Below are 56,813 nucleotides of genomic sequence, written 5' to 3'. Positions count from 1 at the left end.
GTCGGCTTCGTCGGGTCGGCGACCTTCGAACTGCTCCCCCGCCTCATCGCCGAATATCGCCGTCGCTATCCCGCCGTCGAACTGGTGCTGGAGGAAGCGACCAGCGCAGAAATCGCGCGAAAGCTTGCCGCCGCCGAGCTGGACGTCGGCCTTGTGCGCTTGCCGCTGCTTCAGATCGCGGCTGTCGACACGCAGGTCATCGACCCCGACGAACTGCACGCCGCCTTGCCGGAGGGCAGTCCCTTTGCCGGTGCGGACAGCGTGGCGCTAGGCGATCTGGCGCAGCAGCCCTTCATCCTGCAAAGCCGCATCAGCGTGCTGCATTCGATCACGCTGACCGCCTGTCAAAAGGCAGGCTTCATGCCGATCGTCGCGCAGGAAGCCGCGCAATTGAGCGCCGTCCTCGCCCTCGTCCGCTCCGGCCTTGGCGTAGCGCTGGTCCCGTCGCGCGCCGCGGGCTCGGTCCCCCAAGGTGTCCGCCTCGTCCGCTTGGCGACAAAGGTGCCTGTCCTCACCGGCGTTGCTCTCCCCCGCGATGCAGCTAGTCCGCTTGCTAAAAATTTCGCCGCGATTGCTTCCGATAGTCATTGAATATCGAATAACCCCAATTCGATATTGGACTATCATTTCACAAAACGCGATTTAATCGCCAATTCCTTCACGGTTTCACGAGGCCGGCTTGTTCGAAACACTGACCCTTTCCGCCCTCCCGCCCGAGGATGAGGCAATCCGCCCAGCCCTCCGCGCGCTCATTCAGGAAGCGATCGCCGAACTGCCGGTTCACCGCCGCGCCCGATCCTGGCAGGGTTTCGACGCCGCCTTCAGCCGCAAGCTGGGGCAGGCCGGTTATCTCGGCCTTTCGCTGCCCAAGGAATATGGCGGCGTCGGCCGCGGTCCCTTCACCCGCTTCGTCGTCGTCGAGGAACTGCTCTCCGCAGGCGCCCCGGTCGCCGGGCACTGGATCGCCGACCGCCAGAGCGGCCCGCTGATCCTGCACTATGGCACGGAGGAGCAGCGTCGCTTCTACCTCCCCCGCATCTCGAAGGGCGAAGCGCTTTTCTGCATCGGCATGAGCGAACCGGGCTCCGGCTCCGACCTCGCCAGCGTCCGCAGTCGCGCCGAGCAGCAGGCGGACGGCGGCTGGCTGCTCAATGGCCAGAAGATCTGGACCACGAACGCGATGCACAGCGATTACATGATCGCTCTGGTCCGCACATCGGGCACCAGCGCTGACCGGCAGCAGGGCCTGTCACAGCTCATCGTCGACCTGAAGGCGCCGGGCGTCAGCATCCGCCCGATCGTCGATCTCACCGGCGACGCGCACTTTGCCGAAGTCTTCTTCGAGGACGTCCGCCTCGCTCCCGACGCCCTGATCGGCGCGGAAGGGCAGGGGTGGAAGCAGGTCACAGCCGAACTCGCCTTCGAACGCAGCGGGCCAGAGCGCATCTATTCGTCGGTCGTGCTGATCGACGCTTGGGTCCGCCATCTCGAAGCGGTCGGCCGCAATGACACCGCTACGCTGCGCCTCGTCGGCTCGCTGATGGCGCAGCAGGCGGTTCTGCGTGAAATGTCGCTGGCCGTGACCGCGCGGCTGGTCGCGGGTGAAAGCCCGGTGGTCGAAGCGTCGCTGATGAAGGATCTCGGCACCAGCTTCGAACAGGCCGTGCCGCAGCTGATCGGTGACGATCTGGCCGCCAACCCCGACGAGCCGGTCGATCCCGAACTCTACCGCACTTTGCTTTACGTCACCCATATCGCGCCCAGTTTCTCGCTGCGCGGCGGCACGCGCGAAATTCTGCGCGGCATCATCGCCCGCGGCCTTGGCCTGCGCTGAAGGGAGCCACTTCATGGACATGTCCGAACTGATTGATCCCTTCGCCCGTCTGATCGAGGATGTCTGCACTCCTGCCGCGATCCGTGAGATCGAGCAGGGCGGCGACAGCAGCGCGATGTGGAATGCCTTTGTCGAATCCGGCTTTCTCGACGCGCTCGTCGCCGAAGAGTTTGGCGGGGCAGGGCTCTCCTTGGAAGACGCCGCGCCCTTGATTGCCCTGCTTGGCCGCCACGCCGTGCCGTTGCCGGTGGGCGATACCATGATCGCTCGCGCGCTGCTCGCCGCCGCTGGCGTTGAAGTGCCCGAAGGTCCGATCGCGATCGCTACCGGTGCAGGGGCAGTGCCCTTTGCCGCTGTCGCATCGCACATCCTTTCCGGCACAGCAGACGCGCCGGTGCTCACCGCGGCAAAGATCGACCCGACCGGCGTTCCCCATGACGTCGACGCTCATGTGGCCGGGCTCGACGGCGCGGCATTGCGTCCCATCGCGGCGGTGCTGCGGGCGCAGCTCATATCCGGCGCGGCTGGCCGGGTCATGGAAATGACCGTCGCCTATGCCAATGAGCGGGTGCAGTTTGGCAAGCCAATCGGCAAGCAGCAGGCGGTGCAGCAGCAACTGTCCGTTCTGGCCGAACAGGCCGTCGCCGCCCGCATCGCCGCCGCGATCGGCGCGCGCTCGGGACTTCAGCCGAAGCCTGCCGACGCCGCGATCGCCAAGCATGGCGCCAGCCTGGCAGCGGGGCAGGTTGCCGCAATTGCGCATGCCGTTCATGGCGCAATCGGCATCAGCGAGGAATATGACCTGCAACTGCTCACCCGCCGCCTGCATGGCTGGCGTCTGGCTGACGGGTCGGAAAGCTATTGGGCGGGCCTGTTGGGTGAATTGCGGCTGGCTGCCGCCGCATCGCCGACCGCTGATTTCATTCGGGGCGCCTGAACCGCGCCGTTCACTGGCGGCCGGGCCTTTCCCCTGCTGATCAGGAAGGGTAAGAGGCCGCCAACCCATGCGCCGCTGATCGTCAAGGCATGAGCTTTGCGGCGCATCCAAGAGCTGGAGGACCCTGCGCATGACCAATTCGACGCCCCGCCCCATCATCGATGGTCAGGAACGCAGTCAGGGGTCCCTTGGCACGATACAATTGGTCAACCCGGCCACCGAAGAACTGATCGCGACGCTGCCGTCCTGCGGCGCTGAGGAAGCGGCAGAGGCGGCGCGGCTGTCGGTGGACGGCTTTGCCCAATGGTCGGCCATCTCCCCCTTCGAACGCAGCAAGGTCCTGCGCCGCGCCGCTGACCTGATGCGCGGCGAGGCCGATGAGGCCGCTGCTGAAATGACACGTGAAGGCGGCAAGCCGCTGGCGCAGGCGCGCGGCGAATGGCTGGCCTCCGCAGACCTGCTTGATTGGTATGCGGAAGAAGGCCGCCGCGCCTATGGACGTCTGATCCCGACCCGCGCCAGCGACATGCGCTGGGCGGTGGAGCGCCGTCCTGTGGGGCCTGTTGCTGCTTTTACGCCCTGGAATTTCCCGGCCTGGACGGTGATGCAGAAGGTCGCGCCCGCGCTGGCGGCGGGATGTTCCGTCGTGCTCAAATGCGCCGAGGAAACGCCAGGCTCAGGCTGGCGGATCGGCCGGGCTTTGCTGGCAGCGGGCCTTCCGCCACGCGCCATCAGCGTGATCTGGGGTGATCCCGCCGCGATCTCGTCCACGCTCTGCGCGGCTCCGGAAATTCACAAGGTGACGCTGACGGGATCGACCCGCGTCGGCCGCCTGCTGGCGAGCGCGGCCGGACAGCATCTCAAGAAGGTCACGATGGAACTGGGCGGGCACAATCCCGTCATCGTCGCGCGGGACGCCGACCTTTCGACGGTCGTCCCCCTCGCGACCGAATTCAAGTTCCGCAACGCCGGGCAAGTATGCGTGTCGCCGACCCGCTTCCTGGTGGAAAAGCCGCTCTACGCCGATTTCGTCGCAGGCGTAACCGAAGCCGCTGGCAAGCTGCGCGTCGGCGATGGCCTGGAAGCGGACACGCAGATGGGCCCGCTCACGACCGCAGGCCAGCTCTCGAAGATCGAGGCATTGGCGGCAGACGCGGTGCAGCGCGGTGCCAGAATCGAAACGGGTGGGTCGCGCATCGGTAATCGCGGCTATTTCTTCCAGCCCACCGTCCTGTCGGGCATGACGCCCGAAATGGACGCCATGAATGAGGAGCCCTTCGGCCCTCTCATGCTGGTGATGCCAGTCGACGACATCGACGCCGCGTTGACCGAAGCGAACCGCCTTCCTTATGGCTTGGCCTCTTACGCCTTCACCAACAGCATGAGCACTGAGCGCAAGATCTCCCAAAACATCCATGCTGGCATGTTGGGCCTCAATCACTTTGCGATGGCCATGCCAGAAACGCCCTTCGGCGGCGTTGGCGACAGCGGCATGGGTTCCGAAGGCGGCAGCGAAGGGATGGAAGCCTATCTCCGGCCCTTCCTGGTCTCCGCCAAAATCGGCTGATCCCACACTCCCTCAACGATGAAGATGCTGCCCTGCGCTGATGAAGCGCGGGGCAGTTTTTGTTCGTGTCCATTGACGAAATCCTCTCAGCTCCTTGACTCGGAAACTGATTGGTTTACCAAATCAACCTAACGACAAAAAGGAGAGGACCTAATGAGCGAGTCCGATGGGCCGGGCTTAAGCCTGGGCCAGCAATATGCCGCAACCATGCCCTCGGCGCGCGTACATGGCGTGGGCGACATGCGCGTGGATCAGGTTCCCGTCCCCGAAGTCGGCCCCCGCGACGTGCTGGTGCGCATCAGCGCGACGGGCGTATGCGGCAGTGATCTGGGATATGTCGCGGCCGGTGGCCTGGGCGGGGGCGCGCCGCTCATCGAACCACTGCCGATCGGGCATGAGTTTGCAGGCATTGTCGAGAAGGTGGGGGAGCAGGTCAGCGGCATCCGGCCGGGCCAGCGCTGCGCCGTCAATCCGGACGCGGGGCTGATAGGCGGCGGCGGGCCGGCCGGGGCCTTCGCGCCGTTCATCCTCATTCCGGATGCGCGTGCCGGAGCCGACATCTGCCCCATCCCCGATAGCTTGCCGCTTGAAAAGGCCGCCTTGGCAGAGCCCCTGTCGGTCGGTCTGCATGGTGTGAACATCGGCCGGGTGCAGCCGGGCGACAAGGTGGTGATACTCGGCGCAGGTCCGATCGGCCTATGCACCATCATCTGCCTTCGCCGTCGCGGCGTGGAAGACATTCTCGTCGCTGATCTGTCCGACGCCCGACTGGAACGAGCTCGTCAGCTCGGTGCTGCCGTCATGGTAAACCCCTCGCGCGAGCCGCTGGTCGAAGCCGTGGGGAAGGCGCATGGCACAGGCGAACGGTTCGGCATGCCATATGTCGGCAGCGATGTGATCATCGACGCGGCAGGAGCGCAGCCGCCGCTCGCCGAACTGCTGGACGTGGCCAAATTCCGGGCGAGGATCGTGATCGTCGCCCTCCATAAAAAGCCGATGCCGATCAATTTGTGGAAGATGATGGCCAATGAATTCAGCATTTCCGGTTCGATTGCGACCGACCGGGAGGATGAGTTCAACGAATGCCTCCAGATGCTGGCAAGCGGGGATATCGACGTCGACCCGCTGATCAGCCATCGGGTAGAGTTCGCCCAACTGGATGAGGCGTTCCGCATCGCTGCGGATACGGATGCCTCCGCGAAAGTCATCGTCACTTTCCCCCAAACTGCATGAAGCTGGCTCCAGCCACGCAATAAAGGATCAACAATGAACGAAACCACGCTGCCGGAGCCGCAGGAAATCCATATCAACGACATGGCCGACCCAGTCATCACGCCGATGCTAGAGGCTGCTCGCCAGGGCCCAGACGACCGACCGGCTCACATGACGGTTGATGAAGTCCTGGCCCAGGCCGTTGCAAATGCCGGTGGCCTCGATGATTTCGGCGAAGATCAAAGTTTCCGCGAACGCATGGCGGTGACGCTTCAGGCGTGGGATGAGGATGAAGGCCTCACTCGCGGAGGCCGCATCACCTTGCTCGACCATCTCGTCCGGGTGATGGTGAACCGCCTGCGCATCGAGGACATCGTCAAGCGGCATCCGGAAATTCTCGACATAGAGATCGACCGTCCGCTCTTCATCGCGGGATTGCCGCGTTCGGGGACGACCCATCTGGTGAACTGGCTCGCACGTGACGAGCGGCTGCGTTCGCTGACGCTCTGGGAGGCCGAGGAGCCTGTGCAGCTGCGCGATCTTGCGCCCGGCGAGGTAGACCCGCGCATCACGCGCAGCGCAGAACTTTGGAGCGCATTCGAAGCAGTCCTGCCGCATATGGCGGCGATGCACGGCATGGATGCTGCATCGATCCATGAAGACAATGAACTGCTCTACATGGATTTGAACTGCTACAGCTGGGAGTTCCAGTCCCGCATCCCTCGTTGGATCGACTATTATTTCGCCCATGACCGCACGCCCAGCTACGCTTATGAGAAGAAGGTGCTGCAGGTCCTAACCTGGCATCGCGGCCCCAATCGCTGGCTGCTGAAATCGCCGCAACACATGGAAAATCTGGCGGCGATCAAGTCCGTGTTTCCCGACGCGACGATGGTTATCACCCATCGTGATCCCATCGCCGTTTTGCGATCGCTGACCACCATGCTTGGCTATAGCGACCGCATCCGGCGCGACCCGATCGATCCGCCTGCACTGGCCCGGCTCTGGATGGAGCGGATCGAGCGGCTGCTGCGCGCGTGTGTCGATCAGCGGGATGCATGGGGCCCTGACCAGTCCGCCGATATTCTCTTCCACGAATATATGGCTGACCAGGAACAGGTGATGCGCCAGGTTTATGATCTGGCGGGGCTGGATTTGACGCCAGAGGTGGAGGCCCAACTGCTCGGCTATCTCAACGAAAATCCGCGCAACAAGCATGGGAAGGTGATCTACGACCTTGAAGGCGTGTTCGGCCTGAATGAAGCCGCTGCGCGCGAACGCTTCAGCTTTTATTATGATCGTTTCCCCGTCCGGCATGAAGGCTAAGGGCTGGTTGATGGCGACACCGGAACCCAAGCTCACCCTGGCAGATTCAGCTCCGGCCCCTGCGCGGATGGGCCGGGCGGATCAGACCCTCGCAAAGAAGCGCCGCTTGCTGCAGATCGCTCGAGAGGAATTTATCCGCCAGGGCTATCGCGCCCTCACCATGGATGCGATCGCCCAGGCGGCGGGTGTGTCGAAGCGGACGCTTTACCTTTGGCATGAAGACAAGGCGGCGCTGTTTCGGGCCTGCCTCGCTGCCGGGGTGGAGCGTTTCCCCCTGCCGCAATTGAATGACCCGGCGGAGCCGGAGGCCGATCTGCGCGCGTTCGGCGTCGCCTTGCTCCTGGAATTCACCCGGCCCTCGACGGTAGGCATGGCACGTTTGCTCTTGCGTGAAGCGCATGAGTTCGCCGAATTTGGCTCGTTGATACGCCAAAGCCAGGATGACTATCTGGTCGCCCCCTTGGCCGCGCATCTGGCGCGTGCCGGTATCGCCAAGGACAGCCCTGCGGCAGCAGCGAAGATATTGCTGTCGATGCTCTTGATGCCCGTCCACAATTACCTGCTGATCGACGCCGAGCTTCCGGGTGAAGTGGAGATCGAAGCTCATGTTCAGATGGTGGTCGGCACATTCCTCGGCGGCGCACGAGGGAGGCAACGCCCAACTTGACTTCGGAATTGTCCTTCAATATCCATAAGTGAGTAAACACTTACATCTTGAGTCGGAGAGGTTCTAAAGATGGTCGAACATGCAGAAGCCGCGGTAATAGCGAGAGATTGGCACGACCGCAGCTTGCCGCTGCCTGACAGCGATGAGCTGCGGGAAGCGCTGGACAGCGCGAATATCCACACGTTGCTGATGGTTTATGTGCACCTCACGCACGATGCGGTGATGCTGGACATCTTCGGCAACTACATCAAGCCGCCATTCGCGGTTCCCGGGACCGAGATACCGGACGAATATGCCCAGGAATTGCGGTCGAAGCTGCTGCATGTCCTGACGACGCCGGGCGCCGCGCGGGAAGATGATCCTTCCGAACAGCTTATGCAGCGGATGATGAGCGTCGGCGTGGGTGAGGAAGTCGCCGACGAATTCCTGCCGCTGCTCTTCGACCAGATCGGTTTCAAGCTGCCCAAGCCCCGCAAGGAAATCGAAGGCCGCACGCCGCCGCAGGCAGGCTTCAAGGTGCTGGTCATCGGCGCGGGCATGACGGGCCTCGCGGCCTCGCTGAAGCTGGAAGAGGCTGGCTACGAGCATATCGTCATCGAGAAGAATCCCGAGGTCGGCGGCACATGGTATGAAAACCGCTATCCCGGCGTCGGCGTCGACACGCCGAGCCACTTCTATTCCTACTCCTTCGAAATCACGCCGGAATGGACGCACTATCATCCCAAGGGCGTGGACATGCAGAAATATCTGCTGCACGTCGCCGACAAATACGATCTGCGCCGCAACATCCGCTTCAACACCGAAGTGGTCGCCCTGCGCTATGACGATGCCGAAGCCGTCTGGAACGTGACTGTGCGCGGCAAGGATGGCACGGAAGAAGTGATCCGCGCCAATGCCGTCATCAACGCACATGGTCCGGTGAACCGCTGGAAATGGCCGGATATTCCGGGTCGCGAAGACTTCCAGGGCAAGATGATGCACACCGCGACCTGGGACCCGTCCGTGCGGATCGAGGGCAAACGCGTCGGCATCATCGGCACCGGTGCCAGCGCCGCGCAGCTGATCGGCGCGATTGCGGATCAGGTGGGTGACCTCACCGTCTTCATGCGTACGCGCTACTGGACGATCTACAATCCGGAGATCAATCATGAGGTGTCGCCGGGCATGAAGTTCGCCCTGCGCTACATCCCGCACTTCCGCGAATGGTTCCGCTTCCGTGTTTACTGGTTCGCAGCGGACGGCCTCTACGGCAATGTCGTCAAGGACCCGGAATGGCCTGTGGACAGCCCGTCGGTCTCGGCTGCCAACGAAGGCGCGCGCCAGTGGGCCTTGGCCCATCTGGAAGCGAAGTTCCACGACCGGCCGGACCTCAAGGAAAAGATGACGCCGGATTTCCCGATCTTTTCCAAGCGCATCATCCTCGATGCAGGCTGGCTGGATGCGCTCAAGCAGCCCAATGTGACGCTGGAAGATGGCGGGATCGAATGCTTCACTCCCAAGGGTATCCGGACGAAGGACGGAAAGGAGTATGAGTTCGACATCATCGTCTGCGCTACCGGCTTCGACGTCGCCAACATGATGGGCAAGCTCGAAATCCACGGCAAGGGCGGACGTTCGCTCCGCGACGAATGGGGGCAGGACGATCCGCGTTCCTACCTTGGCGTGACTGTCCCGGGATATCCCAACTATTTCATGACCGTCGGCCCCAACAGCGCGCCCAACCACGCGGCTGGACAGAATCTGATCTCCGAAGCGCAGGTCAACTACATCGTCGAATGCCTCGACTGGATCAACGCCAGTGGCGCGCGCGCCGTCGAGCCGACGCAGCAAGCTTTCGAGCAGTGGAACCGCGCGGTGGAAGATCAGATGAAAAGCATGATCTGGACCCATCCGAAGGCGAGCAGCTACTATAATAACTCGAAGGGCCGCGTATTTTTGTCCTGGCCGTGGCGGCTTGTGGACCTCTGGAACCAAACACGCGGGCCGGTCAAAGAGAATTTCGAGCTGCACTAAGCAGCTCGGATGTAAAAAAGGAGCCGGTCTGCAAAGACCGGCTCCTTTCATATCGGATGCCTATAATCAGCCCGCGACGGTATATCCCCCGTCGACGGCCAAGGTCTGGCCCGTGATCCACGCAGCGCCGGGGCTCGACAGGAACAGGATCGCATTGGCAATGTCTTCCGGTTCGCCCGGACGGCCAAGCGGGGTTCTTGCCAACGTGGGGGCCATCCACTCATCCTGCGCGAACGTGCCCTCCGTCATGCGGCTGCGGGTCAGCCCTGCCGCGACGGCATTGACGCGGATGCCGCGCTCGCCCCACTTCACCGCCAGCGTTCGGGTAAGGCCAAGCAGGCCCGTCTTCGCCGCCCCATAGCCCGGCACGATCGGGATGCCGAAATAACTGCTCATGGATGCGATGCTGACGACGCTAGCGCCACCCGCAATTCTGCTTTGTGCCAGCAGGTCAGCGTTTTGCCGGGCCATGCGGAAGGCGCCGACCAGCAGCATATTGACGGATCGCGCGAAAACATCAGGCTCATATTCGTCGAGCCCCAGGCTGGGTAGCGCCATCCCGGCATTGTTCACCAATATGTCCAGTCGGTCGAGGCTGGCGGCAACGGCGTCGATGCTCTCGCCATTCTCAATGTCCATCTGCAGATAGCGATAGCCGGACAGGTCGGCATCATATTCGCTGGCGCTCCCGCGCGTGCCTGTGATGGTCACGTCCGCACCGGCTTCGCGATAGGCCCCCGCTGCCGCAGCGCCAATGCCGCTGGTGCCGCCGGTGACGAGGACATGCGCGCCGGAAAAATCATAGGATGGGTTCGTCATACTGCCTCCACTTCGACCCAACGGCCTTCCGCGGCGGACAGGCGAGAGGCGTCCAGCACCGCCTGCCCCGCCGCTGCGTCCTCAAAATCACCCGTCGGATCAGGCAGCGGAGGCGCGCGCCCTTCGATCCTGGCCTTCATCTGGCGGAACAGCTTGGCATAGGGCGCGACATCGAAGCCTTGCGTATGCCAACGATCCATTTCGGTCTGGATCAGTTCCTTGACAGCAAAGGGCTCGGGCGCCGGGTTGACCAGTTCGTCGGGCATCGGCACCTGACGAGCCCCGTCTGCGTCCTTGATCCAGACTTCTTCGGGATCGCCAAAGGCGCTGCCCGATTGGATCCACGCGGCACCCTTCGTTCCCGCGACCTTCGTCGCCATGACGAACGGGCCGGGGAAGTTCATCGCCGCCTCGATCACACCCATGCAGCCGTTCGCCGTGCGGAATTGCACATTATAATAATCGTCCGACGTCATCGTGGGACGGCTGGTCGTAAGCTTGCGCAATATCGCATTGACTGTGACGATCTCGCCCACGGTCGAACGAACCTGATCGATCATGTGCGTGCCGAACGCCCCCAGGAATCCGCCGCCCTGGGCTGCGTCCGTCCACCAATCCGCAAGCGGCTCGTCCTCGCCCGTGCCGGGTTGCTGATAGATGCGGCTGAACATCAGCGGATCACCGATGAGGCCGTCCTGCACCACACGCCGCAACAGTGCTTGCGCGCTGTCGAACCGGAACTCCGCGCCCAGAGCATGGACGATCCCTGCCCTGTTCGCCGCGTGGAGCATCTCGCGCGCCTGCGTCAGATCACGCGCGAAAGGCTTTTCGCACATCACATGGCAACCGGCGGCGATCGCCTGCATGACTGGCGTATAGTGGGCGTGCGGCGGCGTTGCGACTGTCACAAGGCGGATCGCGGGATCATCGGCGAGTACCTGTTCCAGATTATCCGACGCCAGCGGGATGCCGAGTGGCGCGGCGCGTTCTGCGGTGCGTTCCCTGTTGCGCCCGATGATCGCGCGAACGTCAAAGCCTGCTTCCCGCAGCGCTCTCACATGTGTGAACAGGCCAAACCCCGTGCCCACGACCACCGCGCCGATTGGCGCCTCCTCTCCATTCATTGTATCTCTCTTGCCTTTCTGATGATGTCTCGGGCTGCTGGCGCCCAGGATTTTATCGCTTCGGCCATCGGCGCTGACCGGGTCGAGGCCGAAAAGATCTCGACGGAAATCGGTGCTTCGGTCCCCGTCCGATCCAGTGTTCGAATGAAGCGCGGGAGGTCGAAACTCCCGCGCCCAGGGATCAGGCGGGCACTCATCGTTTCCTGCAGCAGGTCGGGTTCAGCCTTTGCCGGGGCATCATTGATCTGGATGGTGTGGATGCGCGATCCGGGAATTTGCTCCAGCAGCTCAAAGCTCGAACCACTGCGGAAGAAGTGCCAGCTGTCCAGCGTCAGGCCGCCATTGATCCGTCCTGCCGCCTGAACAATCGCCCATGCGCTCGCCAAATCGGGAATCCCGCCAAAGGGCAGGAACTCGATATGCACCTTCAGACCATGTTCAGCGGCAAGATCGCACAGATATGCGAAGGCTTCCGCCGCCTCATCGAGCGATGTTGTGACGCCCATCATCTCCACGGCAGTGACGGAGGGCGATCCGATCCGCGCTGCGGCTTCGATCACGCGATCTGGGGTCAAGGATCGAAGGAGCGTTGCCATGGGAACATCGTCACCCGCAGTCCGCTGGCTGGGCAACCAGCAGGCCGTGCAATCCATTTCCATGACGGCGAGGCCATGGTCTGCTATCCGCTGGCCGATCTCGACGGCGTTCATCCCGGCTGCTTCCAGCGACCAGATATCGCCGGGCATCAACGATATGGCGGAAAAGCCTGCTTCCCGCGCGGGTGCCAGGCGATCGAGCAGCGGCAGATGCCCAAAGGGTGGGCCCGACAGGACCAGCATCGGATCGGCCGTCATGCCTGCTCCAAACGAAAGTTGAGTTCAAGGATGATCCCGTTCCGCTCTTCCACGAACAGCTGGACGAGATTGGCAGGCGGATAATCTTTCCGCACCACGTTCACGCCTGCCGCCGTCAGACGGCTCAGCATCACCGGCAGATCATCGCACTCCAACGCGACATGATGCACCGCGCCGCTTCCCCGTGCGGGGTGGAAGGGAAATGCGTCGTCACTTGGATAGCGCGCCTCGATCGGACCGATGTGGATGATCGGCCGGTCATCGGGGTCATGGATCCAGCAACCCTTGTCGATGGATTCCGCGCCCGGCGCGGCGGCGGCGCGAAGGCCCAGCACATCCTTGAAGAAGGCGGCAGTGCCCGGCACGTCCGCCGTGCGGATGTTCACATGGTCAAGCGTGCGCACAGCCATGGCATCAATCCACAAATTGTCCGGTCAGGATCGCTGCGTCGGGACTGAGCGCTGCTTCCCCCTCTGCCTCCAATCGGGCGAGCGGCAAGCGCCACAGATTGACCTCTGCGGTGCTCTCCGTTTGCACGAGCCGCAAGCCCCAGATGCCCCTTTCATGACCGAAGGAATTCACCCAATTCCCGCCAAGGCCCGGATCATGTTCGGCGATGATGATGCGCACGCGGCCGTCAGGCTCGGCAACGAAGCGGTAGTTGTTTACCCACCCATTGCCATCCTCGAACGTGTCGAGATTTTCCTGCCACATGTTGCAGATCTGGAAGTTCCAATATTCGCATTCAGGCGGCACGAACTCCAGCACCAGTGCTTCTTCCAGCTTCTTTTCCCAGCCACCAAAGGCGACGTGGCGGTCGGGCACGCCGCCATTCGACAGATATTGCGCGCGGCTATAGTCGAGCCGGTTCAGCTTCGCCGCGAAGTTGCCTTGCGTGCCGTTCCACCAGTTGCGCACCAGCTCCGCATAGCCAAGCACGGCCTGCCCCGCCCACGCCAGATTATTGGCCATCAGCGCGGGGGTGAGTGGTTCGGGCGCCGCTTCATCCATCCGCTCGATCCGCATGTCAGGCGCAATTTCCCTGTCCCGGTCGCTCCAGACGAGCCGGATGAGGATGCAATTGCTGTCGGGCTGCAGTTTCAACCAGTTCTTGCCTTCGCCCGGATCATTTTGCGACAGGATGATCTCGAACGTCCCGTCATCCTCGACATGAAGCTGCTGACTGCCCAGAAAGCCGGTCGTCTTCAGATTGGATGGGTCGAATTCCTTCAGGCCGTTCAGGCCAAGTTGAGCCCAATCGCGCGCGCCGACATCTTCCGGCGCTGGGGCGGTCAAAATGGCTAGAACGAAATAGGGTATGGTGCCGCGCGTGCCGATGATCCGGTAATCACGGGCTTCATCGAACTGGCACATCAGATGGTCCTGATCGACCGTCTGCACATTGATCGACTGCCGCCACACCATGTCCCGCAGGCGCGGGCGCGTGGGCTCGGCATTTTCGATCAGTCGCTCGAAGCTTGACCGCGCAACGCGGGTCAGGAACCGATACCATTCGGCTCTGTCCAGATCGGACGGGTCATCACCGAACCGGTCGATCATCCCGCCCGCAACCTTCAGGACATCGCAGAAATCTTCCCAGGACTGGCCAGATAGCAGCCGCTCTGCCGCGCGCGCTTCCATATCGCGCTTGTCGTTCGATCCGTCCAACGCGTCAGCCATTGCGCCCTGCCTCTCCTATCTTGTTGTGGGGAAGGTGCCACCGTCGCGCTTGTCGGGCCAGCCATTCTTCTGTCGATCCCGTGCCATTATCCTTCTTGTGTGACGCAAAATGGCCAGGCGGTGGGTATGAGCATCCACTCACCAAAGAGGATTGACGAAAAAGTTATAGATCGATAACTTTGTTCCATCTATGGCGAATGGGACGATTCGCCTGGCTGTTTGGAGAGGAGTTCGAGAGCCATGTTGAGCAATGAGCAGAAGCGGCATTTGTCCGATCTCCTGCAACCTGTTTCGCCGCCGCGCGAGCTGAGCAATGTGTATACCGAGGATCAGCGTCGGCGGCTGCTGGACGTGGTCCATAGCGGAGCGTGGAAGCTCATCATTGCCCAACATTTCCCGACGCCTGAGTCCCTTATCGCGACTTTCGCTGGCGGATTTCCGGAAGGGTTCGAACCGTCGCTGGACATGTTCCTGACGCCCACCTTCCGGGGCTTCTATGCCAATTATTCGACCTGCATGTATCCGGAAATCCAGGACACCTTCTACAATCCGACCTTCCTGGAATATGCCAAGTCCTACTGGAACGCGGAATATGCCAAGCCGCAGATGATGCTGTTCAACGTGAACGGCCCCTGCGGCAACACTGATCCGGGCCATCTGGACTCGCCGAGCTTCCGTGGCGTGCGTTATGAGAACTCGCCCACCTGGCTCTGTTCGATCATGGGCCGCTCGGGCCTGTTCCAGGACTATCTGATCAAGATGGCACAGGTGATCACCTGGTTCAGCCATGACCCGGAAAGCGGCTTCACCTATTGGCCCAAGGGCCCGCTGGAAAAGCCCGCCCGCTTGCAGCCGCCTGTCTATAATCGGGGCGTGCTCGTCCAGAACGAGATGCTCGTCCATCGCGGCGAAGCCAACGGCCCGATCGAGCGCCGCAAGCCGAAGGGTCTGGGCTTCGACTCCTTGTTCAGCGGCGAACCGGGCAACCCTGATGGTTGGCTGGTAAAGACCGGTGACGAAGTCATCGAGCGTTATCATACCGATGAACTGCGCTTCCTCGTCCACTGGTCGGCCGAAGTGTTCGAAGATTATGCCGAGCTCAAGAAGAACATGGATGGCTCGGACAACCTCACCTATGATCAGGTGTTCGACACGCTAATCAAGGATGTCCGTTCGCGCGGCTTCCAGATCGAGACGCCGACTGATCCGCTGAATGATCCGGCTTTCATCAAGGCGCTGAATGCTGCTTACGACTATGGTGGCCCTGCTGAATATCCGGCCGAAGCGCCGCGCGAGCTCGTCACCGCATAAGCGCCAGCGGGCTACGCGACAGGAAGAAGGGGCGCCCGGTCAGGTGCCCCTTTTTCGTTAGGAAACCGGCTCCATGTCGTCCGGTCCCCAATAAGCTTTTAGACTGGTGATGCGTCCTTCCGCATCGAAGGTGCACACGTCGAGCGACCTGATCAGCAGGCGAGGGCCTTCGGGCGGCTGGAACGTCACGTCGAAGACCAGCGCGGCGGCATTGGCGTGAGATCCCCTGATGGGCGCAACCGGCCGGATGTGCGTGTCGAAGGCGATCGTGTCGGCAAACCAGCTATCGATATCTGCGCCTGTCTTGGGCGGAGATCCGAGCGGATCTTCGATCACCGCGCCGGGGGCGAACAGCGCAAGGACGCCGTCCTTGTCGCCAGCATTGATGCGATCGACATAGGCTTGAAGCGCCTGCCGCATGAGATCCTGGCCCGGAGCGGGAAGGCCAGGCGGAGAGGGTTCCGACATATTCTGCTCACCTCATCATCAGGATGGCTTCAAAACGCGCATTTAACATATGAACTTGCTTTCTGGATCGTGTTTTGCGTAGAAAGAGGAGGATTTCAAGGCAGGCGATGCGCGGGGCTGTGACTCGCTGCATTAGCTGCTATTTTGCCGCGCGCAGTGAGAGGATCAAGCAATGGCGACATCGTCGGACTATCGTCTGGGAGAATTCACCTTTCCACGTGGCTGGTTCATGGTGGGTGAGAGCGCCGAGGCGACGAGCAGCCCCAAGGCGATGCGCTATCTTGGCCAGGACATGGTGATGTACCGTGGCGAGAGCGGGCAGGTCTATGTGACGGAGGCTTATTGCCCGCACATGGGCGCGCATCTGGCGAAGAACACGACCAGCTACATCGTGCGCGACGGCGAGCAGGTGGTCGGCGATTCGATCCGCTGCCCCTTCCATGGCTGGCAGTTCGGCCCTGACGGCGCGTGCAAGAACATCCCCTATTCCGACTTCGTGCCCAAGGCGGCCAAGCTCAAAACCTTCCCGGTGGTGGAACGCGCGGGTACGATCTGGATCTGGCATGATCCCGAAGCGCTCGAACCCAATTTCGACCTGCCCGATTTCGGCGGCCATTATGATGCGCCCGGCTGGGTCAACTGGAAGATCGACTTCATGGGCGATCTCGACATCCACCCGATCGAGGTCGTGGACAATATGGCCGACTTCGGCCACTTCATCCCGATCCATGGCGCAAAGGACTTCGTCTACTTCGCCAATGAGTTCAAGGATCATATCGTCCACCAATATTATGCCGCCGGACACCGCACGCTGGTGCAGAACCCGGAAGACGTGCTGACGCTCGACACCTGGTATACCGGCCCCTCGATCCTCCAGTCGGAGATGGAAGGGACATTCGACAGCTTCATTCTCATCACCCATACCCCGATCGAGGATGGCAAGATCCGCGTCTGGCATGGCCTGATGGTGCAGGTGAATGACGGCACCGCGCCCGTCACCGACGAGCTGCGCGCCGCAGCCCTCGAATATCAGGAAGGCAGCCGCCTTGCCTTTGCCCAGGACGTCGAGATCTGGCAGAACAAGAAGGCCTGCCTCAATCCGCTCGTCATCCCCAATGACGGCCCCTATGGCAAGGTGCGGACCTGGTACAAGCAGTTCTACAATCCCCGCGACAAGACCCCCGACCTGCACAAGCGCACCAACGGCATGCATGTCACACTCGACAAGCGCAGTTCCACGCAGGCGGCATAAGGAGAACAGAAAATGGAGAGAAGTGAACGTCCGGTCGCGATCGTAACAGGCGCGAGCAGAGGCGCAGGCCGGGGCATCGCCGCCGCGCTGGGAGAAAAAGGCTATCGCGTCTATGTTACGGGCCGCTCGGTCCGCGAGGGTGACGCGGAACTGCCCGGAACCATCGGCGCCACCGCGGCGCAGGTAGACGCAGCCGGTGGTGAGGGCCGCGCGGTGCAGGTCGATCATGCCGACGATGGCGCGATCGCCGCGCTGTTCGAGCGCGTTAGCGATGAAAGCGGCCGCCTCGACATATTGGTCAACAATGTCGCCGCCCTGAACGACGATCTGGTGAAGCCCGGTCCCTTCTGGGAAAAATCCACCGGCCTTGTCGACATATTGAATGTCGGACTGCGGTCCCATTATCTGGCGAGCTGGCATGCCGCGCGCATGATGGTTCCGGCAGGCAACGGCCTCATCGCCTTCACCTCCTCCTTCGGCTCCGTCTGCTACATGCACGGTGCGGCCTATGGCGCGCAGAAGGCTGGCGTGGACAAGTTCGCCGCCGACATGGGCGTGGACTTCCGGGGCACCGGGGTTGCCGCCATCTCGCTCTGGATGGGGCCGCTGCTCACCGAACGCAGCGCCCGCACGCTTTCGGAACATCCCGAACAATATGAAAAGTTCATGGCAGACGCGGAAACGCCCGAATTCAACGGCCGGGTGATCGCCGCCATCCATGATGATCCGAACCGCGACGAACTGAACGGCCAGACCTTGATCACCGCTGAAATCGCGCAGCGATATGGCATCACCGAAGCGGGCGGCCGGACGCCGCCTTCCTACCGCGCGATGCTGGGCGATCCGCGCATCCCGCACCCCGCCATCGTGGCATGACGGAGCAGGCCATGGACTTCGGACGCCGATTTGCAGGCAAGTCGATCATCGTCACTGGCGCAGCGTCCGGCATCGGGCGTGCGACCGCGATCCGCCTTGCCGCAGAGGGCGGCCGGGTGCTGGCGGTCGACCTGGATGAAAAAGGGCTGGAAACGCTAAGGCAGGAACAACCCGGCATTGCGGTCCGTGCGGGATCGGCAGCAGACGAGCCTACTGCCCGCTCGATCGTCGCGCAGTGGGTGGAAGAAGCCGGGCAGCTCGACGTCCTCATCAACATGGCTGGCATCATCCGGTCGAGCCATGCAGCGACCACCGACTATGAAGCCTTCATGTCGATCATCGCGGTCAACATGGGCAGCACATTCCTGATGTGCCGCGAAGCACTGCCGCATCTGGAAAAGACGAAGGGCAATATCGTCAACGCCGCTTCGACCTCCAGCCATTTCGGTCATCCCTTCCTGACCGGCTACGCCGCCAGCAAGGGCGCGGTCGCCGCCTATACCCAGAGTCTCGCCTGGGAATATGTGAAGCGCGGCGTGCGCGTAAATGCCGTGGCTCCGGGCGGCATTGAAACGCCGCTCGCCAACAGCGTCCAAACCGGTATGGTGGAAGGAGCCGACTGGGAGTTGTATAATCATCTCGGCCCGATCAATGGATTTGCGACTCCTGACAAGATAGCGGGCGTCATCGCCATGCTGGCGAGCGAGGATGGAGGGCATATGAATGGGGCGATCGTGCGCGTTGATGGAGGCGTTCACGCCTGACCGGCCGGGTGATGCAGGAGGGCGGCTGTCATGACTGTCCCTCCGAACGGATTTTGCCTGGACCATCTTTCGCTCGTCAATCTTGACGCGCTGACCGTGATAGAGGCGGCGGCGAGCGCGGGCTTCACCGCTGTCAGCCTGTTCGTCACCCCGATCCCGATCAGCCCGACGCCTGACCTCTTGGCGGACAAGGCTGCGCGCAGGGCGGTGATCTCCGCCTTGCGCGACACGGGACTGCGTGCCGGTATCATCGAACCTTTCATGCTCGATGCGGAGCCTGACTGGGACCTGCTTGAAAGCAGCGCGGAGCTCACCGCCGAGTTGGGCGGCACCGTCAACATATTGGGTCTGGACCCCGATCATGCGCGGCTGCGGGAATCCCTCGCGCGCATGGTCGAGATTTGCCGTCAGGCGGCTGTTCCCGCCATCATCGAACCCTATCCGCTATCTTCGATCCGGTCGCCGTCACAGGCGCTGGAGATCGCTCATTCGCTGGGCGCGGAAGTGGGCCTGTGCATCGACACGCTTCACGTCATCCGTAGCGGCGGAAGCTGGGACGATGTGGCGTGCCTGCCCGCCGATCGCATCCGTCATGTCCAGCTTAACGACGGCCCGATCGAGCCGCCGCATGACCGGGTCAATGAAGCCGTGTTCGACCGCCTGCTTCCCGGTGAAGGAGAGTTCGGCCTCGGCGCGTTGCTCCCGCTGCTGCCCCACCACGCCACCATAGCGGTGGAAGCCCCCTCCCGTGCTTTGGCCAAGGGCGACCCGCACGAGCGCGCGGCGCGGTTGATGGAGGCGATAAAGGCTTTGTACGCGCCGGAATAACGCGTCATCCTAAATTCACCAGATCTCACCTCCTTCGCGCTGAGCCTGTAGGAGCCCTTCTTTCCTAAGAGAAGCCCTTCGACAAGCTCAGGGCGAACGGAAGGTAGCTGGCGCAGCCGAGTTTCGGGCGGAGCGCGCTGCCCCGCCCGCAAGACACCTCACTCCGCCGCCAGTGTCGCCTGCTCGCGGAAATAAGGGATCACCTTCTCACCGATATTGCGGATCGTCTCCATGATCACGTCATGGGGAATGCCGCCCATCTGGAACATGAAAAGGATTTCGTCGGCGCCCGCATCCTGCAGTCGCTTGATCTGGCGGATGCAGTCCTCCGGCGTGCCATAGGCGTCATCGACCACTTCGAAGCTCTCGGTATGATGCCCCCCGACTGTGATCTTTTCGTCCGACAGCCAGGCCACCGTCTCTTCCTTGTGACGCTGAAGCGCGGCCAGGCTTTCGCTGGCGTCGAGATCCTCGACATCGGGCGCGGGGCCGCCCGAATACCAGTGGCCGAGCGACTCAACAAAGAAGCGCTGCCCGCGCAGGCCGATGCGGCGGGCTTTCTCGCGGTCCTCCAGCACGACGGCAGGGCAGAGCGCGGCAAGATGCTGGGTCGGACGGTAGCCGACCTGATCCTCAGCTTTGCGGTTGGCGAAAGCCTCACGATAGATGGCGTTCTTCTTCGCGATATCCTCAGGCCCGGCAAAGCCAAGAACCAGCGCACCGATGCCGCGCGAACCGGCGGTGACCAGCGTATCGGCGCGGGTGCAGGCCATGTAGATCGGCGGATGCGGCTCCTGCATCGGACTCGGGTGGATTGGGCGGAAGGGGATCTTCACGAACTGGCCGTCATGCTCGATCTCGCCATGCTTCAGGATCTTGGGGATCAGATACATGCTCTCGTCGATCATCGGCGGCAGGTCTTCGAGATTATAGCCGAAGGTGCCCGCTTCCTGCTGCGTCCCGCCTTTGCCCATGCCGAAATGGACGCGGCCACCCGACAGGATGTCGAGCGTCGCGATGCGCTCCGCGACCTTCACCGGATGGTTCATCGCGGGCGGCAGGCAGACAACTCCATGGCCAATGCCGATGCGCGAGGTACGCCCGGCCAGATAGGCAAGGAAAGTTTCCGGAGCGGACATATGCGCATATTGCGTCAGCGCGGTATGTTCGACGGCCCAGATCGTGTCGAAGCCCATTTCCTCGGCGTAGATGGACTGCTCCACAATGTCGCGGAACACCTGCTGCTCATTCTGGCGCGACGTGTCGGCCATCTGCGCTTCGTAAATGATCGAGAACTTCATCATCTTCTCCACAAAACTTTTCGTATCGTGGATGCAGGCTATGCTTCGGCCCCTGCCGCTGCATCATCCAAATGGATCAGATTTCGGGTTCGCTGCCGATCGTGCGCAACAGCGTGATCAGTTCGACCTGCCGATGTGTGTTGGTCTTGGCGAATATCGCGCGCAGATGGGAACGCGTGGTATTATAGGCGATGCCCAGAGCGTCCGCCGCGTCGGCCAGCGTGGCGCCCTGCGCAAGATGCAGGGCCAGACCCGATTCGGCGCGGGTGAGGTGAAAGCGATCCCGCAGTATCTCTTCCGACGGACCTGCCGGGCGGCTGGGGTCTGCGATGAACAGCGCCAGCCACGCGCCATCCGCATAAGCGGAGGACGGCACCGCGCGGGCCCGCGCATGCAGGGGCGTGCCGCCGGTCGCGATTTCGAACAGGATTTCCTCGCCCTGCGGCGGTGGCGATGAAAGGATGCGGTTGATCGTGGCCGCGCTGGAGCCTGTCCTGACTTCAAAACTGCCATGCTGCTCCGCGATGATGCTTCCCTCTTCCAGCATCTGCGTGGCGAGCGCATTGCGGCGCAGGATGCGGCCCTCGCGGTCGAGGATCAGGGTCGCGACCGCGAGACCCGCCATGGCGCTGCTGAACAGCTGGCTTTCCGCCTGGGTGATCGTCAGCCGCGCGTGAAGGTCGAGCGCAATGCGCAGATGTGGGATCAGCCTTTCGAGCAACGCGCGTTCGGCGTCGCCAAATTGCGTCTGACTGTCTTCGCGCGTGAGGCGCAGCCGCACGGCGACATCGGGCGGCCGGTGCAGGTCGACGCCCAGAATTTCGCTGCTGCGCGCCACGTCCAGCCAGTCGCGGAAGCGCGCCGGGACATGGTGGACGAAATCGCGAAAGGAAACGACCTGTCCCTCCGGCAATCCGACAAAGGGATCGGCCTGCGAGATGCGCTGATATTCCTGCGTGCGCTCCGGGTCCGCTCCCGGGGTGACATGGGCATCGATCCGCGCATGACCCCGGCCGATCAGCAGTGTGGCGAAGGTCGTATTGGTGATCGCCGCCAGTGCTCGCAGGAAATCCTCCCACGGCGGCGACCGCGTCAATCCGCCGTAAAGCGTCTGCAACAGGTCGGCAAAGGCGGTGTCATCGCTCATGTTCAGATCGGCCGCCAACGGCCCCGGCGATGGTTTGCACCGCCGGGACCATGTTCCGGCTCAGCGCCGCAGTGCCAGCGTGATGCTGTAGCGGCGCGGCGGTGAGTAATAGGCTTCCGTAAAGCCAAAGCTGGTCGATGCATCATAACCCGCCGTGATGATGCGCCGGTCCGTGATATTGTCAACGCCGACGCGCACCGACAGGCCGCTGTCCGCAAAGCGCAGCTCCGCGCTGGCGTTGAGGATCGCGTGGTCGGGCTGCCGCAACAACGGCGTGTTTTCGGCATCGACAAAGACTTGGCTCTTATAGGCTGCGTCCAACCGCAGCACGCCTTCCACATTGTCGCTGAGCGGCGCCTGATAAACCGCGCTCGCATTGGCCGTGATATCGGGCGCCTGCTTTAGTTCGCGGTTGCTGACATCGGTCGGCACACCGTTGATGACGGACACATATTCCAGATATTTGGCGTCCAGCAGGCCGAGTGCGCCGGTCACGGTAAAGCGCGGCGACACCTTGAACGCGCCTTCCAGTTCGATGCCCTGGATGCGGGAGCGGCCCGCATTCTCATTGCGGACGATGATCAGTCCCGTGGCCGGGCTGACGGTGGACACCAAGATCTGCTGATCGCGATATTCGTTACGGAACACGGCAAGGTTGATCGTCGCGATCCCGCCGAACCCAGCTTTGACGCCAGCCTCGTAGGAGGTCAGATATTCCGGATCATAGGACCCGATTTCCTCGACCGACGTGGGCCGCCCATTGAACCCGCCAGACCGGAAGCCCCGCGAATAGGACGCATAGGCCATCAAGTTAGGCCGGAACTTGTAAGAGAGCGACGCGCGCGGCGTAAAGGCGTCCCAGCTTTTTTCCAGCGTGTAGCTCGGCGTTCCAGCAAGTAGCGGCTCGCCTGAATAAATGCGCGTTGCCGACTGGAAGAACTTCTTCTTCTCCCACGTATAGCGTGCGCCCAATTCCAGCGACAGCCCGTCGATCAGTTCATAATTGCCGTTTGCGAACAGCGCGAGATTGTCGGTGCGCTGCCGGTTGCGGAAATCGATATTGAAGTCGAGCGACGACGCGGGAACGGCAAATGGAGGGAATGGAACTGGGAAGGGGTCAAGCCCCGCCGCAACCAGCGCCGGAAAGAGCCCGTCGGCGACGATCAGCCGGGTATTGTCGCGCGTCTTTTCGCGATAGACGAAGGCTCCCAGCAACAAAGTGCCACGGCCGCCAAGGTCAAGCGAGAGCTGCAATTCCTGGCTGATCTGCCGCGCCCGCTCGTCATGAATGTCACCGGCATAATTGACCGCCGACGACGCATCGCCATCGCGGCCGAACAGCGCATCGACATAGCGATAGGCGGTGATCGACTTCAACGTCGCGCCGCCCAGATCCTTGGTCAGGGTCAACGATGCGTTCACCGCATCGGTGTGATCCTTGTTCAGCTCCGAATTGCTGTCGGTGCGGTCGATGTCGCCCGGCACGGTACAGCAGGGCGAGATGAAGGTCGATTGCAGGATGGAAAAGAAGGTGGGCGTGAAGGCGATCATGCTGTGCGGCGCGCTGTGCTGCCGCCGGTGGAGCCCGTCGACCTGCAACACAGCGTCCAAGCCTTCGCCGTCATAATGCAGCGCCAGCTTGCCAGCCATCACCTTGCGGTTGCCGAGATTGTCTCCGGATGGGATCTTCTGCCACCCCTCGCCAAACTCGCCCAGTGCGGCGACGCCAAGCGACCAGCTGTCCGACAGCGGCGTTTCGGCATAGACCCGCCCGCGCACCGTGTTGAACGATCCATATCGCAGATCGGCTTCGAGCCTTTGCTCCCGGCCCGGTATCGCCGACACGATGTTGATCGCGCCGCCGACTGTGTTCTTGCCAAACAGAGTACCCTGCGGCCCGCGCAACACTTCGATCCGGTCGATGCCCAGCAATTCGGTGGTCGCGCCGAAGGTGCGTGCGACATATACCCCATCGATATAGACGCCAACGGCGGGGTCGGACGTGATGATGAAGTCGTTCTCGCCCACGCCCCGGATAAAGGGCGCGATGCCGCCGCTGTTGCCACCCTGGCCAGGCGTGAACTGAATGTTGGGCGCGATCTGGCTGATCTGCGTGACATTGTCGAGCCCACGACTATCAAGAGCCGAAGCATCGACGGCGCTCACCGCGATCGGCACATCCTGCAACCGTTCTTCGCGGCGGCGAGCCGTGACGACAATGTCACTACCGCTCGCCGCGCCAGCCCCCAGCGCGTCTGTTTGAGCAAAGGCATTGCCCGGCGCTGCCAGTGCGATGAGTGAAACGATTGGATATAGCGTCTTGCGCATGCTTTCCTCCCCAAAAGACATCTTTTATTCTGTGAGCGAACATAGCTTGGTTCGCCCCGTTCTCTAGCAGACCGGCACAAAATGCCTCAGCTGTTGCGGCCTTGCATCACTAAGATAGGATGGTGCTTACCCAAGCCCGCTTTTGTGTTCGCTTGGCGAAGCGCCATCCCGTGTCTGCACGCGTGAGTTCATCTTCATACCACAGGCCGATATGGTCATGCTGCTCGCCCCCATCGGCACCCCTCGACGACATGACCACATGAGCGGCGGAGCGTACAGTCGCGCTATCTCCATCAAAATCGCATATGACGCTGCCCGTCGAGTGATAGCTTCCAGCCAGACCCTCCACCACGGGCTTCAGAAACGCAATCAGCGTATCCGCATCGCCAAGCGGACCGCCAAAAGCGGTGAAGTCTACCCGCGCATCGTCGGCAAACAATGCGCGCAAGTCGGACCATCGATGTTGGTCGATCGCGTGACAATAGCGGGCCAGCAAGTCATGAATGGCCAGCCGATCAGCAACCTCCTGGCCGGTCATATGTTGGCTCCCGTCAAGCCGCTTCCCATTCGATCAAATGGCTGATGTCGCTGCGCTGCTCGGGCTTGCGGCCTGCGGTCGCGAGATGGTGGGAGGTGATCTGCGCATCCGCAGCCAGCGGGCGTATCATTTCGAACACGCGATCATATTCGGTACGCGCGATCTTCCAGACGCCATCTTCACGCCGGTAAGCGTCACGGTAAATGGCGCTGCCGATGGTGTGATCTTTGCGCTCCACGTCGATGAAGATATCTTCGAGATACCAGATTCCCTCGGCGCTGTCCTCGTCGGTCAGGGTGATTTCGGGCATATGGCCGTGATGCATGGCGACGGCGCCGGAATGGAAGCTGTTCGCCAGGAACTCCAGCATGTTGTCGCGGCCTTCCAACCGGACGCGATAGGTGCCGCCCCGGTAATCGACAGTCAGGTCTTCTGTGAAAAGGGTGCCGAGCAGCGCCAGATCAGCCGTGTCGATGCCCCGGAAATAACGATGCTTGAGGGTCCGGATATCTTCCAGGTCGCTCAACTGCTGCAGGGTATAAGCCATCAATCCTCTCCACTTCTGACGCGATATGCGCTTCTGATGCGATCCTATACCTGATCTGCGTAACAATCTGCAATGACCACTGCATTATCACTGGCGAAAGATGCCGCGGATTGACTATGGAGCCGTTCAAATGGATGTGCTGACTGCGCATTATTCAGAAGAGGAAGGACAAGGCTGTGGGCGAGACGGGTGTAGGCAAGGTCGCGATCGTCACCGGCGGAACGCGCGGCATCGGCGCGGCGATCGTGCGGCGTTTGCTGGCGGAAGGCTATGCCGTGGCAACATGCGGGCGCACCGCGCCTGACGAACCGATCGGCGTCGATGGCAAAACGGCCGAGTTCGCTGCATGCGACATTCGCGAACCGGCGGCCGTGGACGCGTGGATTGCGGACCTGGTGGCGCGGCACGGCCGGATCGATCTGGTCGTCAATAATGCGGGCGGATCGCCGCAGGCCGACGCCGCCACTGCCAGCCCGCGCTTTTCGGAACGCATCCTGCAACTGAACCTGTTGGCCCCCCTGCATGTATCGCAGACCGCCTATCCCCATCTGAAGGCAGTGGGCGGATCGATCGTCAACATCGCCAGCGTCTCTGGCGCGCGTCCGTCGCCCGACACCGCGATCTACGGCGCGGCAAAGGCGGGCCTGCTCAGCCTGACCACCAGCCTGGCGCAGGAATGGGGGCCGGAAGTCCGCGTCAACGCCATCATCGTCGGCCTGATCGAAACGGAAACGGCGGAAATGACCTATGGCTCGCAAGCCGCGCAGGATCGGATCGCGTCTTCCCTGCCGCTAGGCCGCATGGGCCGGGGTAGCGACATCGCCGAGGCCGTGGTGTTCCTGGGTTCGCCGTCCGCCGCCTATGTCAGCGGCGCACGGCTGGAAGTGCATGGCGGTGGTGAACGGCCGCTCTTCCTGGAAATCGTGAAGCAGGAAGCTGCAAAGGCCTGACGAAAAAAAGGGCCGGGCGAGGTTCAACCCGCCCGGCCGCTTTTTCAGATGCCTAGCAGCGCCCGCTGCTGTTCGCCCAGTTCCGGATTGCTCTGTTCCTGGAAGAAGGCGATACGACCGGCGAGCGACTGTTCCGTCATCTCCGGCTGGCTCGAAATCCAGAATTTCCGCGCAGCGATGCCTTCAACGAAAATACGGCAGCCTTCGTCCAGGTCCATGCCGTAATTGGCCATCATATGGGCCATGGTCGCACGATGCCCTGCCGCGCTTTCCGGCTCGCCAACGCCAGCATCGGCGTCGAAGATGCTGGTCTTCAGCATGCCTGGGATAATCGAGCAGACGTTGATCGGCGCTTTTGCGACCTGCATCTCCAGATATAGGCATTCGCTGAACGACTGGATGGCGTGCTTGCTCATGATATAGGCGGTCTGCGTCGGCATCTGACCGAATGAACCGATCGAAGCCAGGTTGGCGATCCATGCCTCCTGACCGACGCGCAGCATGTGCGGCACGAATGCCCGGACGCCATGGACGACGCCATGGATGTTGACGTTCAGCGTCGTTTCCCAGCGCGCGGTCGGGATTTCCCAGACATTGCCGATGGTTTCGATGCCCGCATTGTTGATCAGCAGGCGGACGGCGCCGTGCCGGTCGAACACGTCCTGCGCCAGCGCGTCGAGCGCTTCAGGCTTCGATACGTCTAGCTGGATCGCTTCAGCCTTGCCGCCTGCAGCCACGATTTCGGCGGCGACCTTGTCGGCGCGGCCCTTGTCGATGTCGGTGACGACGACCGTCATGCCGATCTGGCCGCAGCGGCGGGCAAGGCCCATGCCGATGCCAGCGCCCGCGCCGGTGATGACGGCTACGCCGCCCGAAAAGACCTTTTCTTCTTCAGTCATGTTCATGCTTCTCCGAAAGGGAAGGGATTAGATCGATGTCAGCGATGCCGGCGCGGCAGGCAGATAATGGTGGTAATAGCCGGCCGCCCAGCCGCCATCGACCGCCAGTTCAGCGCCGCAGATGTAGCTGGCTTCGTCCGAGCAGAGGAACAGGCTGGCGGCCGCGATTTCCTCCGGCTCGCCGATCCGCTGCAACGGCACGCGTTCATAGCCGTAATTCTTCGCGTCGCCTTCCAGCGACTGTGGGTTGCCCATCGCCGTGTTGACGCCGCCCGGATGCACCGAATTGACGCGCACGCCCTGATGGCCGAACTCCATCGCCGCGCTCTTGGTGAAGCCGCGCACCGCCCATTTGGAGCTGCTGTAGAGCGACACCGAATTAACGCCGCGAAGGCCGTCCACCGACGAAATGTTGACGATGGCCCCGCGTCCGGCGGCGCACATTTTCGCCCCGACATGTTTCATCCCCAGCATCGTGCCCTTGACGTTGATGCCAAGAACGCGGTCGATGTCTTCGACGCTAAGGGCGGTGATGGGGCCGAAGGCCACGACGGCCGCGTTGTTGACCAGCGCATCGATGCGGCCATGGCGTGCGATGACCGCATCGACCAGCGCGGTCCAGCTGCCCTCGTCCGATACGTCCAGCCGCTGGAACATCGCGGCATCGCCAATGTCGGCGGCCAATGCCTGGCCCTCAGCCTCCAGTACATCGGCGATGACCACCTTCGCGCCTTCGCGCGCAAACAGGCGGACGGTAGCTTCGCCCATGCCACGTGCGCCGCCAGTGACGATGGCGACCTTGTCTTGCAACCTGCCAGTCATGATTCCTGCTCTTTCTTGCTGATCAAACTACTGAATATAGGCCTTGAACGCGTCCCAGGGCACGTCCGAGGTATAGAGGGCGGCTTCATCCATCGATCCTGCGGGGATGTGGAAGCCGTTCGTGTCCATCACTGCGTCAAATTGTGCAAGCGCCGTTTCAGGGGTCCAGTCCTTGTCCGTGGCGCGGTAGCCCCGCGTGACGCCTGCGAACACCCGCGTATAGCCGCCGCCGCCTGCGGTGAACATCTCGCCATTGCAGGGCGCGCTGTCATGCGCCAGCATCGCCACCACCGGCGCAACCGCGCGCGCGGGGAAGTCGCGCTCCATCAGGCCATGTATCTCAGGGCCCATCAGCTGCGTCATCCGGCTGCCCGCGATCGGCATGATCGCGTTGATCTTGACATCTTTGCCCTGCGCCTGGGTCGCCGCGGCCAGCCCGCGCGTCATGGCCCATACCGCGCCCTTGGCGGCGGGATAGGGCACCGCGCTCCCCATGCCGAACCAGGAGCCTGACGAGATGTTGACGATCCGCCCGAAATCCCGCTCCAGCATGCCGTCCCAGACCGCGCGGCACAGGTAAAAGGTGCCGCTTGCCGACACCGCCATGTCCTTGTCCCACTGCTCGTCTGTGACGTTGGACAATGTGCCTGACGCGCTGACGATGCCAGCGTTATTGACCAGAATGTCGACGCGGCCCCATCGCGTCAGCGCGTCCTGCACGATCGCCTGCGCGCCAGCCGATGTCGCGACGCTGTCGCCATTGGCCTCTGCAATCCCGCCAGCATCGCGGATTTCCCGGGCTGCTGCGTCCGCATAGCCCTGATCCTTGCCCTCACCCTGGAAATTGCCGCCCAGGTCGTTGACCAGCACCTTGGCTCCACGGGCAGCGAGCAGGGCAGCATAGGCTTTGCCCAACCCGCCTCCCGCACCCGTGACGATCGCCACCTTATCGTCGAAACGCAGTTCAGACATTGGCCTCTCCTTTATGTTCCCGATCGCAACAGCGTCAGGCTTTCAAGATCATGTCCGCCGCCTTTTCGGCCACCATCATCGTGGGGACGTTGGTGTTGCCCCCCGGCACGCGGGGCATGACGGATGCATCGACCACCCGAAGGCCGGCGATGCCGCGCACTCGCAACTGCGGATCGACCACCGCCATCGGGTCATGCCCCATGCGGCAGGTGCCCACCGCGTGAATATCGGAAATCGCCGTCTCGCGCAGATAGGCGTCCAGCTCGTCATCCGACTGGATGCTCGCGCCGGGCGCCAGCTCCTCACCCCGGAAGGGATCAAAGGGAGCCTGCGCGAAGATGTTGCGCACCGCCCGGATCGCTGCGCGGCCTATCGCCATGTCATTGGGGGTCGAAAGTATGTTGGGATCAATCGACAGCGGCGCGGATGCGTCGGGACCGGTCAGCTTGATCTCGCCCACGCTCTCCGGGTTCAGCAGGTCGATATGCGCGAAATAGCCATGTTCCATGATCAGCTTGCGCCCCATCGCTTCGTAGAGCGCCATGGCGAAATGCACCTTCACATCGGGATATTCCGCGCCCGGCATGGTCTTGAGATAGGCGCCGATCTCCGCCGGAGGGCTGGCCAGCGGCCCCTTGCGGAACAGCAGGAAGTTGGCGACCGCCTTGGCCGCCACGACCGGATGGAAAACGTTGAAGAGCGACACGGGCTGCGTGCAATATTGCTTCACGCTGACCGCCACATGGTCGCGGTAATTCTGGCCGACGCCGGGCAGGTCATGCGCCACCGGCACCCCGGTCTGGCGCAGATGGTCCGCTGGTCCAATCCCCGACAGCATCAGGATCCAGGGCGAATGGATGGAGCCTGCCGACAGGACCACCTCGCGCGTCGCATTCGCCTCTTCCAGCTGCCCCTCGCGCCGCCACGCAACGCCAGTCGCGCGGCCGTTCTTGACGATCACCCGCTCCACATTCGCGCCCGTGATCACGCGCAGGTTGGGCCGCCTGCGCGCAGGCGTCAGATAGGCGCGCGCCGCGCTCCAGCGCCGTCCGGCCGACGCAGTGACATCGGCGGGCACCACGCCCTCGCGCTGCGACCCGCTGGGATCGTCATTATAGGGAATGCCCGCCGCGACTGCAGCATCGCGAAACGCCTTGGCCAGCGGATTGTTGATGCCGGGCCGCGTGACCAGCACCGGCCCGCCCTGGCCATGATAGCCTTCTTCGCCGCCCGGCTGAAAATCCTCCAGCTTCTTGAAATAGGGCAGCACATCGTCATAGCTCCACCCTTCATTCCCCAACTGACGCCAGCCATCATAGTCCGCCGCCGCGCCCCGGTCATAAACCATGCCGTTGATGGAGGAGGAACCGCCCAGCACCTTGCCGCGCGGCGTATACATCTGCCGCCCGCCTGCATTGGCCTGCGGCACGCTGACATGCATCCACTGGAACATGCCGCGATACATGATGGGCAACAGTCCGCCCGGCGCGTGGATGAAGACGCTGTTGTCCCTGCCGCCCGCCTCCAGCAGCAGCACGCGATTACGCGGATCTTCAGACAGGCGCCCAGCGAGCACGCATCCTGCCGATCCGCCGCCAGCGATGATGAAGTCGTAACTGTCGGCCATGATCTCTCCCGCGCGAATTCCAACGTCCATTATCTTCTACGATGCTACGGCGCCGGGACTCGGCAGAAGTACCGGTGCAGGCTGGATCGCGGATGACGTGTTGCGCGCTGAATTGGTCAATATGATACGCAGGTCAAGCCGGATTTACCCCGCGCGCCGCCATTGACCGGCAGAAGCTCCCTGTTATTGTCTACGCAAACAAGCGCGACACGTAGCGGAACCTGCGATATTCGCGTTGCCAAACAGAGGCGGCACGCCTGCCGGTTCGCCCTTATCGAGGAGAAGAGGATGTCCACGCAAACCCTGACTGCTGATCGTTTCGATCCGTTCAAAGTCTATGATCCCGAAACGCTGGTTGCGTCCGACCTCGTCGAAATCGACGCGCCTGCGATGGTCGTTTGGAAAATCCTGACCGACATGCCCCGCTATGGGGAATGGAACCCCTTCTGCGTCTGGGCGGAATCGACGCTGGAAATGGGTGCGCCGGTCTATATGCGGCTCAACAACTACGCCAATCCCGGTTCGCTCGCGCCTAACTGCGAATATGTCTGCGCCTTCGAACCCGGCCGTCTTCTGTCCTGGGAGTTGCCCGACAATGAAGCATGGCCCTATCCCGCTCGCCGCGATCAGATCATCGAGGAACTTGGGCCCGAAAAGTGCCGCTACCAATCGACTGACGCCTTTACCGGCCCCAACGGCATCCACGTCATGCGCTTCTGCGGACCCTGGGTGACGCGCGCCTTCAACGACACGGCGAAGGCTTTGAAAGCCCGTGCCGAAGCCATGCACCGGGGCGAGATCAGCTGATCGCCGCCACGGCAAGTGAGGGTAACATTACGCCAGATCGCGGTATTTGAAGCCGTCGCCCGCACCGGCAGCGTGGCGGGCGCGGCTGACGAGATCGGCTTGAGCCCCTCGGCGGCGAGCATGTCGCTCAAGGACCTTGAAACCCATCTGGGCGTGCAGCTGTTCGCCCGGTCGGGCCGCCGCATGCTGCTGACTGACCGGGGCCGCCCAATCCTTGAAATGGCGCGCGGCATATTGGTGCAGGTCGCGGACCTTGAATCCCTTTCCCTGCCTGAAGAAGTGCGCGGGCGGCTGCGCATAGGGGCGGCGGTTCCCGTCGGCGACTATGTGCTGCCCGGCCTCTGCGCCGCCTTCATGCGCCTGCACTCCGGCGTCCGGGTGGAAATGCGCATCATGCCATCCCATGAGGTGATGGAGGGCGTGCGCAACATGGCGCTGGACGTCGGCTTCGTCGGTGCACCGGTCAACAGCAGCTATCTGGAGGCCGAGCCATGGCTGCGCGATCGGCTGGTCGTGTGCGCCGCGCCGGACCATCCCCTCGCCGGACGTAAGGCGGTGCCGCTCGCGGACCTTGGCGACCAGCCATGGGCGCTGGAAAAAACTCTGTCGAGCGAACGCATCTCCTTCACGGTCGAAACGCTCAAATCCATGAACTCGCTCAACATCATGTTCGAAGGCGAAAGCGTGGAGGCGATCAAGCGCATCGTCCGCGATGGAGCCGTACTCGCTTGCCTATCCAGCCTGACCGTCGCGGATGAACTGGCGCGCGGCGAGCTGGTCGAACTGGCCGTGCCGGAACTGCACTTCACTCGCATCGTAAGCCTGGTCAGCCGCCGCGACACCCAGCAGCCCCAGGCCTGCCGCGCCTTTCACGAATTCGCCCGGCAATGGGGCAAGCAAATTGGCGGATCAGGAAAATAGCTTCTTGCGCCGGCTATCCATCAGTTTTTCTGATGTCATGCGTCGGAAATACGAAATGGTAGCATCGCCTCCAAAGGCCTAATCAGGTCATGCATGCCCGGTAGGTGTGTTCAAGGAGAGTGATGTGAAAGCCATGATCTGCAGCGCATTCGCGCCGGTCGAAGAGTTGCACCATGGCGATTTCCCCGAGCCACAAGCAGGGCCGGGGGAAGTGGTGATCGACGTGGCAGCCGCCGGAGTGAATTATCCCGACGTGCTGATCGTGCAGGGCAAATATCAGACAAAGCCAGCCCTGCCGTTCGTTCCCGGCAGTGAAGCAGCGGGGCGCATCGCCGCCGTTGGACCCGACGTAACGGGTGTCACTATCGGGGACCGCGTCATTGCCTTCACCGGCAGCGGCGCCTTTGCCGAGCAGGTGCGCGTGCCCGCGACGCAGGTCTGGCCGGTGCCCGATGGCGTCGATCTGGAGGTCGCCGCGGGCATCTCCATCACCTACGGCACCTCCTATCATGCGCTGAAGGACCGCGCGCAGTTGAAGCCCGGCGAAACGCTGCTCGTGCTCGGTGCGGGCGGTGGCGTTGGCCTTACTGCCGTGGAACTTGGCAAGCATATGGGCGCGCGCGTGATCGCTGCTGCGTCCAGCGCGGAAAAGCTCGCGCTCGCCAAGGCTCAGGGGGCAGACGAACTGATCGACTATGCGCAGGAGGATCTGCGCGAACGCATCAAGCAGCTGACCGACGGAAAGGGCGTCGATGTCGCCTATGATCCTGTGGGCGGCCCCATGAACCTGACAGCGGTGAAAAGCCTCGCTTGGGGCGGCCGTCTGCTCGTCGTCGGTTTTGCCGGTGGCGACATCCCCTCCATCCCCGCCAACCTTTTGCTGCTCAAAAGCGCGTCAGCGGTTGGCGTCCTTTGGGGCAACAGCGTCCGCGCCGATCCGGTCGCGCAGGGCGGAAACATGCGCCAGCTGCTCGCCTGGCTGGCGGACGGCTCGCTCAAACCCGTCATCGACACGCGCTTTGCCCTGCCTGACGCAGTGGCCGCGCTCCAACATCTCGAAAAGCGCAAGGTGAAGGGCAAGGTGCTCCTGACCCTCCAGCCTGCGTCCTGAACAGGAAATCCTTCATGTCCGAAACAGTCAGCTTCCACATCCATGGCGCGATCGCCGAAGCGGTGATCGATAATCCGCCGGTCAACGCCACCTCCGCCAGCGTGCGGCAGGGGCTTTCCGAAGCCATTCGCCAGCTGGAATCCGATCCCGCCCTCCAGGCGCTTGTCATCCGTTGCGAAGGCAAGACCTTCATCGCTGGCGCGGATATCAAGGAATTCGGCAAGCCCATGGCTGATCCCGGCCTGCCGCTGGTCATGGAAATGATGGACCATTCGACCAAGCCGATCATCGCCGCCGTCCATGGCACGGTGCTGGGAGGCGGCCTCGAAGTCGCTCTCGCCTGCCACTATCGCATCGCCGCGCCGGGCACGAAATTCGGCTTTCCTGAAGTGAAGCTCGGCCTCATGCCCGGTGGCGGCGGCACCCAGCGCACGCCACGTCTCGCTGGCCTCGCCACCGCAATCAAGCTGGTGACGGAAGGCAATCAGATCGGCACGGACGAAGCGCTGAAGTCCAACCTTATCGATGCGGTCGCGACGGGCAGCGACCTTGCGACCAAAGCACGCAGCTTCGCGGAAAAGCTGGTGGCAGAAGGGAAGGGGCCGCGCAGCTCCTCCACCCTGCCCATGCCTGCCGATAATCCGACGCTGTTCGAAGAAGCGCGCAAAACCGTCGCCAAGAAGATGCGCGGCCAAACCGCACCCCTGCGCGCGTTGGAAGCCATGCGCCTCGGTTATGAACTGCCCTTTGATGAGGCGGTCAAACAGGAACTCGCGATCTTTCGCGAATGCATGAACGGGTCGCAGTCAAAGGCGCTTCGCCACCTGTTCGCCGCCGAACGCGAAGTCGCGCGCATCCCCGGCCTCGCACCCGATACCCAGACCCGCAACATCGAGCGCATCGGCGTCATCGGCCTTGGCGTCATGGGACGCGGCATTGTCATGGCGGTCGTCAGCGTCGGCATCCCCGTCATCGCCGTGGGCCTTGATCAACCGAACATCGACGCCGCGATGAAGGCCATCACCAAGATGTGGTCATCTTCCGTCGCCAAAGGCAGCATGTCGCAGGAGACGATGGACAAGCGCCTCGCGCTCATCACCACCAGCGACGACCCTCGCGACCTGTCGCCGACGCAATTGGTGATCGAGGCAGTGACCGAAGATCTGGACATCAAAAAGGCCGTCTTCGCCAAGCTCGGCGAGGTGACGCCTGCCGGAACCATCCTCGCCTCCAACACCAGCTTCCTCAACATCGACACGCTGGCGGCGGCATCCGGACGGCCGGAAGATGTGTGCGGCATGCACTTCTTCAATCCCGCCCATGTCATGCGCCTGCTGGAAAATGTCCGCGCCGCAAAGACCGATCCCGAAGTGGTCGCGACGATCATGGCGCTGGGCAAGCGCATCGGCAAGCTGCCGGTCCTGTCGGGCGTGTGCGATGGCTTCATCGTCAACCGCATGCTCTCCAAGCGCTCCCGCGAGGGCTTCTTCTTAGTGGAGGAGGGCGCAAAGCCCGCCGCGATCGACAAGGTGCTGCTGTCCTACGGCTTCCCCATGGGGCCGTTCGCGCTTGGTGACCTCGCCGGTCTCGACGTGCAGGCCGCCGCCCGCAAGGCCCGCGCTGCCAGCGCGACGGAACGCGAATTGCGCGCCGACTTCCCGGAACAGATGGTCGCCGCCGGACGGCTGGGGCAAAAGACCGGCTCCGGCTGGTACAGCTATGACGAGAACCGCAAGGCCAGCGCCAACCCGCTGACCGACGAAATGATCGCCGCCCATGCCCAGCGCCACGGCCTGACCCTGCGCGACATTGGCGAGGATGAAATCCGCGAACGCCTGCTCTACGCGATGGTAAATGAAGGCGCGAAGCTGCTCAGCGAAGGCATCGTGCCGCGCCCGCATGAGATCGACGTGGCGCTGGTGAACGGCCTCGGCTGGCCCAGCTACACCGGCGGCCCCATGCATTGGGCCGATCAGATCGGCCTCGATAAGGTGCTTGCCACCATCGAGAAATTCCGCGCCGAACAGGGCGACGCCTATTGGACGCCCGCGCCGCTTCTTGAGCAATATGCACGTGAGGGCAGGGGCTTCTACGCATGAGCTACGAACCCAATGCGAAGACCGCCGACCTGCTCGCCCGCCTCCGCGCCTTCATGGACGCGCACATCTATCCCAATGAAAAGCGCTATTATGAAGAGGTCGCGGCCGGCGACCGCTGGGCGCATGTCACACTGGTTGATGACCTCAAGCCGCTGGCGAAGGACGCGGGTCTCTGGAACCTGTTCCTCCCCGAAAGCACCCATGGCGCGGGGCTCACTAACCTCGAATATGCGCCGCTCTGCGAGGAAATGGGCCGCGTTCACTGGTGCCCCGCCGTCTTCAACTGCGCCGCGCCCGACACCGGCAACATGGAGACGCTCGAACGCTTCGGCACGGACGAGCATAAGGAACGTTGGCTCAAACCCATGCTGGCGGGCGAAATGCGCTCCGCCTTCGCCATGACCGAACCGCAAGTGGCTTCGTCCGACGCAACCAATATCGAAAGCTCGATCGTCCGCGACGGCGATGACTATGTCATCAACGGCCGCAAATGGTGGATTTCGGGCATGGGCGAGGCGGACTGCGCGCTCATGATCTTCATGGGCAAGACCGATCCGACTGCGCCCAAGCACAAGCAGCAATCGATGATCCTGGTGTCGCGCGACACGCCGGGCATCACCGTGCTGCGTCCCATGACCGTGCTTGGCTATGACGACGCACCGCACGGCCATATGGAAATCCTCTTCGAAAATGTCCGCGTGCCCGCGTCCAACATGCTGCTGGGCGAAGGACGCGGTTTCGAAATCGCGCAGGCCCGCCTCGGCCCCGGCCGCATCCATCACTGCATGCGCATGATCGGCATGGCGGAGCGCGCGCTCGAAGCCATGTGCCGCCGCGTGAAGAGCCGCGTCGCCTTTGGCAAGCCGCTCGCCGAACAGGGGGTCATCATCGAACGCATCGCCAACAGCCGCATCATGATCGATCAGGCGCGGCTGCTGACGCTGCATGCCGCGCACCGCATGGACACGGTCGGCAACAAGGTGGCGAAGGCGGACATCGCCATGATCAAGGTCGCGGCTCCCAACATGGCCTGTCAGGTCATCGACTGGGCGATGCAGGCGCATGGCGCGGCGGGCATCAGCCAGGATTTCTTCCTTGCCAGCTACTATGCTCACGCCCGCAAGATCCGGTTCGCCGATGGCCCCGACGAGGTGCACCGTCACCAGCTCGGCCGCCTCGAACTCGCCAAATATGACTGACGTCCGCACGCTCGACACCAACCGCCTCGGCCCATGGCTTCAAACCCATGTGCCGGGCGCGGAGGGGGAAATCAGCGCAGAGAAATTCGCGGGCGGCCAGTCCAACCCCACCTATTTGCTGTCGGTGGACGGGCGGCCCCGCTTTGTCCTGCGCCGCAAGCCCGATGGCGTGCTGCTCCCCTCCGCCCACGCGATCGAGCGCGAATATCGCGTCACGGATGCGCTTAAGGACAGTGCCGTCCCAGTCGCCCGCCCACTCGCCCTGTGCGAAGATGCCAGCATCGTCGGCACGCCTTTCTTCATCATGGCCTATGCGCAGGGCCGCAATTTCTGGGACGCGCGCCTGCCCGACCTCACGCCGGCAGATCGCGCCGCCATCTATGACGAAATGAACCGGGTCCTCGCCGCGCTGCACGCGATAAACCCCGCTGGGGTCGGCCTCTCGGACTATGGCAAGCCGGGCAATTACTTCGCCCGTCAGGTCGCCCGCTGGACCAGGCAATATCGCGCCACCCAGACGCAGCAGATCGACGCGATGGAGTCCCTCATAGACTGGCTCCCCGCCAACGATCCCGGCCTCGAAGCAAGCCGCATCGTCCATGGCGACTATCGCAACGACAATATGATCTTCGCGCCCACCGAACCCCGCATCATCGCGGTCCTCGACTGGGAACTCTCGACGCTCGGCCATCCCCTCGCTGACCTCGCCCAGCATCTCATGGCCTGGCGCGTGCCCAAGGAAGGCTATCGCGGCCTGTCCGACGCAGACTTGCCCACGCTCGGCATCCCGTCCGAAGCGGATTATCTGCAAAGCTATGCACAGCGTAGCGGCGCAGGCGCCATCGATCCCACCCATTGGCGCTACGCCCTTGCCTTCGCCATGTTCCGCAACGCCGCCATCCGCCAGGGCGTCTATCACCGCGCGATCAGCGGCAATGCATCGAGCGAAGCCGCCGCCATCCACGGCGCGCGTGCCGGAGAAATAGCAGGCCTCGCGTGGCGCATCGCCCGCGGGGAAGAGGATGCCCATCTATGACAGAAAAACTTATCAACGCAGGCGACTACCGGCTCCGCGCTGTGGAGCAGGGGGAGGGGCCGCTCGTCCTCATGATCCACGGATTTCCCGGCCTCGCCTGGTCATGGCGGCACCAGATGGAGCCGCTCGCAGCGGCAGGCCTCCGCGCGGTCGCCATCGACAGCCTCGGCTATGGCGGCAGCGACCGTCCTACCGACCCCGCCGCCTATGATGCCGACCGGATGCAGGCCTATCTCATCGCCCTGCTCGATCATTATGAAGCGGACAAGGCGGTCATTGTCGGCCAGGATTTCGGCGCGCAATATGCCTGGAACCTCGCGGTGCGCGCGCCGGATCGGGTGGCGGGCCTCATCGCCACCATCCCCTATGATTATGACATGGCCGGACGCGCCATGCTCGGTAGCGCGCCGCGCCTGCCCGCCGATGCGCCCGCCCGGCCAGAGGCGTCCTCACCGGACCGGCTCCCCAGCGAACGCTTCGCCGCCATGGCCGCCGAGCATTTCGTCCACTTCCACTATTTCATGGAGGTCGGCCCCGCCGAGCGCGAACTGGCCGACCGCGCGCCTGAATTCCTCGCCCGCCTCTTCTACGCTCTTTCCTCAAAGGGCGACCTGTGGAGTTGGAAAACGGTCTCATCAGTCGGCAGCGGCTATCTAGACGTCCTGCCCCCCGCCCCTCCGCTCCCCTGGCCCTGGCTTTCCCAAGCAGAGTTCGACCGCTTCGTCAGCGAATATGTCGATGCCGACCCGATGCTGCGTTTCATCGGCGGCCTCAACAGCTATCGCACCGCCGACGTGAACTGGCGCATCGGCAAAAAGTGGGCCGACCATGATGTCGAAACGCCCACCCTGTTCCTCTATGGCGAAAAGGACCCGTCCTTCGGCTTCTTCACCGATTGGGAAGCGCGGTTACGCAAGCGCGTCCCTGGCCTGCGCGACATCATCGCCATCTCCGAAGCAGGCCATTTCGTGCAGCAGGAACAACCCGCCGCCTTCAACCAGGCGCTGCTGGACTTCGCTCGATCGGTGACGCAATGACCGCCCGCTGGCCCATCGGCGGTCATCTGGGCCTTAGCTCGCCCGACCAGCCGATGCTCGCGCATCTCGCCCGGTCCATCAGCCCGCTCGACCAGATCGACGCGCTTGCCGATCATGGCTTTCGCGGCGTGCAGGACCTGTTCCTGATGCTGCGGCCAGAGGCTGAGCAAGTCGCGATGGCCGATCGGATGGCGAGCCGCGGTCTTGTCCTCTCCAGCTTCAGCGACCTTAAATATTGGAACCAGCCGGTCTGGAGCGCCGAGGATGAAGCAGGCCTCGAACATCTGCGCAGCAGCGTGGACCTCAGCGCCGAGATCGCCGCCCGCTTCAACGGCGGCAGCGTCGTTTGCGTGGCTGGCCTGGACGATCAGCGCCCGCGTGACGTGCAACTCCGTGCGATGACGGAAAATCTGAAGCGCTACGCCGAACAGGCCGCCCGCAGCGGATTGACCCTACTCGTCGAACCCATCGCCGCCAGCCGCATCCCCGGCCTCCTGCTCGATCAGCTGGAGGACGCGGCCGAAATGGTCAGCGCCGTCGCCATGCCGTCGGTCCGCCTGCTGTTCGACACCGGCCATGTCGCAATGATGGGCCATGATGTGCCCTCATCCTTCGCCGCCTGCGCGCAGCAGACCGGCCTTGTCCAGTTCGCCGACATACCTAATCGCGTCGATCCCGGCCTCGGTGAACTGGATTGGCCCGCCATCCTGAAGGCGATAGAGGATCATGGCTATCGCGGCATGATCGAACTTGAGTTCGAACCGGCCAACCCGACCGCGACCGGTGAAACGCAAATGCTCGACCGCCTGAAAGCGTTTGGCATCTTCTGACCGGCAGCCAGCGCCAATGTCCTGATCTGCTCCTTATGACGCATTTTGCTCCGTCGCGACAATAGGCCCCCGATCACCGCTTTGGTAAAAGGCGGCAACACATGATCAGGAGAGTCTGGCCCGATGAGAGTGGTTGCCAATCTTGCCCAATGTCAGGGGCACGCCCGATGCGAAGACCTGTGCCCGGAGGTGTTTTCTACTGACGCGATCGAGGGAAAGGTCGTCATAGAACAGCCCGAATTCCACCCGGAGCTTGAGGAAAAGGTGCGGCTTGCCGTACGCAATTGCCCGGAAGGGGCTCTCCGCATCGCGAAGGGAGCGGCGGCATGACCGTCACCTATTATCCCGCCGCGCCAACCCATGTGCCTGAAGACTTGATCCTGGATTTCGACTTTTTCGACATGCCTGCCGACGTGTCCGATCCTGTGCAGATATGGCACGGCCTTATCCAAAAAGGTGCGCCGCCCATTTTCTACACGCCCCGCAATGGCGGCCATTGGGTGTTCCTGCGCTACGCCGACATCGCCGAAGCCTATCGCAATCACGAGATTTTCTCGACGCACAAGGCGCAGATTCCCCCGCTCGAACCCTATCCGGTTCTTCAGCCTAACGGCGTCGATCCGCCACAGCATGACGTGTTCCGCAAATTGCTCGCGCCCATGTTCACGCCGCTCGCCGTCCGCCGCATGACCGATGGCCTGCAAAGCCGCGCCGAACGCCTGATCTCCGGTTTCGCCGGGAACGGCGGGTGCGACTTCGTACGCGATTATGCCGCCAAGTTCCCGACTGGCACGTTCCTCGAACTGTTCGGCCTGCCTGAAGAGCGCCTGCCCGAATTCCTGCGCATCTCCGACACCTTCTTCCGCAGCACCGATCCGGACGTACGCGCCGCAAACTTGCTCGAAATCTATGACGTGCTGGAGGAACTGTTCCGCGAGAAGGAGCGCAATCCCGGCACCGACATAGCCTCCACCGTGGTGCAATCGCGCGATGCGGATGGCAATCCCTTCCCCTGGACCGACATCATCAATTGCGGCTTCCTGCTGTTCGTCGCTGGGCTGGATACGGTCACGAACACCATGACCTATGTCTGGCGCTACCTCGCGACATCGGCCGACGCGCGGCAGAAGTTCCGCGACCGGCTGGACGATCCGTCCGCATTCCTCCTCGCCATCGAGGAATTGATGCGCATCAACGCGGTCTCCAACATCTATCGCCGCGTCACCCATGATTGTGAGTTCAAAGGCGTGCAGTTCCGCCGCAATGATCGCGTGGTCCTGCCCAATACGGTAGCGAACCGCGACCCGCGCACGTTCAGCGACCCACAGACGATCGACCTCGATCGCAAGGTCAACAATCACGTCACCTTCGGCCTCGGCCCGCACCGTTGCATCGGGTCGCACCTTGCCAAGCGGGAAATCATGATCTCGCTACAAGAGTGGCTGCGGCAAATTCCCGAATTCGAACTGGACCCCGATCAAGACGCGGAGTCCGTCTTCGGCGGCCCAGTCATGGGCTTCACCTCTCTCAAACTGCGCTGGTGACGAGGAGTGCGGAGGTTTCGCGAGAAGCCTTCCGCGCCCTCACTCCATCAAAGCCGCCGACCGCTGCCGATATTCGCGCGGCGACAAACCCGTCGCCCGGCGAAAGGCACGGGCAAAGCTGTTGCCGTGCGAAAATCCCGCTTGCTCGGCCACCTGCTTCATCGGCACATCGCCGCGCGCCAGCAGAAGCTTCGACTGCTCGATGCGATAGGTTTCGATATAGTCTGAAATCGTCTTGCCGGTCAGCGCCAGGAACTGCCGATGCAGATGTCGCGTGCTGATCCCGCACAGGGCAGCCAGTTCAGAAACACCGGGCATGGGCGCACCCGCCTCGATCCGTTCACGTATCCGGCGGAACTGCCAGGGAGCGAGGCGGCTGGCCGTCGCCGCGCCCGCAGCCTGATGGAACACGCGGCCAAGCTCCACCCGCACCAGCTGGAACAGCGCCTCCATGGCCTCAGTGGACCGGTCTAGCGGATTGATCAATTCACGATGGGCCAGCCGCATCAGGCTGCGCAGCGCGTCGTTGCGAATATTCAGCAGCCCTTGCAGGAACGACAGCGAAGGCTCGCCCGCGCCAATGATCGCAGCGCCATGCCGCTCATCGAAAAGGCATCGGATCACGCGGATCTGCCTGCCCTCCGATCGCCCGCCGATCGCCACGCCCGGATGGCGGACGAACAACGCGCCCATGAAGCAGCGCCGTTCCGGGTCGATATCCGGGAAATAGGCCGATGCGTCGGCCGCCATCGGGGGCAGCGACATTTCCAGCATCAGCTGCTGCTGCGTCTGCTCGAAACTCACCATGTCGGGCCAATGCCATTCCACCAGCTCGAACCGCCCGCCCGACACGGGGCAGGATGCGATGACCGTGGCGGTGAAGTCGATATCGTCCATGTTCGCCGCCATCCCTACCGCATCAACGCCCGCCAGGCCGCCGGCGGCCGCCCCGTCTCGCGCCGGAATGCCGCCGTAAAGGACGGAGCCCCCGCATAGCCCAACGCCCGCGCAATCTCCTCAATCGACCCCTGATCCTCGGTCAGCATCGCCTTGGCCCGGTCGATACGCCGCCGCCGGATCGCCGCGCCGGGACTAATCCCCGTCGAGTGGTGGAAACAGCGGATGAAATGATCCCTGCTGATACCACACCGCTCCGCCATTGCATCGATCGAGGGTGCATCACCAGGCGCGTCGATCATCGCCAGCGCAATGCGCAGCGCCCGCGCGGACAGCCCACCCCGCCGCCGCCCCGCGCGCTCAGCCGCCTGGGTCAGGAACCGTCGCAGGTCGAGCAGGATCAGCCGCACCAAAGCCTCACTGACATCGGCGCTGTCGTCGCCCGGGTTCTCCACCTCCGCCGCCAGCCGCAGCATAGCTTCCTCGATCGGCGGCGAATGCATGTCGAAACAGGCGCTGAGCGTCGCGTCGTCGAAACTGATCCCCGTCAGCGCCGGGGCAATCCGCTCATCCTCAAAGCGGATGCGGATGGTGTCGAACGCCCCTTGCGCCACATGAAACTCCATCGGCACGCCAGCCGGACGCAGCGCTAGCGCCCCCATGCGCGCGAACGGACGGCGCGGGTCGCCCGCCTTCCGCCCCTCCGACCCGGTCAGCAGTCGTGACAGCCCAAGCATCAGGACCGACTGCGCCTCGACCATCTGCACCGTCTCTTCCCGCACTTCGGGATAGGCGCAAATCTCGACCACCGCGCCATCCAGCCGGACCGACCGCCGCACGATGTCGGCGCTCTCCCGCGCCAGCCGGATCGAAATCGCATCCATGGGTGCCGCTTATCACATGGCGCGATATATTACGAGATCATGTGACAATCATGCGCACTCACTCCGGCGAAGCTTGAGCGCGCCCGCGGCCGCCGCATAGCAATAGGGTCAAGGAGAGTGCCCCAATGAATCGCCCGACCGGACCCATCACGCCTGCCACAGACCCGATCGCTCAGGAAGAAGCGCGCTGGCAGCAGGAAACGCGGGGCCCCGCCATGGGCGACCGCCCCGAGCGCCGCGACCCGTTCGTGACGCAGGCGCTCAAATGGCCGATCAAACCGCTCTACACGCCCGCAGATCTCGACGCGGTCGGCTTCGATTACAGCGCAGATCTCGGCTTCCCCGGCGAATACCCCTACACCCGTTCGACCCGCCCCAACGGCCACCGCACCGATTTCTGGACGATGACCCAGGTCACCGGCTTCGGCAAGGGCGAGGATTGGGCGAAGCGCGCCCGCTACATGCTGGACCAGGGCCTCTCCGGCCTGATCCTCGAATATGACCTTGCGACCACCAATGGCTATGACAGCGACGATCCCATCGTGGAGGGCGAAGTCGGCCGGGCAGGGATGGCGCTCGATAGCCTGGAAGATCTGGAAAAGGCCTTCGACCTCCCCTTCGACAAGCTCAAATATCTGATGAGCGTCTGCAACGCGCCGCAGCCTGTCAACCTCGCCATGATCATCGCCGCGCTGGAAAAGAAGGGCGTGGACCCCAAGGATTTCGTCCTCCACATCGTGAACGGTATCCTGATCGAATATACCTGCGTCGGCCGCTACATATATCCGCCCGAACATGGATTGCGCATCGCGACGGACTGCATCGAATATATCATCCGCAACCATCCCAATTGGGCGCCGATCTCGATCATTTCCGCCCAGCTTCAGCCTGCCAAGGCGAACCCGGTGCAGGAGATCGCCTATTCGCTCGCCATCGCCTGCGCCTATATCGACGCGGTGCTGGGACGCGGGCTCGATATCGACACGGTCGCGCCGTACATCAATCACTTCGTCGTCAATGTGGACATGGATTTCTTCGAAGGCGTCTGCAAGCTGCGCGCTTTCCGCAAATGCTGGGCGCGGCTGATGAAGGAGCGTTACGGCGCGTCGAAGCCCGAAGCGCTCAAGATCCGCATGATGACGTCGCCGACCACCATCGCGCTCACCCTTCAGCAGCCGCTGAACAACATCGCCCGCCTCGGCATCATGGCGACCGCCTGCGCGCTCGGCGGGGCAGGGGAGGCGATGACCACCCCTCTCTATGACGAAGCCCACGCCCTGCCGGCCGAAAACGCCATCCGTGTGGGCGCCGCGATTCAGCATATCGTCGCCCATGAAACCGGCGTCGCCGAGACGATCGATCCGCTCGCAGGCTCCTATTATGTCGAAACCCTGACCAAGCAGATGGAAGACGCCGCCTTCGCGGAGATGGAGAAGGTCTTCGCCATGGGCGGCGCGCTGAAAGCCATCGAGACCGGCTATATCCAGCGCGCGCTCGGCCGCGAACAATATGAGCGCAACAAGGATATTGAGGAGGGCCGCCGCAAATGGGTCGGCGTCAACCACCTCACCCGCGAGGATGAGGCGCGCGAGATCGAAATCTTCCGCCTCGACGAAGCGATGGAGGAGGAGCAGATCCGCAAGGTTCGCGACCTGCGCGCCCGCCGAGACCAGCCTGCTGTCGATGCCGCCCTCGAAAAGGTCCGCGAAGCCGCCCGCACTGGCGCGAACATGGTCCCGCCTTGCCTCGAAGCCGTCAAACTCTACGCCACGCACGGCGAAATCTGCAACGCGATGCGCGACGTCTTCGGCGTCCACAGCGCTGACAGCCAGCTTATGGGGATCTGACCAGCATGACCACATTCAAACGCCCCTTGCGCGTCCTGCTCGCCAAGCTCGGCATGGACACGCACACCGTCGGCGTCACCGTCATCGGCCACGCCCTGCGCGAAGCGGGGATGGAGGTGATCTTCACCGGCCTCAAGCAAACCCCCGAAATGGTCTGCGCCGCCGCAGTACAGGAGGATGTGGACGTCGTCGGCATCTCCACCCTGTCTGCGGGTCATACCCGCAGCCTGCCAAAGCTCGCCCGCCTGCTCCGCGAAGCGGGCGCGGGTGACAAGCTGCTCGTCGCGGGCGGCGTCATCCCCGAAGAGGACAGGCCGATCCTCGAAGAGGCGGGCGTCGATCGCATCTTCACCATGGGTTCGGACACGCGCGACATCGTCGCCTATCTCGAAAGCTGGTGGGCGCAGCGGCTGGCGGAGGATGCCGCCTGATGATGCAGCGCGCGGCGGATGTCGCGAACCGCCTCCTTGCCGGGGAAGTGGCTGCCGGAGCACGCGCCATCCGCTGGCTGGATGATCGCGACCCGCGCGGGCCGGAGCTGCTTGCTGCCGTCTATCCGCAAACGGGCCGAGCGCAGGTGGTGGGCGTCACCGGGCCGCCCGGCGCTGGCAAGTCCACCCTCACCGATACGCTCGTCATCGAATGGCGCAAACGTGGCCAGCGCGTCGCCGTCATCGCCGTCGATCCCTCCAGTCCCTTCACCGGCGGCGCAATCCTGGGCGACCGCGTTCGCATGAGCCGCCACGCGCTTGATCCGGGCGTCTTCATCCGCTCGCTCGGCACGCGGGGTCAGGCGGGCGGCCTGTCCCGCTCCACCCATGACGCCTGCCTCGTCTTCGACGCCATGGGCTATGACATCATCCTCGTGGAAACCGTGGGCGTGGGCCAGGATGAGATCGACGTCGTTAACCTCGCTCACACGACCGTCATCGTCGCCGTGCCGGGCCTTGGTGACGAGATTCAGGCGGTAAAGGCGGGCCTCATGGAGGCTGGCGACATCTTCGTCGTCAATAAAGCCGACCGGGACGGCTATGACGCGACCCACCGGCAGATGGAATTGATGCTGCACCTGCGCGCGCAAACCGTCACGGACCAGCGCTGGGACGTGCCCCTGCTGCGCGCCGTCGCCGCGAAAGGGGAGGGCGCTGACGCCATCGTCGACGCCATCGCCGCTCACCGCGCCTGGTTGGACGACCATGGCGACTTCATAAGCCGCAGCCGCCTGCGCGCCCGCGAACAAGTTCTTTCGCTGGTGCGCGACGCTCTTGCGGATCGCGCCGTCAGCATGAGCGGCGACGCCATCATGCACCGCGTAGAAACGCGGCAGCTTGATCCCTACACGGCGGCAGAGCAGATTGTCGCCACCCTATCTGGAAAGAGTGCAGCAGCATGACCAAATCCATCTGCGCCCTGGCGCACAAGCCCGGCAGCACCCGTGAAGATTTCCAGCTTTATTATGAGGATCATCATGTTCCTCTGGCGATCGGCCATTTCCCCTTTTCGGCCTATGCGCGCAACCATGTCATCGGGACGCAGGCCTTCGGCTGGGACACCATCAGCGAATTCTGGTCTGACGATATAGAAGCCGCCGCCGCGCTGATGGCGGGGCCAGTGGGCGAAATCATGGCCGCCGACGAAGAACGTTTCATGGACCGATCCGTGATCGCGCCTGCCGGGGTGGAGGAAGTGATCCTCTCCTCCGGACCGCGCGCGGCAACTGACGGCCAGCGCACAGCCTTGCTGGTTCAGGACAGTGCCGAACATGTCGACTTACGGTCCGCGGTCACTGATTGGGCTCGCAGCCTCGCAAAGGACATGGCAGGCGTATCCATCGACTTCACAACCAATTGGACCGAAAGGGCTTTCCCTGCGAAGGCAGTGCTGTGGCTGCCCGGATCGCAGGACCCCAGCATCCCGCAGGGTCTTTCCGTTCAAAAGCTGCTCGTCCGCCACGCGGAAACCCCCGCATCACGACTGCTGGGCTCGCCTTCCTGAGTAGCCACTCACTGTTGGGATTATGCAACAGCGTAGACATAAACGTTATATGTTACGCAGATTGCAACTAGCGGGTTGATGTAAGCGATAATTGCGACTAACGGAACCGCATCGGACATGTTTCTTCATGTTCGGGCTCAACAGGCGCTTTTTCCGGTGTAAAGCGCGCCGACAACGATAAATGCCGCACTGTTGACGAAGAACAACTGTGTTTGGGAGGATATATGAAATCCATGTTGCTTGCGGGCGTCACCGCAATTCTCGTTCCTTTTTCCGTATCCGCAAACGCGCAGGAACAGTCTTCCGCCGCGCAGGAGCCTTCGACGAGCCTGGGCGACATTGTCGTGACCGCGCGCCGTTCCGCTGAAACGCTGCAGGACGTTCCCGTAGCTGTGACCGCGCTCAGCGGCGACTTCATCGAACGGCAGAATATCTCCGATCCGACGGACGTGCCGAACTTCGCGCCGAACATCACGATCGAACAGCAGCCGTCCAGCCTTTCGGCCGCGACCATCTACATTCGCGGCATCGGCAACAACGAGCCTTCCGCCGTGTCGGAACAGGGCGTTGGCGTCTATCTCGACGGCGTCTACCTCGCTCGCGCGGCTGGTGCCGTGTTCGACCTTATCGACCTTGAGCGCATCGAAGTTCTGCGCGGTCCGCAGGGCACGCTGTTCGGCCGCAACACCATCGGCGGCGCGCTGCAGCTGATCACCAAGAAGCCCGCCAATGACATGGCCGTCACGGCCAAGGCTGGCTACGGCCGCTTCAACGAATGGTACGCGCGCGCGCGCCTCGACACCGGCTATATCCTCGGTGACGTGCTGAAGGCGTCGATCGCCTACCAGCATCGTGAAGGTGACGGCTATGTGGACAATATCCTGACGCCCGCCCGGCAGGACCCCGGCTCGCTCAACGCGGACTCGCTCGCCATCGGCCTGCAGGCGGACCTCGGCGACGTCACGGTCAACTACAGCTTCGACTATGACAACCGGAAGGGCACGCCTGCCTTCTTCCAGATCGTCGCGGCGACGCCACAGGCGCAGGATTATTATTCGCAGTCGCCCAGCTTCGGCGGCGCGCCGTTCCTCGTCAGCCCGGATCGTCAGGGTACGGTCCAGCAGGCGGGCTTCACCGACCGCAATGGCGATTTCCGTTACGGCAGCAAGACCCGCGTTCATGGTCATGCACTGACCATCAACTATGACGCCATTCCGGAACTGACACTGAAGTCGATTACCGGATACCGCAAGTTCTTCCAGGACACGATCCTGAACCTGTCGGGTAACGGCGTACTGCGTGGCCCAGTTGTAGACTTCACCTCGCCTACGCTGGTTTCCGTCCAGGATGTCGTTCCCTACACCGGGAACAATGCGCCGCAGAAACAATGGCAGTTCAGCCAGGAATTCCAGGCGCTCGGTAAGGTCGGCGACTTCAACTACCTGCTCGGCATGTATTATTTCTACGAAAAATCGTCGGAATATAACCAGCAGGCATTGACGATCTTGGCGCCGCCTGCTGCCCTCGATTTCTACGGCTTCCCCGTCGGCACGGGTGCCGCAGTAGCGGCGGCCAACCCGGGCCTCGCAACGGTCGGCATCAATGCGACGCCCGTTCAGGCGTTTGGCGGCACGTCGCAGTCGATGGCGCTCTTCGGTCAGGTGAGCTGGAAGCCTGCCTCGCTGGACGAGAAGCTCGAAGTGACCCTCGGTGGCCGCCATACCGCTGACGACAAGACCATCTATCTCGCGGGCGATGTTTTCCCCGTGCAGCGTGGCCGCCGCAGCTTCGATAATTTCTCCTGGCTGGCTTCGGTGTCCTATGAGGTCATGGATGACGTGATGCTCTATGGCCGCGTATCCACCGGCTATCGTTCAGGCGGCATCAACCCGCGCGGCGGCACCATCAACGGCTTCGATCCGGAAAAAGCCACCTCTTACGAGGCCGGTATTAAGTCGCAGTGGTTCGACAACCGCCTGCGCCTGAACCTCGCTGGTTACATGACGGACTATGATGATCTTCAGGTCCAGCAGTTCGCCGCGGGCAGCGGCGGCGCCACCTCGTTGATCGTGAACGCGGGTAAGGTGCGCCTGTCGGGCTTCGAAGCGGAACTGACCGCAGCGCCGTTCCAGGGTTTCCAGATCGACGGTTCGGTCGGCTATGTGAAGCATAACTACAAGACCTTCCTCTTCCGCGATCCGGGCACCAACACGGTTCTTGACGTCGCTGACGAGGCACGACCGCTCTACACGCCAAAGTGGAACGTGCATGTCGGCGCTGAATATTCGCACCCGATCGGCGGCGGCGACACGCTCGTCCGTCTGCGCGGCGACTATTCCTACCGTTCGAAGATCTACTTCAACGCGCTCGACAACACCGCGCCGTTCAACGAACAGATCGTCTCGCCCAGCCAGACCAACGTCAAGGCACGCCTGTCTGTGGAAGGCATCGACCTTGGCAGCGGCAAGCTCGACGTAGGCGTCTGGGGCGACAATCTGCTGAACCAGCAGCGTCTGGTCTACGGCATCGACTTCGGTGCCCTGGGTTTTGCCGGTGCGACGTTCAACAAGCCGATCTCCTACGGCATCGACGCCAAGATCGCCTTCTGATCACCCCCAACATTCCCCTCCCGCAGGCGGGAGGGGTTAGGGGTGGGCGCGAGCGAAGCGAGCTTCGACGCAAGCCTTTGAAGAACAAGTCCGAGGTGGCGCTAACCCACCCCCCTGACCCCCTCCCGCCTGCGGGGGGGGGAATGGCATCTACCGGAGCCGACGTCTAATTCATCGTCGATCCCCCATCCACCGCAATGCACTGTCCGCTGATCCACTCGCCATCGTGGCTCACAAGCAACGCCACCATCGCCGCGATGTCCTCCACTTCGCCTAGACGCGGAGACCGGCCCCTTGCCAGCACCTCCTGCTGGAAATCGGTCGGCATCGTCTGGCGAAGCTCTGGCGTGATGATCAGGCCCGGCATGATCGCATTGGCCCGGATGCCTTGCTGGCCCCAGCCGCTTGCTACATGACGCACCAGCGCGTTGATACCGGCCTTTGCCATAGCATAGCAGGGACGCACCGGCTCCGCCGCGATGGCCGCTGCTGACGAGGTGTAGATCATCGCGCCGCCCCCGCGCTCGAGAAGCTTTGGCACGGCATGGCGCGTGATGCGCAGCATGCCCTTCAAATTGACATCCAGCGTGCGCTCCATCACCTCTTCGGTCACGGTGAGCGCATCGCTGTCCGACATCAACACGCGCAGGTCAGCGAAATTGGCATGGACCGCGTCGATGCCGCCAAAGCTGCTCGCCGCCCCGCCAATCAACGCCGCGATCGACGCGTCATCCGTGGCATCGAATGCATAGCCGACAGCCCGACTGCCCATTGCGTTGATCTCCTCGACCAGGCTGTCAATCTTTGCCTTTTCACCCGCCGGCGCGGCCACGGCGACGGTCGCGCCCTCCGCCGCCAGCCGCAAGGCCGTGCCCCGGCCAATGCCGGTGGAGGCGCCCGCCACCACGACGGCCTTGCCTTCCAGGCGACGGCAACCCCGCGCATAATTCGCGTTCATCCATACTCTCCTATTTCGTTTCTTATTCGCAACTATTTAGAAGGTTCAGCGGTGCCCACCCCCTGCCAACCGAGCCCCAAAGCTTTTTCAACACTGATAAAGCTGCTGGTCAACGCCGCCGCCGCCTGGACCCGCGCCTGCGAGGCGTTCAAAAGCGAACGGCGGCTTTCCAGATAATTAATGCGTGAAATCGTCCCCGCCTCGCTCCGCTGCCGCGCAAGTTCGGCCGCCGCTTTCCCCTGTTGCTCCGCCCGCACTAGATCCGCCAGGCTCTCGCGCTGCCGCTGGAACCGCGCCAGCGATCCCTCCGCATCCTGCAACGCTCCCAGCACGGCCGCCCGGTAATCCGCCGCCGCCTCGTCCCGCTGCGCCTCCGCCGCATTGATCCGCGCCCGCGCTTTGCCAAAGTCGAGGAAAGACCAGCTGATCCGCGGCACCGCCGCCACCGTGAACTTGTCCAGGTCGACCAAATCTTCCGGCGATGATCCACCGAGGCCGATCAGCCCGAGGAAACTGATGTGCGGAAAGCGCGCCGCGTCCGCCACGCCGATCCGCGCGGTCTGCGCCGCCAGCTTGCGTTCCGCTGCCCTGATGTCGGGGCGACGCTGCAACAGCGCAGCTGGATCACCGACCGCGACTTGCGCAGGCGGCAAAGGTAGGGGCATCGGCGCATCCAACATGCCGTCGAGTGAACCCGGAGCGCCGCCGGTCAGCACCGCCAGCTTGTCTTTCAGCGAATCGATTTCTGCCCGCATCGGCGCCAATCTCGCCCGCGCTCCGTCCCTGTCGGATTCCCGTTGCAGGAAGTCGCCGCGCGCAATCGTCCCGCGCTCGAACCGCTGCCGGGTGAGGGCGACTTCCTCATCCTGCAAGGCCAGGGCCTCTGCGCCCAGCGCAAGCCGCTGCTGCCGGTCCCGCAGATCGACATAGCTTTGCGCCACTTCCGCCGACAGGCTGACGCGCGCGTCTTCCAGGCTTGCCTCGCTTGCCGCCACATCGGCCCGGCTTGCCTCGACCGCGCGGCGGGAGCCGCCGAAGAGATCCAGCTCCCAGCTCGCGTCGAAACCCAGATTGTAAAGGTCTAATGTGGTGGCGCCCCCGTCCTCGGACTGCCCGGGTAAACGCGCCTTTGCATAAATGGCTGATCCGTTGATCGTCGGCAATTCATCCGCCCGCCTTTGCCGAAGCGTGGCGCGCGCCTGCCGGATACGGGCGGCAGCAGCGTCCAGACGCGGATTGCCGCTCAGCGCGCGGTCGATCAACTGGTTGAGAACCGGATCGCCCAGGCTCGTCCACCAAGGGCTGGCACCGTCAACGGATGTGCTGTCCGCACTGCCCCTGACGAAGTTTGGCGGCGGGGGAGGGGCTGCCTCTTGTGGCCCCCGATAGTCGGGGCCAGCGGTACAGGCCGTGGCCAGCAGGAGGATGAAGGCAATGGCGGATCGGTTACGCATTGGCGATCTCAATGGGCGGCCACGGGCGCGGCATGCTGTGGCAAGGGGCGAAGGAAGAAGACGAGCGGCGCGGTGCAGAGGATGGCGATGATCAGCATCCAGAACAGGTCGATATAGGTCATGGTCAGCGCCTGCGTATAAATGCCTTGCTCGATCATGCGGTAGGCTGCCTCATGCCCGCCGAGCGCCTGCGCCTGCATGTCCACATAATTTTGCAGGCCAAGCCCGTTGGCGGCGAGGTTTTCCTCCATCCTGCGGCTGTGGAGCCACAAGCGCTGATCCTGCATGACCGCGATTCCCGCCAGCGCGAACGAACCGCCCAGATTGCGCGCTGCGTTGTACAGGCCTGACGCGTCGGCGGCCAGGGATGTCGGCACAGACCGGATCGCAGCCTGGTTCAGGAACATCATGACGCAGATGGTGCCGACCCCGCGCATCAGCTGGGAATCGACGAAGTCGGCGCCAGTCGACGCCGATGTCAGCGACGTTTCGATATAAGTGCTGAGGATCAGCAGGGCCAGGCCGACCAGCACCGACAAATGGATCGGTACGGTCCGGATCGCCCATGGCATGAACGGCATCATCAGCACCATCGGTATGCCGGAAAGCAGGACGATCTGCCCCGATTGCAGCGCGTTATAATGCGCGATCGCCGTCAGGAACTGCGGGATGACATAGGATGTGCCGTAGATCACCATGCCGATCATCATCGCCATGATGAACACCGCGCCGAACTGCCGGTCGAGCAGCAGCCGCAGCCGGATGACGGGCCGCTCCGAACGCATCTGCCCCGCCAGCAGCATGGCAAAGCCCGCGACCGCCGTGATGGTGAGCCAGATGATCGTCGAGGATTCGAACCACTGTTCCCGCTCGCCTTCCTCCAGCACAACGGTAAGGCCGCCGAGCCCCAGGATCAGGCCGAACACGCCCAGCCAGTCCGCCTCGCCGATAAGGTCCAGCCGCGCCCGCTCATGCGGCAGTGCGACGAACAGCAAAAGCAGCAGCGCAACGCCGACCGGAAGATTGAGGAAGAAGGCATAGTGCCAGCTCCAATTCTCGGTCAGCCAGCCGCCCAGCACTGGCCCCATGATAGGACCCAGGATGGCGGTCGCGCCAAAGAGTGAGTTGCCGACAGGTTGCTGGTGGCGCGGCAGCCGGGTCGCGATGATGGTCATCGCCGTCGGGATCAGCGCGCCGCCCGTGATGCCCTGGCCGATCCGCCCGCCGATCATCACCGGCAATGTCTGCGCCATGCCGCAGATCATCGAAAAGAGGACGAAGCCGATCGTCGCGATGATGAGGAAATTGCGCAGCCCCAGCAGTCTTTGCAGCCAGCCTGCCAGGGGGATGATAACGATTTCGGCAACGATGAACGACGTCGCGATCCACGTGCCTTCCGTACCGCTTGCGCCGATTTCGCCCTGGATGATCGGCAAGGCCGAATTGACGATGGAGATGTCGAGCATCGCCATCATCGCGCCCAGCGTGCCTGCCGCAACCGCGAGCCAGTCCGCCGCGCTCGCGCGCTGCGCTGTCTCAGGCTGGGCTGCGTTCACTTGGCGGCTTCCCGCCGGACCTGCTGGTTGTTCTTCAGCCGCTCCAGCTCTTCGCGAGCCGAGCGCGTGTCCACAGATACGCCGACGGACATGCCGGGCAGCAACAGCTTCTTGATCGACGGATCAGCATCGATCGCGATCCGCACCGGCACCCGCTGAACGATCTTGGTGAAGTTGCCGGTCGCGTTCTGCGGCGGCAGCAGCGAGAATTGCGCGCCGGTGCCGGGCGCAAGGCTTGCCACATGGCCATGTAGCGTCATTCCCGGCAGAGCGTCGACCTCGATCTCCGCTGGCTGCCCCTGCCGCATCAGGCCGAGCTGCGTTTCCTTGAAATTCGCTTCCAGATACAGCTGTTCGACCGGCACGACGGACATGAGGCGCAGCCCCGGCTGCACGAACTGCCCTACCCGTGCGGAAAGGTCGCCCACCCGCCCGGCGACGCTCGCGCGGATCACCATGTCGCGGACATTGCGCTGCGCCGCCTCAAGCTGCGCGCGCGCACTCTGGCCCTGGGCCTTCGCCTGGGCGATCTGCGCTTGCAGGCTGGCGATGCGCCGTTCCGCGCCCTCCGTGGTCGCGCGCTGTGCCGCGACATCCTGCGCCGCCTGCGCTGCCTGTGTGCGAAGCGTCGCCAGCTTTTCCCGCGGTTCCGCTCCACTCGCGGCGAGCGGGGTGTAGCGCGCCACCTCGGCTGCGGCAAAGCGCGCCTTGGTCTGCGCCGCCGCCAGCATGGCGCGGGCTTGCGCGATGGCGGCTTCCTGTTCTCCGATCAGCGCTTGCGCATTCTCGGCATTGGCCGCTGCCAGATTGATCTGCGCCTGTCCCTGTGCCGCCTGAGCCGGATAATCCGGCGCTTCGATCCGCAGCAGCGGTTGACCAGGTTTCACATCCTGATTCTCATGCACCAGCACTTCGCTGATATAGCCGGACACGCGGGCGGACACGGTCACGCTGTCGGCCTGCAGATAGGCGTCTTCGGTGCTCTGCTGATATTTGCCATATGTCTGGTGGCGTATGAACCAGATCGCCCCGATGATCAGCACGATCACGGCGGCCGTGCCCAGGATCAGGCCCAGCTTGCGCCGCTTCGGGCTGCTCGCGCTGTCATGAACGTCTTCGTCGGGAAGGGTCCCTGCCTCGGCCCTGTCGGTCAACGGCCCCTTAGCTTCGGTCATATCATTCCTACCGTCTCGGCTTTACGGCGACGGCTTAGGGTTTGCCGCAGGCGGAAGGCAAGTATTTTTCCGATCCCGGATCGGAAATGTTGTCAGGTCAGCAGGAGGATAACGCTCAACCCTATAAGCGCCGATGTACCACTAGCCAGGCACAGCAATCGAAAGGGACATAACAAGAATATGGTGCTGTCAGGTTCCATCCTCTTCCCCATATATTAACGTCGGGGTTACCAGAATTATAAACGATCTCCGCGATAACTCCAAATCCCTTTGCGCAGATCCGCTTGCTACGAAAAACAGCGGTTCGGCTCTTTTTGCGCTTCCCCTATGCGCAGGATAGCCGCTATTCGACATCGTGGAACGATAACAATCCAGCCTCGCGACCGGAATGGAGAGAAATATGTCGCAGTCATTGCTCGACCGGATTGCGCTGCACGATCTCGTCATGCGCTACTGTCGCGGATGTGATCGCCGCGACTTCGCTCTCGTGCGAACCCTCTATCATGATGATGCGATCGACGACCATGGAGCGATGTTTCAGGGCGGTCCCGATGCATTCGTTGCCTGGCTACCTGAAGTGACCGCGCATTGGAGCCTGACCCGCCACAGCATCAGCAACAGCCTGTTCGTCGTCGACGGCGATCATGCCGAAGGTGAACATTATGTAGAGGCCTGGCATCGTACCCATGGCCCTGACGCCAAGCTCTTCATCGCCCTTGGCCGCTATCTCGATCGATATGAACGGCGGGATGGCGAATGGAAATTCACCTATCGCAGCCTCGTCTTCGATCATGGTTCGATCGTGCCGGTTGATGAAGGAGCATTTGAACGGATGAGCAAGGATGCACCCAATGGCCGCGCGGATCGTGATGATCCGTCCTTCCGCTATCCCCTGCTGGCGGGGTTGAGCGCATGAGGGCCGCGCTTTGGGATGGACAGTCGCTCTTCGTCAGTGACGCCGTGACACTTCGCCCCATCGGGCCGGGCGAGGTTCGTGTCCGCGTTCTGCGGTCCGGCATCTGCCACAGCGACATAGCGATGCTGACGCCGCACCTGCCCAACCTCCCGGTCGTGCTGGGGCATGAGGCCGCAGGTGAGATCGCGGAACTCGGTGCAGGCGTAGAGGGCTGGTCGGTGGGCGACCATGTCTGCGTGGGGACGCAAACACCGTGCGGAGAATGCCGGGAGTGCCAGCGCGGGGAACCGCATAATTGCGACATCAATTGGGGCATGGCGCCCGGCTTTCCCTTCACCCTTGATGGAAAGCCGGTCGCCTCTTTCGCCAACGTCTCCTCTTTCGCCAGCGAAATCGTGGTGAAGGCCTCGCAATTGTTCGCGATCGATGACCTGCCTTTGGATCAAGGTGCGCTGATTGGGTGCGCCGTTTCGACGGGCGTCTGCGCCTCGCGCGTTCTCGGCCGAGTGCGCGCCGGGGACACCGTCGCCGTTTTCGGCGTGGGCGGCATCGGCGTCAACGCCATCCAGGGCGCGGCCCGGAACGGCGCGAAAGTGATCGCAGTCGATGCCAATCCGGCAAAGGAAGCGACGGCGCGGCAATTTGGCGCCACCGCCTTTGTGCTGGCAGACCCCGCACAGGACAGCGATGCCGCGGCGGCTGCCTTGGCTCGCGACCATGGCCCCATCGATGTGGTGGTGGAATGCAGCGGCGCGGTGGGCGCCATCAACACCGCCTTGCGCTGCACGAAGCGCGGGGGCCGTGTCGTGCTGATCGGCATGTCGCGCCCCGGTGCGGAAGCGGCGCTGCCGCTCGGCAGCTTCGTCATGGGTGGTGAGGTGATTGCGACCATGAACGGCGGCGCGCTGCCGCAGCGTGACTATCCCGAACTCATCGCGCAAGCGCGGGACGGTCGGCTGAACATCGCCGACCAGATCAGCGGCATCTGGCCGCTCCACCGGATCAATGAAGCAATCGCCGCGCTGAAGGCGGGCGAAGTCACCCGCGCTGTCATCGACCACGAACTGTGATGGAGAGCGTAATCGTCTTACGCGGAAGCCTTCGCTCCTTCCGTCACCCCGGGCCTGACCCGGGGTCCCGCTACCTCTGCAACATCAGATAAGTGGTGGAACCCCGGACCACCTCCGTGGCCGATCAATCCAACCCGATCATGCTTGTCTTATGACATTGCGGTCCGTTTGGGCCATGCTGGATTGCCCGGGCCGGGGTGGCCAC

Annotated in this window: 52 protein-coding genes (1 of these 52 running past the window's edge); 31 read left to right on the top strand and 21 right to left on the bottom strand. The window is 63.0% G+C overall.

The window, feature by feature from the left end:
• The 8 genes from MU848_RS02970 to MU848_RS02935 form a co-directional block, all read left to right on the top strand.
• Positions 1-591, top strand: the 3' portion of a protein-coding gene (locus tag MU848_RS02970; protein WP_236575200.1) for a LysR family transcriptional regulator. 294 nt of this gene lie to the left of the window's left edge; only the last 591 of its 885 coding nucleotides appear in the window; its start codon lies off the left edge, out of view; its stop codon occupies positions 589-591.
• An 88-nt stretch (positions 592-679) separates the two neighbouring features.
• Positions 680-1,834, top strand: a complete 1,155-nt coding sequence (locus tag MU848_RS02965; protein WP_247230158.1) for an acyl-CoA dehydrogenase family protein — start codon at positions 680-682, stop codon at positions 1,832-1,834.
• 13 nt (positions 1,835-1,847) lie between these two features.
• Positions 1,848-2,771, top strand: a complete 924-nt coding sequence (locus MU848_RS02960) for an acyl-CoA dehydrogenase (RefSeq protein WP_247230157.1) — start codon at positions 1,848-1,850, stop codon at positions 2,769-2,771.
• Between the two features lie 130 nt (positions 2,772-2,901).
• On the top strand, positions 2,902-4,338 hold the full coding sequence (locus tag MU848_RS02955; protein ID WP_247230156.1) for an NAD-dependent succinate-semialdehyde dehydrogenase: 1,437 nt from the start codon (positions 2,902-2,904) through the stop codon (positions 4,336-4,338).
• A 153-nt stretch (positions 4,339-4,491) separates the two neighbouring features.
• Positions 4,492-5,571: a zinc-dependent alcohol dehydrogenase gene (locus tag MU848_RS02950; protein ID WP_247230155.1), complete on the top strand. Its 1,080-nt coding sequence runs from the start codon at positions 4,492-4,494 to the stop codon at positions 5,569-5,571.
• Positions 5,572-5,604: 33 nt separating this feature from the next.
• On the top strand, positions 5,605-6,876 hold the full coding sequence (locus tag MU848_RS02945; RefSeq protein WP_247230154.1) for a sulfotransferase family protein: 1,272 nt from the start codon (positions 5,605-5,607) through the stop codon (positions 6,874-6,876).
• Positions 6,845-7,543 carry a TetR/AcrR family transcriptional regulator gene (locus MU848_RS02940; protein WP_247230153.1) on the top strand — a complete coding sequence of 233 codons (699 nt, stop codon included), beginning with the start codon at positions 6,845-6,847 and terminating at the stop codon, positions 7,541-7,543. Before MU848_RS02945 ends, MU848_RS02940 begins: the two co-directional genes overlap by 32 nt.
• A gap of 69 nt (positions 7,544-7,612) precedes the next feature.
• Positions 7,613-9,556, top strand: a complete 1,944-nt coding sequence (locus MU848_RS02935) for a flavin-containing monooxygenase (protein WP_247230152.1) — start codon at positions 7,613-7,615, stop codon at positions 9,554-9,556.
• A 66-nt stretch (positions 9,557-9,622) separates the two neighbouring features.
• Here the strand turns inward: MU848_RS02935 and MU848_RS02930 are convergent, their stop codons facing one another.
• From MU848_RS02930 to MU848_RS02910, 5 genes are read right to left on the bottom strand one after another with little or no spacing between them, the layout of a single operon-like run.
• Complete coding sequence (locus MU848_RS02930; protein WP_247230151.1) at positions 9,623-10,375, bottom strand: SDR family NAD(P)-dependent oxidoreductase; 753 nt, start codon at positions 10,373-10,375, stop codon at positions 9,623-9,625.
• A complete protein-coding gene (locus tag MU848_RS02925) occupies positions 10,372-11,499 on the bottom strand; it encodes a Gfo/Idh/MocA family protein (RefSeq protein ID WP_247230150.1) in 1,128 nt (375 codons plus the stop codon). The genes MU848_RS02930 and MU848_RS02925 overlap by 4 nt, the downstream gene beginning before the upstream one ends.
• Entirely contained in the window at positions 11,496-12,353 is an 858-nt protein-coding gene (locus MU848_RS02920) for a sugar phosphate isomerase/epimerase family protein (RefSeq protein ID WP_247230149.1), read from the bottom strand. The genes MU848_RS02925 and MU848_RS02920 overlap by 4 nt, the downstream gene beginning before the upstream one ends.
• Positions 12,350-12,763: a VOC family protein gene (locus MU848_RS02915; RefSeq protein WP_247230148.1), complete on the bottom strand. Its 414-nt coding sequence runs from the start codon at positions 12,761-12,763 to the stop codon at positions 12,350-12,352. The genes MU848_RS02920 and MU848_RS02915 overlap by 4 nt, the downstream gene beginning before the upstream one ends.
• Before the next feature lie 4 nt (positions 12,764-12,767).
• On the bottom strand, positions 12,768-14,033 hold the full coding sequence (locus tag MU848_RS02910) for a DUF1214 domain-containing protein (RefSeq protein ID WP_247230147.1): 1,266 nt from the start codon (positions 14,031-14,033) through the stop codon (positions 12,768-12,770).
• Positions 14,034-14,273: 240 nt separating this feature from the next.
• On the opposite strand from MU848_RS02910, the gene MU848_RS02905 reads away from it, so the two are divergent.
• Positions 14,274-15,344 carry a hypothetical protein gene (locus MU848_RS02905; RefSeq protein ID WP_247230146.1) on the top strand — a complete coding sequence of 357 codons (1,071 nt, stop codon included), beginning with the start codon at positions 14,274-14,276 and terminating at the stop codon, positions 15,342-15,344.
• A 57-nt stretch (positions 15,345-15,401) separates the two neighbouring features.
• On the opposite strand, the gene MU848_RS02900 is transcribed toward MU848_RS02905, so the two are convergent.
• Positions 15,402-15,812 carry a nuclear transport factor 2 family protein gene (locus tag MU848_RS02900; RefSeq protein WP_247230145.1) on the bottom strand — a complete coding sequence of 137 codons (411 nt, stop codon included), beginning with the start codon at positions 15,810-15,812 and terminating at the stop codon, positions 15,402-15,404.
• A 172-nt stretch (positions 15,813-15,984) separates the two neighbouring features.
• Here MU848_RS02900 and MU848_RS02895 point away from each other — a divergent pair, with 172 nt between their 5' ends.
• Genes MU848_RS02895 through MU848_RS02880 form a run of 4 tightly spaced genes read left to right on the top strand, consistent with a single transcriptional unit; the run spans position 15,985 to position 19,532 of the window.
• A complete protein-coding gene (locus MU848_RS02895) occupies positions 15,985-17,064 on the top strand; it encodes a Rieske 2Fe-2S domain-containing protein (RefSeq protein ID WP_247230144.1) in 1,080 nt (359 codons plus the stop codon).
• A gap of 12 nt (positions 17,065-17,076) precedes the next feature.
• Entirely contained in the window at positions 17,077-17,940 is an 864-nt protein-coding gene (locus MU848_RS02890; protein ID WP_247230143.1) for an SDR family NAD(P)-dependent oxidoreductase, read from the top strand.
• Between the two features lie 11 nt (positions 17,941-17,951).
• Positions 17,952-18,704 carry an SDR family NAD(P)-dependent oxidoreductase gene (locus MU848_RS02885; protein ID WP_247230142.1) on the top strand — a complete coding sequence of 251 codons (753 nt, stop codon included), beginning with the start codon at positions 17,952-17,954 and terminating at the stop codon, positions 18,702-18,704.
• 30 nt (positions 18,705-18,734) lie between these two features.
• Positions 18,735-19,532 carry a sugar phosphate isomerase/epimerase family protein gene (locus MU848_RS02880; protein ID WP_201516313.1) on the top strand — a complete coding sequence of 266 codons (798 nt, stop codon included), beginning with the start codon at positions 18,735-18,737 and terminating at the stop codon, positions 19,530-19,532.
• Between the two features lie 158 nt (positions 19,533-19,690).
• On the opposite strand, the gene MU848_RS02875 is transcribed toward MU848_RS02880, so the two are convergent.
• From MU848_RS02875 to MU848_RS02855, 5 genes are all read right to left on the bottom strand, one after another.
• Positions 19,691-20,833 (bottom strand): LLM class flavin-dependent oxidoreductase, encoded by a 1,143-nt coding sequence (locus MU848_RS02875; RefSeq protein ID WP_201516312.1) that lies wholly within the window; start codon positions 20,831-20,833, stop codon positions 19,691-19,693.
• A 76-nt stretch (positions 20,834-20,909) separates the two neighbouring features.
• Complete coding sequence (locus tag MU848_RS02870; RefSeq protein ID WP_247230141.1) at positions 20,910-21,980, bottom strand: helix-turn-helix transcriptional regulator; 1,071 nt, start codon at positions 21,978-21,980, stop codon at positions 20,910-20,912.
• Between the two features lie 60 nt (positions 21,981-22,040).
• Positions 22,041-24,308 carry a TonB-dependent receptor gene (locus tag MU848_RS02865; RefSeq protein WP_247230140.1) on the bottom strand — a complete coding sequence of 756 codons (2,268 nt, stop codon included), beginning with the start codon at positions 24,306-24,308 and terminating at the stop codon, positions 22,041-22,043.
• A 109-nt stretch (positions 24,309-24,417) separates the two neighbouring features.
• Complete coding sequence (locus tag MU848_RS02860; protein WP_247230139.1) at positions 24,418-24,846, bottom strand: nuclear transport factor 2 family protein; 429 nt, start codon at positions 24,844-24,846, stop codon at positions 24,418-24,420.
• 13 nt (positions 24,847-24,859) lie between these two features.
• Positions 24,860-25,393, bottom strand: a complete 534-nt coding sequence (locus MU848_RS02855) for a nuclear transport factor 2 family protein (protein WP_247230138.1) — start codon at positions 25,391-25,393, stop codon at positions 24,860-24,862.
• A 176-nt stretch (positions 25,394-25,569) separates the two neighbouring features.
• Between MU848_RS02855 and MU848_RS02850 the strand changes: the two genes are divergently transcribed.
• Positions 25,570-26,343 (top strand): SDR family oxidoreductase, encoded by a 774-nt coding sequence (locus MU848_RS02850; RefSeq protein WP_247230137.1) that lies wholly within the window; start codon positions 25,570-25,572, stop codon positions 26,341-26,343.
• 44 nt (positions 26,344-26,387) lie between these two features.
• On the opposite strand, the gene MU848_RS02845 is transcribed toward MU848_RS02850, so the two are convergent.
• From MU848_RS02845 to MU848_RS02830, 4 genes are read right to left on the bottom strand one after another with little or no spacing between them, the layout of a single operon-like run.
• Positions 26,388-27,242 (bottom strand): SDR family NAD(P)-dependent oxidoreductase, encoded by an 855-nt coding sequence (locus MU848_RS02845; RefSeq protein WP_097093301.1) that lies wholly within the window; start codon positions 27,240-27,242, stop codon positions 26,388-26,390.
• 27 nt (positions 27,243-27,269) lie between these two features.
• Entirely contained in the window at positions 27,270-28,064 is a 795-nt protein-coding gene (locus MU848_RS02840; protein ID WP_247230136.1) for an SDR family NAD(P)-dependent oxidoreductase, read from the bottom strand.
• A 27-nt stretch (positions 28,065-28,091) separates the two neighbouring features.
• Positions 28,092-29,036, bottom strand: coding sequence for an SDR family NAD(P)-dependent oxidoreductase (locus MU848_RS02835; RefSeq protein WP_247230135.1), 945 nt, complete (start codon positions 29,034-29,036; stop codon positions 28,092-28,094).
• Between the two features lie 34 nt (positions 29,037-29,070).
• Positions 29,071-30,663 (bottom strand): GMC family oxidoreductase, encoded by a 1,593-nt coding sequence (locus MU848_RS02830; protein ID WP_247230134.1) that lies wholly within the window; start codon positions 30,661-30,663, stop codon positions 29,071-29,073.
• A gap of 288 nt (positions 30,664-30,951) precedes the next feature.
• On the opposite strand from MU848_RS02830, the gene MU848_RS02825 reads away from it, so the two are divergent.
• The 10 genes from MU848_RS02825 to MU848_RS02780 all read left to right on the top strand — a co-directional run bounded on the left by MU848_RS02825 (position 30,952) and on the right by MU848_RS02780 (position 41,247).
• A complete protein-coding gene (locus MU848_RS02825; protein WP_247230133.1) occupies positions 30,952-31,470 on the top strand; it encodes an SRPBCC domain-containing protein in 519 nt (172 codons plus the stop codon).
• A 15-nt stretch (positions 31,471-31,485) separates the two neighbouring features.
• On the top strand, positions 31,486-32,391 hold the full coding sequence (locus MU848_RS02820) for a LysR substrate-binding domain-containing protein (RefSeq protein WP_247230132.1): 906 nt from the start codon (positions 31,486-31,488) through the stop codon (positions 32,389-32,391).
• A gap of 133 nt (positions 32,392-32,524) precedes the next feature.
• Positions 32,525-33,502, top strand: a complete 978-nt coding sequence (locus MU848_RS02815; protein ID WP_247230207.1) for an NADPH:quinone oxidoreductase family protein — start codon at positions 32,525-32,527, stop codon at positions 33,500-33,502.
• Positions 33,503-33,516: 14 nt separating this feature from the next.
• Positions 33,517-35,601, top strand: a complete 2,085-nt coding sequence (locus MU848_RS02810) for a 3-hydroxyacyl-CoA dehydrogenase NAD-binding domain-containing protein (protein WP_247230131.1) — start codon at positions 33,517-33,519, stop codon at positions 35,599-35,601.
• Positions 35,598-36,800, top strand: a complete 1,203-nt coding sequence (locus MU848_RS02805; RefSeq protein ID WP_247230130.1) for an acyl-CoA dehydrogenase family protein — start codon at positions 35,598-35,600, stop codon at positions 36,798-36,800. The genes MU848_RS02810 and MU848_RS02805 overlap by 4 nt, the downstream gene beginning before the upstream one ends.
• Entirely contained in the window at positions 36,793-37,836 is a 1,044-nt protein-coding gene (locus MU848_RS02800) for a phosphotransferase family protein (RefSeq protein WP_247230129.1), read from the top strand. The genes MU848_RS02805 and MU848_RS02800 overlap by 8 nt, the downstream gene beginning before the upstream one ends.
• Entirely contained in the window at positions 37,833-38,873 is a 1,041-nt protein-coding gene (locus tag MU848_RS02795; protein ID WP_247230128.1) for an alpha/beta fold hydrolase, read from the top strand. The genes MU848_RS02800 and MU848_RS02795 overlap by 4 nt, the downstream gene beginning before the upstream one ends.
• On the top strand, positions 38,870-39,703 hold the full coding sequence (locus MU848_RS02790) for a sugar phosphate isomerase/epimerase family protein (RefSeq protein WP_247230127.1): 834 nt from the start codon (positions 38,870-38,872) through the stop codon (positions 39,701-39,703). The genes MU848_RS02795 and MU848_RS02790 overlap by 4 nt, the downstream gene beginning before the upstream one ends.
• 123 nt (positions 39,704-39,826) lie before the next feature.
• Entirely contained in the window at positions 39,827-40,033 is a 207-nt protein-coding gene (locus MU848_RS02785) for a ferredoxin (RefSeq protein ID WP_247230126.1), read from the top strand.
• Positions 40,030-41,247, top strand: a complete 1,218-nt coding sequence (locus MU848_RS02780; protein WP_247230125.1) for a cytochrome P450 — start codon at positions 40,030-40,032, stop codon at positions 41,245-41,247. Before MU848_RS02785 ends, MU848_RS02780 begins: the two co-directional genes overlap by 4 nt.
• A 39-nt stretch (positions 41,248-41,286) precedes the next feature.
• On the opposite strand, the gene MU848_RS02775 is transcribed toward MU848_RS02780, so the two are convergent.
• Complete coding sequence (locus tag MU848_RS02775; RefSeq protein WP_247230124.1) at positions 41,287-42,156, bottom strand: helix-turn-helix transcriptional regulator; 870 nt, start codon at positions 42,154-42,156, stop codon at positions 41,287-41,289.
• Positions 42,157-42,158: 2 nt separating this feature from the next.
• Entirely contained in the window at positions 42,159-43,028 is an 870-nt protein-coding gene (locus MU848_RS02770) for a helix-turn-helix domain-containing protein (protein ID WP_247230123.1), read from the bottom strand.
• Between the two features lie 125 nt (positions 43,029-43,153).
• On the opposite strand from MU848_RS02770, the gene MU848_RS02765 reads away from it, so the two are divergent.
• From MU848_RS02765 to MU848_RS02745, 5 genes are all read left to right on the top strand, one after another.
• Positions 43,154-44,875 (top strand): methylmalonyl-CoA mutase family protein, encoded by a 1,722-nt coding sequence (locus MU848_RS02765; protein ID WP_247230122.1) that lies wholly within the window; start codon positions 43,154-43,156, stop codon positions 44,873-44,875.
• Positions 44,876-44,880: 5 nt separating this feature from the next.
• Complete coding sequence (locus tag MU848_RS02760) at positions 44,881-45,306, top strand: cobalamin B12-binding domain-containing protein (protein WP_247230120.1); 426 nt, start codon at positions 44,881-44,883, stop codon at positions 45,304-45,306.
• Positions 45,306-46,268, top strand: coding sequence for a methylmalonyl Co-A mutase-associated GTPase MeaB (gene meaB, locus MU848_RS02755; RefSeq protein WP_247230118.1), 963 nt, complete (start codon positions 45,306-45,308; stop codon positions 46,266-46,268). The genes MU848_RS02760 and meaB overlap by 1 nt, the downstream gene beginning before the upstream one ends.
• On the top strand, positions 46,265-46,870 hold the full coding sequence (locus MU848_RS02750; RefSeq protein ID WP_247230116.1) for an EthD domain-containing protein: 606 nt from the start codon (positions 46,265-46,267) through the stop codon (positions 46,868-46,870). The genes meaB and MU848_RS02750 overlap by 4 nt, the downstream gene beginning before the upstream one ends.
• 224 nt (positions 46,871-47,094) lie before the next feature.
• On the top strand, positions 47,095-49,479 hold the full coding sequence (locus MU848_RS02745; RefSeq protein WP_236575196.1) for a TonB-dependent receptor: 2,385 nt from the start codon (positions 47,095-47,097) through the stop codon (positions 49,477-49,479).
• A gap of 166 nt (positions 49,480-49,645) precedes the next feature.
• Here the strand turns inward: MU848_RS02745 and MU848_RS02740 are convergent, their stop codons facing one another.
• Genes MU848_RS02740 through MU848_RS02725 form a run of 4 tightly spaced genes read right to left on the bottom strand, consistent with a single transcriptional unit; the run spans position 49,646 to position 54,622 of the window.
• The gene (locus MU848_RS02740) at positions 49,646-50,437 is read right to left on the bottom strand and encodes an SDR family NAD(P)-dependent oxidoreductase (RefSeq protein ID WP_247230114.1); all 792 of its coding nucleotides are present in this window, start codon (positions 50,435-50,437) and stop codon (positions 49,646-49,648) included.
• Between the two features lie 32 nt (positions 50,438-50,469).
• Entirely contained in the window at positions 50,470-51,891 is a 1,422-nt protein-coding gene (locus MU848_RS02735; protein ID WP_247230112.1) for an efflux transporter outer membrane subunit, read from the bottom strand.
• Positions 51,892-51,899: 8 nt separating this feature from the next.
• The gene (locus MU848_RS02730) at positions 51,900-53,447 is read right to left on the bottom strand and encodes an MDR family MFS transporter (protein WP_247230110.1); all 1,548 of its coding nucleotides are present in this window, start codon (positions 53,445-53,447) and stop codon (positions 51,900-51,902) included.
• Complete coding sequence (locus tag MU848_RS02725) at positions 53,444-54,622, bottom strand: HlyD family secretion protein (RefSeq protein WP_247230108.1); 1,179 nt, start codon at positions 54,620-54,622, stop codon at positions 53,444-53,446. The genes MU848_RS02730 and MU848_RS02725 overlap by 4 nt, the downstream gene beginning before the upstream one ends.
• A 400-nt stretch (positions 54,623-55,022) precedes the next feature.
• Here MU848_RS02725 and MU848_RS02720 point away from each other — a divergent pair, with 400 nt between their 5' ends.
• Both MU848_RS02720 and MU848_RS02715 read left to right on the top strand, forming a co-directional pair.
• The gene (locus MU848_RS02720; RefSeq protein WP_247230106.1) at positions 55,023-55,538 is read left to right on the top strand and encodes a nuclear transport factor 2 family protein; all 516 of its coding nucleotides are present in this window, start codon (positions 55,023-55,025) and stop codon (positions 55,536-55,538) included.
• Positions 55,535-56,608 (top strand): alcohol dehydrogenase catalytic domain-containing protein, encoded by a 1,074-nt coding sequence (locus MU848_RS02715; protein WP_247230105.1) that lies wholly within the window; start codon positions 55,535-55,537, stop codon positions 56,606-56,608. The genes MU848_RS02720 and MU848_RS02715 overlap by 4 nt, the downstream gene beginning before the upstream one ends.
• The last annotated feature ends 205 nt before the right edge of the window (positions 56,609-56,813 follow it).

This window comes from Sphingobium agri (assembly GCF_023051225.1).
GTDB classification, from domain to species: Bacteria; Pseudomonadota; Alphaproteobacteria; order Sphingomonadales; family Sphingomonadaceae; genus Sphingobium; species Sphingobium agri.
The sequence above is the reverse complement of the archived record's forward strand: the minus strand, read 5'-3'. Positions and strand labels throughout refer to the sequence as shown.

What these genes read in the sequence shown, in the direction of transcription:
- MU848_RS02960 (WP_247230157.1), top strand. Translation starts at nt 1,848, where the DNA reads ATGGACATGTCCGAACTGATTGATCCCTTCGCCCGTCTGATCGAGGAT.
- MU848_RS02955 (WP_247230156.1), top strand. Translation starts at nt 2,902, where the DNA reads ATGACCAATTCGACGCCCCGCCCCATCATCGATGGTCAGGAACGCAGT.
- MU848_RS02950 (WP_247230155.1), top strand. Translation starts at nt 4,492, where the DNA reads ATGAGCGAGTCCGATGGGCCGGGCTTAAGCCTGGGCCAGCAATATGCC.
- MU848_RS02945 (WP_247230154.1), top strand. Translation starts at nt 5,605, where the DNA reads ATGAACGAAACCACGCTGCCGGAGCCGCAGGAAATCCATATCAACGAC.
- MU848_RS02940 (WP_247230153.1), top strand. Translation starts at nt 6,845, where the DNA reads ATGATCGTTTCCCCGTCCGGCATGAAGGCTAAGGGCTGGTTGATGGCG.
- MU848_RS02935 (WP_247230152.1), top strand. Translation starts at nt 7,613, where the DNA reads ATGGTCGAACATGCAGAAGCCGCGGTAATAGCGAGAGATTGGCACGAC.
- MU848_RS02930 (WP_247230151.1), bottom strand. Translation starts at nt 10,375, where the DNA reads ATGACGAACCCATCCTATGATTTTTCCGGCGCGCATGTCCTCGTCACC.
- MU848_RS02925 (WP_247230150.1), bottom strand. Translation starts at nt 11,499, where the DNA reads ATGAATGGAGAGGAGGCGCCAATCGGCGCGGTGGTCGTGGGCACGGGG.
- MU848_RS02920 (WP_247230149.1), bottom strand. Translation starts at nt 12,353, where the DNA reads ATGACGGCCGATCCGATGCTGGTCCTGTCGGGCCCACCCTTTGGGCAT.
- MU848_RS02915 (WP_247230148.1), bottom strand. Translation starts at nt 12,763, where the DNA reads ATGGCTGTGCGCACGCTTGACCATGTGAACATCCGCACGGCGGACGTG.
- MU848_RS02910 (WP_247230147.1), bottom strand. Translation starts at nt 14,033, where the DNA reads ATGGCTGACGCGTTGGACGGATCGAACGACAAGCGCGATATGGAAGCG.
- MU848_RS02905 (WP_247230146.1), top strand. Translation starts at nt 14,274, where the DNA reads ATGTTGAGCAATGAGCAGAAGCGGCATTTGTCCGATCTCCTGCAACCT.
- MU848_RS02900 (WP_247230145.1), bottom strand. Translation starts at nt 15,812, where the DNA reads ATGTCGGAACCCTCTCCGCCTGGCCTTCCCGCTCCGGGCCAGGATCTC.
- MU848_RS02895 (WP_247230144.1), top strand. Translation starts at nt 15,985, where the DNA reads ATGGCGACATCGTCGGACTATCGTCTGGGAGAATTCACCTTTCCACGT.
- MU848_RS02890 (WP_247230143.1), top strand. Translation starts at nt 17,077, where the DNA reads ATGGAGAGAAGTGAACGTCCGGTCGCGATCGTAACAGGCGCGAGCAGA.
- MU848_RS02885 (WP_247230142.1), top strand. Translation starts at nt 17,952, where the DNA reads ATGGACTTCGGACGCCGATTTGCAGGCAAGTCGATCATCGTCACTGGC.
- MU848_RS02880 (WP_201516313.1), top strand. Translation starts at nt 18,735, where the DNA reads ATGACTGTCCCTCCGAACGGATTTTGCCTGGACCATCTTTCGCTCGTC.
- MU848_RS02875 (WP_201516312.1), bottom strand. Translation starts at nt 20,833, where the DNA reads ATGAAGTTCTCGATCATTTACGAAGCGCAGATGGCCGACACGTCGCGC.
- MU848_RS02870 (WP_247230141.1), bottom strand. Translation starts at nt 21,980, where the DNA reads ATGAGCGATGACACCGCCTTTGCCGACCTGTTGCAGACGCTTTACGGC.
- MU848_RS02865 (WP_247230140.1), bottom strand. Translation starts at nt 24,308, where the DNA reads ATGCGCAAGACGCTATATCCAATCGTTTCACTCATCGCACTGGCAGCG.
- MU848_RS02860 (WP_247230139.1), bottom strand. Translation starts at nt 24,846, where the DNA reads ATGACCGGCCAGGAGGTTGCTGATCGGCTGGCCATTCATGACTTGCTG.
- MU848_RS02855 (WP_247230138.1), bottom strand. Translation starts at nt 25,393, where the DNA reads ATGGCTTATACCCTGCAGCAGTTGAGCGACCTGGAAGATATCCGGACC.
- MU848_RS02845 (WP_097093301.1), bottom strand. Translation starts at nt 27,242, where the DNA reads ATGACTGAAGAAGAAAAGGTCTTTTCGGGCGGCGTAGCCGTCATCACC.
- MU848_RS02840 (WP_247230136.1), bottom strand. Translation starts at nt 28,064, where the DNA reads ATGACTGGCAGGTTGCAAGACAAGGTCGCCATCGTCACTGGCGGCGCA.
- MU848_RS02835 (WP_247230135.1), bottom strand. Translation starts at nt 29,036, where the DNA reads ATGTCTGAACTGCGTTTCGACGATAAGGTGGCGATCGTCACGGGTGCG.
- MU848_RS02830 (WP_247230134.1), bottom strand. Translation starts at nt 30,663, where the DNA reads ATGGCCGACAGTTACGACTTCATCATCGCTGGCGGCGGATCGGCAGGA.
- MU848_RS02825 (WP_247230133.1), top strand. Translation starts at nt 30,952, where the DNA reads ATGTCCACGCAAACCCTGACTGCTGATCGTTTCGATCCGTTCAAAGTC.
- MU848_RS02815 (WP_247230207.1), top strand. Translation starts at nt 32,525, where the DNA reads ATGATCTGCAGCGCATTCGCGCCGGTCGAAGAGTTGCACCATGGCGAT.
- MU848_RS02810 (WP_247230131.1), top strand. Translation starts at nt 33,517, where the DNA reads ATGTCCGAAACAGTCAGCTTCCACATCCATGGCGCGATCGCCGAAGCG.
- MU848_RS02805 (WP_247230130.1), top strand. Translation starts at nt 35,598, where the DNA reads ATGAGCTACGAACCCAATGCGAAGACCGCCGACCTGCTCGCCCGCCTC.
- MU848_RS02800 (WP_247230129.1), top strand. Translation starts at nt 36,793, where the DNA reads ATGACTGACGTCCGCACGCTCGACACCAACCGCCTCGGCCCATGGCTT.
- MU848_RS02795 (WP_247230128.1), top strand. Translation starts at nt 37,833, where the DNA reads ATGACAGAAAAACTTATCAACGCAGGCGACTACCGGCTCCGCGCTGTG.
- MU848_RS02790 (WP_247230127.1), top strand. Translation starts at nt 38,870, where the DNA reads ATGACCGCCCGCTGGCCCATCGGCGGTCATCTGGGCCTTAGCTCGCCC.
- MU848_RS02785 (WP_247230126.1), top strand. Translation starts at nt 39,827, where the DNA reads ATGAGAGTGGTTGCCAATCTTGCCCAATGTCAGGGGCACGCCCGATGC.
- MU848_RS02780 (WP_247230125.1), top strand. Translation starts at nt 40,030, where the DNA reads ATGACCGTCACCTATTATCCCGCCGCGCCAACCCATGTGCCTGAAGAC.
- MU848_RS02775 (WP_247230124.1), bottom strand. Translation starts at nt 42,156, where the DNA reads ATGGCGGCGAACATGGACGATATCGACTTCACCGCCACGGTCATCGCA.
- MU848_RS02770 (WP_247230123.1), bottom strand. Translation starts at nt 43,028, where the DNA reads ATGGATGCGATTTCGATCCGGCTGGCGCGGGAGAGCGCCGACATCGTG.
- MU848_RS02765 (WP_247230122.1), top strand. Translation starts at nt 43,154, where the DNA reads ATGAATCGCCCGACCGGACCCATCACGCCTGCCACAGACCCGATCGCT.
- MU848_RS02760 (WP_247230120.1), top strand. Translation starts at nt 44,881, where the DNA reads ATGACCACATTCAAACGCCCCTTGCGCGTCCTGCTCGCCAAGCTCGGC.
- meaB (WP_247230118.1), top strand. Translation starts at nt 45,306, where the DNA reads ATGATGCAGCGCGCGGCGGATGTCGCGAACCGCCTCCTTGCCGGGGAA.
- MU848_RS02750 (WP_247230116.1), top strand. Translation starts at nt 46,265, where the DNA reads ATGACCAAATCCATCTGCGCCCTGGCGCACAAGCCCGGCAGCACCCGT.
- MU848_RS02745 (WP_236575196.1), top strand. Translation starts at nt 47,095, where the DNA reads ATGAAATCCATGTTGCTTGCGGGCGTCACCGCAATTCTCGTTCCTTTT.
- MU848_RS02740 (WP_247230114.1), bottom strand. Translation starts at nt 50,437, where the DNA reads ATGAACGCGAATTATGCGCGGGGTTGCCGTCGCCTGGAAGGCAAGGCC.
- MU848_RS02735 (WP_247230112.1), bottom strand. Translation starts at nt 51,891, where the DNA reads ATGCGTAACCGATCCGCCATTGCCTTCATCCTCCTGCTGGCCACGGCC.
- MU848_RS02725 (WP_247230108.1), bottom strand. Translation starts at nt 54,622, where the DNA reads ATGACCGAAGCTAAGGGGCCGTTGACCGACAGGGCCGAGGCAGGGACC.
- MU848_RS02720 (WP_247230106.1), top strand. Translation starts at nt 55,023, where the DNA reads ATGTCGCAGTCATTGCTCGACCGGATTGCGCTGCACGATCTCGTCATG.
- MU848_RS02715 (WP_247230105.1), top strand. Translation starts at nt 55,535, where the DNA reads ATGAGGGCCGCGCTTTGGGATGGACAGTCGCTCTTCGTCAGTGACGCC.